This is a genomic window from Burkholderia sp. 9777_1386, from assembly GCF_015712265.1.
Lineage (GTDB): Bacteria > Pseudomonadota > Gammaproteobacteria > Burkholderiales > Burkholderiaceae > Burkholderia > Burkholderia cenocepacia.
This window is the reverse complement of record NZ_JACCQB010000051.1, coordinates 1-45,202: the sequence shown is the minus strand read 5'-3', so window position 1 is coordinate 45,202 and position 45,202 is coordinate 1. Positions and strand designations below refer to the sequence as shown.

Annotated in this window: 38 protein-coding genes; 25 read left to right on the top strand and 13 right to left on the bottom strand. The window is 65.4% G+C overall.

Translation table 11 applies throughout. The features are described from left to right. Window positions 1–227: 227 nt before the first annotated feature. Window positions 228–1,148, bottom strand: a complete 921-nt coding sequence (locus tag H0X91_RS28160; protein ID WP_006490478.1) for a LysR substrate-binding domain-containing protein — start codon at window positions 1,146–1,148, stop codon at window positions 228–230. Window positions 1,149–1,256: 108 nt separating this feature from the next. Between H0X91_RS28160 and H0X91_RS28155 the strand changes: the two genes are divergently transcribed. Together H0X91_RS28155 and H0X91_RS28150 are read left to right on the top strand one after the other, a co-directional pair. Further along, window positions 1,257–2,339: a tartrate dehydrogenase gene (locus H0X91_RS28155; RefSeq protein ID WP_012493156.1), complete on the top strand. Its 1,083-nt coding sequence runs from the start codon at window positions 1,257–1,259 to the stop codon at window positions 2,337–2,339. Window positions 2,340–2,516: 177 nt separating this feature from the next. Beyond that, window positions 2,517–3,827, top strand: coding sequence for an MFS transporter (locus H0X91_RS28150; RefSeq protein ID WP_196433545.1), 1,311 nt, complete (start codon window positions 2,517–2,519; stop codon window positions 3,825–3,827). 149 nt (window positions 3,828–3,976) lie between these two features. On the opposite strand, the gene H0X91_RS28145 is transcribed toward H0X91_RS28150, so the two are convergent. The 4 genes from H0X91_RS28145 to H0X91_RS28130 form a co-directional block, all read right to left on the bottom strand. Next, on the bottom strand, window positions 3,977–4,474 hold the full coding sequence (locus H0X91_RS28145) for a hypothetical protein (RefSeq protein ID WP_006487487.1): 498 nt from the start codon (window positions 4,472–4,474) through the stop codon (window positions 3,977–3,979). 217 nt (window positions 4,475–4,691) lie between these two features. After that, window positions 4,692–6,029, bottom strand: a complete 1,338-nt coding sequence (gene argG, locus H0X91_RS28140; protein WP_006496064.1) for an argininosuccinate synthase — start codon at window positions 6,027–6,029, stop codon at window positions 4,692–4,694. A gap of 319 nt (window positions 6,030–6,348) precedes the next feature. Then, complete coding sequence (locus tag H0X91_RS28135; RefSeq protein WP_012493157.1) at window positions 6,349–7,419, bottom strand: FUSC family protein; 1,071 nt, start codon at window positions 7,417–7,419, stop codon at window positions 6,349–6,351. Window positions 7,420–7,581: 162 nt separating this feature from the next. Next, window positions 7,582–9,114 carry a sensor domain-containing diguanylate cyclase gene (locus H0X91_RS28130; protein WP_062885350.1) on the bottom strand — a complete coding sequence of 511 codons (1,533 nt, stop codon included), beginning with the start codon at window positions 9,112–9,114 and terminating at the stop codon, window positions 7,582–7,584. 586 nt (window positions 9,115–9,700) lie between these two features. Between H0X91_RS28130 and H0X91_RS28125 the strand changes: the two genes are divergently transcribed. From H0X91_RS28125 to H0X91_RS28110, 4 genes are all read left to right on the top strand, one after another. Further along, window positions 9,701–11,236: an amino acid permease gene (locus H0X91_RS28125; protein WP_006496062.1), complete on the top strand. Its 1,536-nt coding sequence runs from the start codon at window positions 9,701–9,703 to the stop codon at window positions 11,234–11,236. Between the two features lie 263 nt (window positions 11,237–11,499). Then, the gene (locus tag H0X91_RS28120; RefSeq protein ID WP_006482527.1) at window positions 11,500–11,745 is read left to right on the top strand and encodes a DUF3717 domain-containing protein; all 246 of its coding nucleotides are present in this window, start codon (window positions 11,500–11,502) and stop codon (window positions 11,743–11,745) included. A gap of 264 nt (window positions 11,746–12,009) precedes the next feature. After that, complete coding sequence (locus H0X91_RS28115; protein WP_006482538.1) at window positions 12,010–12,927, top strand: LysR family transcriptional regulator; 918 nt, start codon at window positions 12,010–12,012, stop codon at window positions 12,925–12,927. Between the two features lie 264 nt (window positions 12,928–13,191). Next, window positions 13,192–14,004 carry an alpha/beta fold hydrolase gene (locus H0X91_RS28110; RefSeq protein ID WP_105866054.1) on the top strand — a complete coding sequence of 271 codons (813 nt, stop codon included), beginning with the start codon at window positions 13,192–13,194 and terminating at the stop codon, window positions 14,002–14,004. 40 nt (window positions 14,005–14,044) lie between these two features. Here H0X91_RS28110 and H0X91_RS28105 read toward each other — a convergent pair whose 3' ends face one another. Both H0X91_RS28105 and H0X91_RS28100 read right to left on the bottom strand, forming a co-directional pair. Then, window positions 14,045–14,398, bottom strand: coding sequence for a hypothetical protein (locus H0X91_RS28105; RefSeq protein ID WP_006482519.1), 354 nt, complete (start codon window positions 14,396–14,398; stop codon window positions 14,045–14,047). Between the two features lie 184 nt (window positions 14,399–14,582). Next, window positions 14,583–15,203 (bottom strand): TetR/AcrR family transcriptional regulator, encoded by a 621-nt coding sequence (locus H0X91_RS28100; protein ID WP_060267787.1) that lies wholly within the window; start codon window positions 15,201–15,203, stop codon window positions 14,583–14,585. A 94-nt stretch (window positions 15,204–15,297) separates the two neighbouring features. Here H0X91_RS28100 and H0X91_RS28095 point away from each other — a divergent pair, with 94 nt between their 5' ends. Further along, window positions 15,298–16,539, top strand: coding sequence for a glycosyltransferase (locus H0X91_RS28095; RefSeq protein WP_196433544.1), 1,242 nt, complete (start codon window positions 15,298–15,300; stop codon window positions 16,537–16,539). Window positions 16,540–16,554: 15 nt separating this feature from the next. Here H0X91_RS28095 and hutC read toward each other — a convergent pair whose 3' ends face one another. From hutC to H0X91_RS28080, 3 genes are all read right to left on the bottom strand, one after another. Continuing rightward, a complete protein-coding gene (gene hutC, locus H0X91_RS28090; RefSeq protein WP_006482530.1) occupies window positions 16,555–17,250 on the bottom strand; it encodes a histidine utilization repressor in 696 nt (231 codons plus the stop codon). Between the two features lie 182 nt (window positions 17,251–17,432). After that, complete coding sequence (locus H0X91_RS28085; protein ID WP_196433543.1) at window positions 17,433–18,560, bottom strand: porin; 1,128 nt, start codon at window positions 18,558–18,560, stop codon at window positions 17,433–17,435. Window positions 18,561–18,696: 136 nt separating this feature from the next. After that, window positions 18,697–19,011: a hypothetical protein gene (locus H0X91_RS28080; protein WP_006496057.1), complete on the bottom strand. Its 315-nt coding sequence runs from the start codon at window positions 19,009–19,011 to the stop codon at window positions 18,697–18,699. 525 nt (window positions 19,012–19,536) lie between these two features. On the opposite strand from H0X91_RS28080, the gene H0X91_RS28075 reads away from it, so the two are divergent. From H0X91_RS28075 to H0X91_RS28060, 4 genes are all read left to right on the top strand, one after another. After that, on the top strand, window positions 19,537–20,310 hold the full coding sequence (locus H0X91_RS28075; RefSeq protein WP_006482536.1) for an ABC transporter substrate-binding protein: 774 nt from the start codon (window positions 19,537–19,539) through the stop codon (window positions 20,308–20,310). 173 nt (window positions 20,311–20,483) lie between these two features. Beyond that, complete coding sequence (locus H0X91_RS28070; protein ID WP_006482533.1) at window positions 20,484–21,173, top strand: ABC transporter permease; 690 nt, start codon at window positions 20,484–20,486, stop codon at window positions 21,171–21,173. Continuing rightward, a complete protein-coding gene (locus tag H0X91_RS28065) occupies window positions 21,170–21,883 on the top strand; it encodes an ABC transporter permease (protein WP_196433542.1) in 714 nt (237 codons plus the stop codon). The genes H0X91_RS28070 and H0X91_RS28065 overlap by 4 nt, the downstream gene beginning before the upstream one ends. Before the next feature lie 33 nt (window positions 21,884–21,916). Further along, window positions 21,917–22,684, top strand: a complete 768-nt coding sequence (locus tag H0X91_RS28060) for an ABC transporter ATP-binding protein (RefSeq protein ID WP_006482526.1) — start codon at window positions 21,917–21,919, stop codon at window positions 22,682–22,684. A 77-nt stretch (window positions 22,685–22,761) separates the two neighbouring features. Here H0X91_RS28060 and H0X91_RS28055 read toward each other — a convergent pair whose 3' ends face one another. Both H0X91_RS28055 and H0X91_RS28050 read right to left on the bottom strand, forming a co-directional pair. Then, the gene (locus H0X91_RS28055; RefSeq protein ID WP_196433541.1) at window positions 22,762–25,080 is read right to left on the bottom strand and encodes a PA14 domain-containing protein; all 2,319 of its coding nucleotides are present in this window, start codon (window positions 25,078–25,080) and stop codon (window positions 22,762–22,764) included. A gap of 378 nt (window positions 25,081–25,458) precedes the next feature. Next, the gene (locus H0X91_RS28050; protein WP_006496055.1) at window positions 25,459–26,499 is read right to left on the bottom strand and encodes a LacI family DNA-binding transcriptional regulator; all 1,041 of its coding nucleotides are present in this window, start codon (window positions 26,497–26,499) and stop codon (window positions 25,459–25,461) included. Window positions 26,500–26,812: 313 nt separating this feature from the next. Between H0X91_RS28050 and H0X91_RS28045 the strand changes: the two genes are divergently transcribed. The 8 genes from H0X91_RS28045 to H0X91_RS28010 all read left to right on the top strand — a co-directional run bounded on the left by H0X91_RS28045 (window position 26,813) and on the right by H0X91_RS28010 (window position 33,996). After that, window positions 26,813–27,730 carry an aldose 1-epimerase gene (locus H0X91_RS28045; RefSeq protein ID WP_058902818.1) on the top strand — a complete coding sequence of 306 codons (918 nt, stop codon included), beginning with the start codon at window positions 26,813–26,815 and terminating at the stop codon, window positions 27,728–27,730. Between the two features lie 133 nt (window positions 27,731–27,863). Then, on the top strand, window positions 27,864–28,892 hold the full coding sequence (locus tag H0X91_RS28040; protein WP_080403572.1) for an ABC transporter substrate-binding protein: 1,029 nt from the start codon (window positions 27,864–27,866) through the stop codon (window positions 28,890–28,892). 69 nt (window positions 28,893–28,961) lie between these two features. Beyond that, a complete protein-coding gene (locus tag H0X91_RS28035; protein WP_196433540.1) occupies window positions 28,962–30,518 on the top strand; it encodes a sugar ABC transporter ATP-binding protein in 1,557 nt (518 codons plus the stop codon). 33 nt (window positions 30,519–30,551) lie between these two features. After that, the gene (locus H0X91_RS28030; RefSeq protein ID WP_006488625.1) at window positions 30,552–31,529 is read left to right on the top strand and encodes an ABC transporter permease; all 978 of its coding nucleotides are present in this window, start codon (window positions 30,552–30,554) and stop codon (window positions 31,527–31,529) included. Between the two features lie 16 nt (window positions 31,530–31,545). Then, window positions 31,546–32,526, top strand: coding sequence for an ABC transporter permease (locus H0X91_RS28025; protein WP_226245117.1), 981 nt, complete (start codon window positions 31,546–31,548; stop codon window positions 32,524–32,526). A gap of 79 nt (window positions 32,527–32,605) precedes the next feature. Continuing rightward, window positions 32,606–33,040: a cupin domain-containing protein gene (locus H0X91_RS28020; protein WP_196433539.1), complete on the top strand. Its 435-nt coding sequence runs from the start codon at window positions 32,606–32,608 to the stop codon at window positions 33,038–33,040. Between the two features lie 294 nt (window positions 33,041–33,334). After that, window positions 33,335–33,472, top strand: coding sequence for an HHHH-motif protein (locus tag H0X91_RS28015; protein ID WP_006488624.1), 138 nt, complete (start codon window positions 33,335–33,337; stop codon window positions 33,470–33,472). Window positions 33,473–33,534: 62 nt separating this feature from the next. Continuing rightward, window positions 33,535–33,996, top strand: a complete 462-nt coding sequence (locus H0X91_RS28010) for a DUF3761 domain-containing protein (RefSeq protein ID WP_006496048.1) — start codon at window positions 33,535–33,537, stop codon at window positions 33,994–33,996. A 107-nt stretch (window positions 33,997–34,103) separates the two neighbouring features. Here H0X91_RS28010 and H0X91_RS28005 read toward each other — a convergent pair whose 3' ends face one another. Next, complete coding sequence (locus H0X91_RS28005) at window positions 34,104–35,459, bottom strand: polyhydroxyalkanoate depolymerase (RefSeq protein WP_062885360.1); 1,356 nt, start codon at window positions 35,457–35,459, stop codon at window positions 34,104–34,106. 287 nt (window positions 35,460–35,746) lie between these two features. On the opposite strand from H0X91_RS28005, the gene H0X91_RS28000 reads away from it, so the two are divergent. The 6 genes from H0X91_RS28000 (at window position 35,747) to H0X91_RS27975 (ending at window position 44,934) form a co-directional block, all read left to right on the top strand. Next, complete coding sequence (locus tag H0X91_RS28000; protein WP_196433538.1) at window positions 35,747–36,409, top strand: glutathione S-transferase family protein; 663 nt, start codon at window positions 35,747–35,749, stop codon at window positions 36,407–36,409. A 241-nt stretch (window positions 36,410–36,650) separates the two neighbouring features. Beyond that, on the top strand, window positions 36,651–37,901 hold the full coding sequence (locus H0X91_RS27995; protein ID WP_034202675.1) for a Crp/Fnr family transcriptional regulator: 1,251 nt from the start codon (window positions 36,651–36,653) through the stop codon (window positions 37,899–37,901). A 13-nt stretch (window positions 37,902–37,914) separates the two neighbouring features. Next, on the top strand, window positions 37,915–38,679 hold the full coding sequence (locus H0X91_RS27990; RefSeq protein ID WP_011548274.1) for a flagellar motor protein: 765 nt from the start codon (window positions 37,915–37,917) through the stop codon (window positions 38,677–38,679). A 70-nt stretch (window positions 38,680–38,749) separates the two neighbouring features. Beyond that, window positions 38,750–39,421 (top strand): OmpA/MotB family protein, encoded by a 672-nt coding sequence (locus tag H0X91_RS27985; protein WP_062910002.1) that lies wholly within the window; start codon window positions 38,750–38,752, stop codon window positions 39,419–39,421. 171 nt (window positions 39,422–39,592) lie between these two features. After that, complete coding sequence (locus H0X91_RS27980; RefSeq protein WP_196433537.1) at window positions 39,593–41,455, top strand: methyl-accepting chemotaxis protein; 1,863 nt, start codon at window positions 39,593–39,595, stop codon at window positions 41,453–41,455. 914 nt (window positions 41,456–42,369) lie between these two features. Continuing rightward, window positions 42,370–44,934: an SIR2 family protein gene (locus tag H0X91_RS27975; RefSeq protein ID WP_196433536.1), complete on the top strand. Its 2,565-nt coding sequence runs from the start codon at window positions 42,370–42,372 to the stop codon at window positions 44,932–44,934. The last annotated feature ends 268 nt before the right edge of the window (window positions 44,935–45,202 follow it).

Genomic DNA, 45,202 nt, shown 5'->3' with positions numbered 1-45,202 from the left:
ACAGCGGACTGGTCGCGGCAGCCTGACGGCGGGATGCCGACGGCAAGTCCTCAAATGGTTGCGAGGCGTAACGCGCGGGCCATCCGGTACGTATCGGATGATGTCGATAGTTGGGCGACGCAGCACGAAACTCGCCGGAATATGGCCCACGTAGGCTAGGTGAACATCCGTGCAGCGATACGCCGCGACCCGAAACCGTACGCTGCCACGGGTAGGGAACCGCCGCCCTAGATCGCCGTCAGCCGTCCCAATTCTTCCGCCAGAAAATCGACGAACGCGCGAATCCGCGCGGACATCTGGTGCCGCTGCGCATACACCGCATAGATGTCGGCGCTCGGCGTTTCATGATCCGGCAGCACGACGACCAGCCGCCCGTCGGCGAGATAGTCGCGCAGATCCCATTCCGCGCGCATCAGGATGCCGTGCCCGTCGAGTGCCCACTTCACCGCGATCTCGCCGTCGTTCGTCGTCAGGTTGCCGTTGATCCGCACGGCTTCCGTGTGGCGGGCCGCGCCGCGTCCGCTCGTCAGGCGCCACACGCCGTAACCTTCGTCGCCTTGCCGGATGCCGATGCAGTTGTGCCGCGTCAGGTCGTGCGGCGTGCCGGGCGTCCCGTGGCGCGCGAGATACGCGGGGGCCGCGCACAGCAGCCGGCGGTTCGGCGCGAGCCGCCGCGCGACGACGCGCGTGTCGGGCGGTTCGCCGAAGCGGATGCACACGTCGAACGCGTCGTCGGTGAGCGGTGGCGGCATCACCGACAGCTGCAACTGCACCGACACCTCCGGATAGCGCGCGACGAAGCGCGAGATCGCCGGGCCGACGTGGCTGCGCCCGAACCCGAGCGTCGCATTCACGCGCAGCAGGCCTTTCGGCCGCTGCTTCGCGCTGCCGAGCAGCTCGCCGAGTTCGTCCATCTGGTCGAGGATCCGGCGTGCGTATTCGAGGTACACGTCGCCTTCGGGCGTCAGCATCATTCGCCGCGTCGTGCGATTGACGAGCGTCACGCCCGCGCGCCGCTCCATCTGCGTGAGCCGCTTGCTGACGGCCGCCGCGGTCAGCCCGAGTTCGCGCGCGGCCGCGCTCAGGCTGCCCGACGCGGCCAGCGTCGAGAAGAAGCCGAGATCGGCCGGCTGGACGGTATCCGCCATGACGGGATTCGTGAATTAAAGTTAAAGATGCTTTGAGTATAGCCCCAGTTTCTACACTCCCGGTTCGGTAAAGTGCGTTCACGCTCACGATCAATCGAGGATGTCCGCATGAAGACCTACCGTATCGCAACGATTCCCGGCGACGGCATCGGCAAGGAAGTGGTGCCGGCTGGCAAGCAGGTGCTGGAGGCGCTGGCCCGCGGCAGCGACCGCTTCGCGTTCGAGTTCGAGGATTTCGACTGGGGCGCCGATTACTACCGCCGGCATGGCGCGATGATGCCGGCCGACGGTCTTGACGCGCTGCGCGGCAAGGACGCGATCCTGTTCGGCTCCGCAGGCGACCCGGACGTGCCCGATCACGTGACGCTGTGGGGGCTGCGCCTGAAGATCTGCCAGGGCTTCGACCAGTACGCGAACGTGCGTCCGACGCGCATCCTGCCGGGCATCGACGCGCCGCTGAAGCGCTGCGGGCCGGACGACCTGAACTGGGTGATCGTGCGCGAGAACTCGGAAGGCGAATACGCGGGCGTCGGCGGCCGCGTGCACCAGGGCCATCCGATCGAGGCCGCGACCGATGTGTCGATCCTCACGCGCGCCGGCGTCGAACGCATCATGCGTTTCGCATTCCGGCTCGCGCAGTCGCGCCCACGCAAGCTGCTGACCGTCATCACGAAGAGCAATGCGCAGCGGCATGCGATGGTGATGTGGGACGAGATCGCGAAGCAGATCGCACAGGAGTTTCCCGACGTGACGTGGGACAAGGAACTCGTCGATGCGGCAACCGCGCGCATGGTCAACCGCCCGGCGTCGCTCGACACGATCGTCGCGACCAACCTGCACGCGGACATCCTCAGCGATCTTGCCGCCGCGCTCGCGGGCAGCCTCGGCATCGCGCCGACCGGCAACATCGATCCCGAGCGCCGCTATCCGTCGATGTTCGAGCCGATCCACGGCTCGGCGTTCGACATCATGGGCAAGGGGCTCGCGAATCCGGTCGGCACGTTCTGGTCGGTCGTGATGCTGCTCGAACATCTCGGCGAGACGGAAGCGGCCGCGCGCGTGATGCAGGCGATCGAGGCCGTGACGGCCGACCCGTCGCTGCATACGCGCGACCTCGGCGGCCGCGCGACGACCGCACAGGTGACGGCGGCCGTCTGCGAGCGCGTCGCGAACGCGGCGGTGGCGGCCTGACGGCGGTGCGGAGCGGGTGGCCGCGCGCGCGTGCGCAGCCACCCGGGCACCGACCGTTCGTTTTACTCACGCATTTTTTCTGCCCGCGACTCGCGCATCCGACGCGAGCCGGGCGCCGGCCGGCGCTCGCGGTCCACCGACCGACGGCGCACGGCCCGACCTCGAAGGAGGAGACACATGCAAGCGGATCTGGAAACCCGCGTCGCGCGGAAACTGATGTGGCGCATCATTCCGTTCGTGATGCTGCTTTACTTCGTCAGCTTTCTCGATCGCGTGAACGTCGGCTTCGCGGCAATGACGATGAACAACGCGATCGGCCTGTCGCCGACTGCGTTCGGATTCGGCGGCGGCCTGTTCTTCATCGGCTATTTTCTGTTCGAAGTACCAAGCAACCTGATCCTCCATCGTGTCGGCGCGCGCATCTGGATCGCGCGCGTGATGATCACGTGGGGGATCGTGTCGGCCGTGTCCGCGTTCGCGGCCGGGCCGACCAGCTTCTACGTGCTGCGTTTCCTGCTCGGCGTGGCGGAAGCCGGCTTCTTTCCCGGCATCATCCTGTACCTGAGCCTGTGGTTTCCCGCGAAGCAGCGCGCGGTGGCCGCCGCGTGGTTCATGGCGGCCGCGCCGATCTCGACCGCGATCGGCTCGCCGCTGTCGGGCGCGATCATGCAGATGCCGCCGATGTTCGGGCTCGCCGACTGGCAGATGCTGTACATCGTCGAAGCGCTGCCGGCGGTCGTGCTCGGCTTCGTCGTGCTGAAGCGCCTGACCGATGCGCCGTCGCAGGCCGCGTGGCTGCGCGCCGACGAGCGCGACTGGCTGATCGCGAAGCTGAAAGCGGAAGCGGACGCGCGCCACACGCACGCCGGGCACACGGCCGGTGCGTGGCAGGCGCTGCGCGACCCGCGCGTGCTGGCGCTCGCGCTGATCTACTTCGGCACGTCGGCGGGGCTCTATACGCTCGGGCTGTGGGCGCCGCTGATGGTCAAGCAGTTCGGCTTCACCGCGTTGCAGACGGGCCTGCTGACCGGTATCCCCAGCATTGCCGCCGTGGTCGCGATGATCGTGTGGGCGCGACATTCGGATCGCACCGGCGAGCGCACCTGGCACGTCGTGATTCCATGTGTGCTGGCGTGCATCGGGTTCGTGTTCGCGGCGCAGGCGAGTACGGCGCTGCTGACCGTGCTCGCGCTGGTCGTCGTCAACATCGGGATCAGTGCGGCGAAGGCGCCGCTGTGGGCGATGCCCAGTGCGTTCCTGTCGGGGGCCGGCGCGGCCGCGGGGATCGCGATGATCAATTCGATCGGCAATCTCGGCGGATTCGTCGGGCCGTTCGCGATCGGTTGGCTCAAGCATGCGACGGGCGGATATGCGGCGGGGTTGTACGTGGTGGCCGGCACGCTCGCGGTGTCGGCGGTCGTCACGCTGATGCTGAGCCGCAAAGGGGCGCGGGAAGCGGCCGTGCCGGGCGTGCGGCATCACTCGTGAGCGCCGCAATGTGCGCGCGGCAGGGCAGCCCGACGGGCGCGTGACGTATCCGTCCGGCTTCGTGCGCGGTGGCGCGCGATCGGCTGGCCGGAACGTCAGCGTCAGCGCATGTTCGCGTGCGGGCCGGAAGGCGCATGCGGACGCAGTCGCTACGAGGCCGTCGCCGCGACCTGCCGCGCGATGCGCGCCGCACACGCGTCGGGCGTCGCCGCGGACGTATCCAGCACCATCTCGCTGAACGGCCGCGCCGCATAGCCCTCGCGATACATCTCCGCGATCCGGTTGCGCTCCCAGTCGGTCAACGCGCGCGCGCCGCGATTCGACGCCGCGACCGCTTCGGGCGGCGCGAGCGTGACGACGAACAGGCGCGCATCACGCGCCTCGCAGGCCGCGCGCAGTCGTTCGAATTCCGCTTCGCCGATCGGATAGGCGATGACCAGATGGCGTTCGCGCGCGTTCGCGATCCGCGTGACGAGACGTTCGAGCGCAATCGCCCACTGCACGTCGAACGGTGCGTCTTCGGGCGCATCGTGATCGTCGCCGTCGATGAAGCGCGCATCGGGCAGCACGCGTGCGAGCGCGAGGCCGATCGTCGTCTTGCCGCTGTTGATCGGGCCGTTCAGGTGGATGACGGTAAGGGGGGCCATGAGTCGACGCAGAAAATCGGACGACTCGCAGCTTGCCATGACTGGCGCGGCGGCGCAGTGCCGTTGGTGCGTCACGCGGCGGGATGCGAATACGAAGGGAAAGCGGACAGGCGGGGAGCGGGGAAGCGGCAGGCTGCGTGCGCAACGATGCGCCACACGGCAGCCTGCCCGACCGTGCCGCATGCAAGCGATGCGGCACGGCGTCGAACGCAGCGACTTACTTGTCGCCGTCGCCCTTGATCTGCGGCAGCGCCGACGCTTCGCCCGGCGTCAGCAGCCCGACTTGCGAATACACGCGCAGCTTGTCGCGCGTATCGGTGATGTCGAGGTTGCGCATCGTCAGCTGGCCGATCCGGTCGCGCGGCGAGAACGTCGACGCCACCTTCTCCATCGACAGCCGTTCCGGCTGGTACGTGAGGTTCGGCGACTTCGTGCTCAGGATCGAGTAGTCGTTGCCGCGGCGCAGTTCGATCTTCACTTCGCCGGTGATCGCGCGGGCGACCCAGCGTTGCGCGGTCTCGCGCAGCATGATCGCCTGCGGGTCGAACCAGCGGCCCTGGTACAGCAGGCGGCCGAGGCGGCGGCCGTTCTCGCGGTACTGCTCGATCGTGTCCTCGTTGTGGATGCCGGTGACGAGACGCTCGTACGCGATGTACAGCAGCGCGAGGCCCGGAGCTTCGTAGATGCCGCGGCTCTTCGCCTCGATGATCCGGTTCTCGATCTGGTCGCTCATGCCGAGGCCGTGACGGCCGCCGATGCGGTTCGCTTCGAGCAGCAGCTCGACCTGATCCTTGAACTCGACGCCGTTCAGCGCGACCGGCTGGCCGGCTTCGAAGCGCACCGTCACTTCCTCGGCGGCGATCTTCACGTCGTCGCGCCAGAACGCGACGCCCATGATCGGGTTCACGATCTTGATGCCGCTTTCGAGGCTTTCCAGATCCTTCGCCTCGTGCGTCGCGCCGAGCAGGTTCGAGTCGGTCGAATACGCCTTCTCGGCCGACATCTTGTACGCGAAGCCGGCCTGGTTCATGAATTCGGACATTTCGGCGCGGCCGCCGAGTTCGTCGATGAACGTCTGGTCGAGCCACGGCTTGTAGATCTTCAGATCCGGGTTGACGAGCAGGCCGTAGCGGTAGAAGCGCTCGATGTCGTTGCCCTTGTACGTGCTGCCGTCGCCCCAGATGTTGACGCCGTCTTCCTTCATCGCGGCGACGAGCATCGTGCCCGTCACGGCGCGGCCGATCGGCGTCGTGTTGAAGTACGTGACGCCGGCGGTCGTGATGTGGAACGCGCCGCTTTGCAGCGCCGCGATGCCTTCGGCGACGAGCTGCGCGCGGCAGTCGATCAGGCGGGCGCCGGCTGCGCCGTATTCGATCGCGCGTTTCGGGATCGCGTCGTAATCGTCTTCGTCGGGCTGGCCGAGGTTCGCCGTGTATGCGTACGGGACGGCGCCCTTCAGTTTCATCCAGTGCAGCGCGGCGCTGGTGTCCAGGCCGCCGGAGAAGGCGATACCGACCTTCTGGCCGGTCGGGAGGCTTTCGAGAATCGTGCTCATAGGAATTACCGTGGATTGAAGCCGGTGGGATCGTATTTCGCGGAATATGCGAGTATCGGCTGTCCGGGAAGTTGGGGCAAGGGCTGATTTTGGTGCGGAACCGTCGTCGCGCCTGTCGCGGCGGGCCTGACGGGCGGTTAACCGGGTGGAGAACGCCGTGCGGGGCGGCGTTGCATCGCCGCCGAACACGCGCGCGGACGAACCGGCCGCGGGCCGGATTTCCGGGGCCGGATCGGTGGCCGGCCGTGCCCAGCGTCGCCGGCGCGCCGCGTCGATGTGCCGAAAGGCATATGAAAGAAAGGCGCGTGAAGCGGGCGCCTCAGATATTCCACGACCGCGCGGTATCGAGCAGCCGCTCGCGCAACTGGTCGACTTCGCCGGCCAGCTTGGCCGTGATCGACACGTAGCCGGACAACGGCGGCGGCGGCGCGTCGTGCGGCGGGTCGGCCGGCCGGCGGCGCGGCGCCAGCCGGCTCGGCGTGCCGAACTTGAGCGCGCGGCTCGCCCCGACCAGCGTGTCGCGGATGCGCCGGTTCACGCCCTTCATCTCGACGCGCATGTATTCGCGGGCCGCCACGTCGTCGCGCGCCGGCAGCGCGCTCGACAGGATCTCCAGATAACCGATGCACAGGCGCAGGCTGCGCTGGATCGCCTCGAGCTGCGCCATCGACGTCTCGCACTCCTTCGACACCGACGGCATCAGCGAGCGCAACTGCACGAGCAGCGCGCTCAGCGCGGCCATTTCCTTCAGGTGCGCGTCGTCGCTCACGTGGCGGTCGCCCGCGAGCCGCGCATGCACGGCCGCGCACGCGCGCAGCGCGTCGGCGAGCTTGTAGCGCCACGAGTAGGTCGCATAGAGCGGCAGCGCGAACGAGAACGCCAGCGCGATCGCGATGCCGACCAGCACGTTCACCGCGCGCCACAGGCCGTCGACGATCTCGTTGTCGCCGTGCCCGGCGACGATCACCATCGTGATCGCCGACAGCAGCGCGATGTAGCCGGCCTTGCCGATCGCGTGATACGCGCAGATACCGCACCCCACGGCCATCAGCAGGTAGATCGCGAACGGCGCGTGCAGGAACGAGTAGAGGAGGATCAGCCCGAGCCCCGCCAGTGCGCCGATCGACGTGCCGAGCGCGCGCTCGGCTGCCTTCTTGCGGATGTTGCCGTGATGTTGCAGCCCGCCGACGACGATCAGCACGGTGATCGTCGACCATTCGCCGTGCGGCACGCGCAGGCCGGTGGACAGCGCGATCGACACGAGAATCGCGAGCGCGACGCGCGCCGCATGGATCAGCTTCGCGTGCCGGTAGCGGCGATACGGGTCGAGCAGCGGGCGGAGCGCGTGGCGCACGAGCGGCGGCAGTCGGGTCGGGAGCGGGGCGGTCATGACGGAGTCGAGGGGGCCGGGACGCGCACGGCGGCCCGCGCGGGCCGGCGCCGCGCCGCCTGCGCAGCTGACGTAACGCTAGCCGAACGCGCGCGGGCTGTCCACGGCGGCGCCGACGGGCCGGGCGACCGGCGGCCGCGTCAGGTCACGGCGCACCTCGCGTCACGCGTCGGCCGCGCTCGACAGTGCGTCCAGCACGCGGTTGCGGCCGCCGGACTTCGCGCGGTACAGCGCCTCGTCGGCGCGCCGCAGCAGCGTCGCGGCGTTCATCCGGCCGTCGGCGGCGGTGGCCGTGCCGATGCTGGCCGTCACGCGCCCGTACGGGCTTTTCACGTGTTCGATCCCGAGCCCCGCGATCGCGCGCCGGATGCCTTCGGCGACGGTCGCCGCGCCCGGCGCGTCGGTGTCGGGCAGCGTGACGACGAATTCCTCGCCGCCGTAGCGCGCGACGTGATCGCTGTCGCGGCGCAGGCAGCGCGACAGCGATTGCGCGACCTGGCGCAGCACGTCGTCGCCGGCCGGGTGGCCGTAGTAGTCGTTGAACGCCTTGAAGTGATCGACGTCGACGAACAGCACGGACAACGGGCGGCCGCTGCGCGACGCGCGCTGGGCTTCCTTCGCGAGCACCGCATCGAACGTGCCGCGGTTGTCGAGGCCCGTCAGCGAATCGGTGTGCGCGAGCCGGTACAGCTTCGATTCCGCGTCCTGCCGGCGCTTCAGCTCGCGCGACAGCGCGAGCGAGCCCCACGCGATGAACGCCGTAAACAGGCTCATCAGCACGACGGTCCACACCGCGCGGTGCTGCCACGACGCATAGATGTCGATCTCGGCGGGCGCGACGTCGACGATCAGCGGCAGCCCGGCGAGATGCTTGTAAACATAGACGCGCCGCACGCCGTCGATGGCGCCGACCCCGCTCAGCTCGCCGTCGCGGCTGCGCTGCGCGTCGATGAACAGCGGCGAGTCGTGCAGGTCGAGGCCGACCACCCGCGTGTCGTACGGCAGGCGCGACACGAGCGTGCCGTTGTCCTCGACGATCGCCGCGCTGCCGTGCCGGCCGACCGCGAGGCCGTCGAGCAGCGCGCGGAAGTAGTCGATGCTGAGCGTGCCGACGACGATCCCGGCGAACGTGCCGTCGGGCCGGTTGATCCGGCGGCTCAGCGCGATCGTCAGCGCGCCGCCGCGCAGCCGCGACGCGTACGGCCGGCTGATGTAGAGGCCGGGGACGAGCCGGTCGCGGTGCACGGCGAAATAGTCGCGGTCGGCGAAATTGCCTTGTCGCGCGGGCGATGCGCTCGAATCGATCGCGATATTGCCGTGCGCATCCATCACGAAAATGGAGCCGAGATAGGCGCCGGTGGCCGCGCGGTCGAACAGCAGCCGGTGGCGCTGGCGCGGCGGCAATGTCATCAGTTCCGGATCGGCCACGCCGTCGACGACGTTTTGCAATGACAAATCGTAGAGTTCGATATTGCGCGCGATATCGCGTTCGATCAGCAGCATCAGGTTGCGCGCATTTTCGACCGCATGGTCATACGCGTCGCGGCGCGCCTCGATTAATAGCGACGTGGAAAGTCCCCAACTGAACATCAGCAGGACGATGCCCGCCACGAGTACGCCGCGGGGCGACAGAATGCGTGCCACGACCGACGCGGTATGGCGGCGCAGCGTGGCGGGCAGCGGGAATGACTTCATCCTCGGGGGTGGCGGGCGGCGGCTGGTCGCGTCGTTGCGGTTCCGCGCGCGGATTATTTCGAATTAAGCGTCATTATCCCGCGAATTCCTGAATTTCGCGTGCGCATGCAAAACATGCATGCGGATACGGCGATTCGAAACGGTTACGCATCATTACCGCATGGCGCGCGGGCGATTTGATTTGAATCAATGACCAGTGTCGGGCTTTTTGTCTGATTAATGGTGTATTGATCGGTCGATTTTGCGTATTGCCGCGGTATTTGGCGGATCGGGACAGGATTAGGTCGTGACGGGGAAAAACGAATATCGAATGACCCGTTCGTAATCGGGGTCTTTTGCAACGACGTGCGACCGTGGCCGCGCCGACGCGGCCAACCCGTTGATTCCGCGAAATCTCCGGCGGGGCGGCGGGCGGGGCGACCTCAGCTGTCCCCGTATCGAATCAGGTAGAATCCGCGCTTCGCCGCAGGCGCCCGCCGCGCAACGCGTATCGGGGCCGCATCGAATGCATCGCAGGACGCGCGCCGCGCTCCGATTCCGCATGCGCCGGCTACGGATGCCGGCCCGCTCAACGTTCGTCTCGTTTATGTCCGCAATTCCGAATTCCGACCAACCCGGTTCGCCCGCGAACCCACCCAAGCTTCATCGCGCGCTGAAGGCGCGCCACCTGACGATGATCGCCATCGGCGGCTCGATCGGCACGGGCCTGTTCGTCGCGTCCGGCGCGTCGATCTCGCAGGCCGGCCCCGGCGGCGCGATGGTCGCGTACATGCTGATCGGCCTGATGGTCTACTTCCTGATGACGAGCCTCGGCGAGATGGCCGCGTTCATGCCGGTGTCGGGCTCGTTCGCGACCTACGGCGCGAAATACGTCGATGAAGGCTTCGGCTTCGCGCTCGGCTGGAACTACTGGTACAACTGGGCGGTGACGATCGCGGTCGAGCTCGTCGCCGCGCAGCTCGTGATGCACTACTGGTTTCCGGACGTGCCGGGCGTGTGGTGGAGCGCGGCGTTCCTCGGCGTGATGTTCCTGCTCAATGCGCTCACCGTGCGCGGTTTCGGCGAAGCCGAATACTGGTTCGCGCTGATCAAGGTCGTCACCGTGGTCGCGTTCATCGGCGTCGGGCTGCTGATGATCTTCGGCATTCTGAAGGGCGCGCCGGCCAACGGCTGGGGCAACCTGACGATCGGCGACGCACCGTTCGCGGGCGGCCTGCCGGCGCTGATGGGCGTCGCGATGATCGCGGGCTTCTCGTTCCAGGGCACCGAGCTGATCGGCGTCGCGGCCGGCGAATCGGAAAACCCGCGTACGACGATCCCGCGCGCGGTGCGCCAGGTGTTCTGGCGCATCCTGCTGTTCTACGTGTTCGCGATCTTCGTGATCGGCGTGCTGATTCCGTATACCGACCCGAACCTGCTGAAGACGGACGTGACCGACATCGGCGTGAGCCCGTTCACGCTCGTGTTCCGTCACGCGGGCCTCGCCTTCGCGGCCGGCGTGATGAACGCGGTGATCCTGACGGCCGTGCTGTCGGCCGGCAACTCGGGCATGTACGCGTCCACGCGGATGCTCTACAACCTCGCGACCGAAGGCCGCGCGCCGAAGGTGTTCGCGAAGCTGTCGCCGGGCGGCGTGCCGCGCAACGCGCTGTACGCGACCACCGCCGTCGGCGCGCTGTGCTTCTTCACGTCGCTGTACGGCGACAAGACCGTGTACCTGTGGCTGCTGAACACGTCCGGGATGACGGGCTTCATCGCGTGGCTCGGCATCGCGGTCAGCCACTACCGGTTCCGCAAGGGCTACGTGAAGCAGGGGTATGCGCTCGACCAGTTGCCGTACCAGTCGAAGTGGTTCCCGTTCGGCCCGCTGTTCGCGTTCGTGCTGTGCCTCGTGATCGCGCTCGGCCAGGACTACCAGGCGTTCCTCGCGAACCGGATCGACTGGGCCGGCGTGGCCGCGACCTATGTCGGCATTCCGCTGTTCGTCGTCGTGTGGCTCGGCTTCCGGTTCCTGAAGAAGAGCCGGTTCGTGCGCTACGAGGACATGGAGATCGCGCCGTGGATCGCCGCGAATCGCGGCGCGCAGCGGCAGCCGGTGGCGAACCGCGAAACCGCGGGCTGAGGCCGGCGCGGCAGGCGGCCGCGCGACGGTCGACGAAACGGGAAGCCGCGCGCTTCCCGTTTTTTTTTGCCCGGCTTTTGCCTGCACGGGGTCAAAGCCGGTTATATTGCCCGACCCTACCGGGCCACGGCCCGGCCGGCGCGACAGGCGCGGCGCGGATCGGCATCCGGCGCGCGCCGCGCGGCGGCCGGCGAGCGGCCCGGCGTTTTCATCGCTCCCGCCGGGCCGGCACGGCCCGCGGAGCGCGCAACCCAGAGGAATCCATGAGCGCATCACCCGCCGAGCGGAAGGCCGGACCCGTTTCCATCGTGCGAATCGAAGCCGCGATCAACGCGTGGCGCGAAGTGTACCCGCCGGCGCCGGACGGCGAGGACGGCTACGCGCTCGACGCCGGCAGCAACTGCCTGGCCGAGCTGTACGGCACGATGATCTGCTATCAGTTGCCGGACGTGCCGCTCGACTCGCTGAGCCACGAGCAGCGCGATGCGCTGTACGCGACCGAGGGGTGATGCGGTCGACACGATGCCGCCGCGCGGCGTCGGTGAACGAACGGGAAGCCTCGCGGCTTCCCGTTTTGCTTTGCGCAGCCCCGCGCGTCGTCGCCAGCACGACGCTGCTTGCGCCGGGATCGGCGCCGGCTGAGGTATCGTGACGGGATCGGGAAGCAGGCGATCGAGGAGGCCGGTACGGATAGCCGGCGAGGGTGAGCGGTGCGGGCGCTATTCGCGCGGTGCCGGGTGAGCGTCCGTTGCCTGTCCCGGGAGGATTCGAACATGGAGTTGAGACATCTCCGCTACTTCGTCGCGGTGGCCGAAGAGCGGAATTTCACGCGGGCGGCGGAACGGCTGCATATCGCGCAACCGCCGCTGAGCCGGCAGATCCAGCAGCTCGAGGAGGCGCTCGGCGTGCCGCTGTTCGAGCGCAACGCGCGGCCGCTGAAGCTGACCGATGCCGGACGCTTCTTCTATTCGCACGCGGTGCAACTGCTCGCGCAGACGACCGAACTCGAATCGATGACGAAGCGGGTCGGCAAGATCGAGCGCAGCATGTCGGTCGGTTTCGTCGGCTCGACGCTGTACGGGATGCTGCCGAAGATCATCCGGCGCTTTCGCAGCGAATATCCGGCCGTCGAGCTGAGCCTGCACGAGATGTCGACGATGGACCAGATCAAGGCGCTCAAGGAAGGGCGCATCGACGTCGGGTTCGGGCGCATCCGCCACGAGGACCCGAGCGTGCGGCGCGTCGTGCTGCGCGAGGAGCGGATGATCGTCGCGCTGCCGGTCGGCCATGTGCTCGACAGCGCGAAACCGGTGCTGTCGCTGCACGATCTCGTCAACGACACGCTGATCATCTTTCCGAAGGCGCCGCGCCCGAGCTACGCGGACCAGGTGCTCGCGGCCTTTCACGATCGGGCGCTGCAACCGCGCCGGATCTACGAGACGCGCGAGTTGCAGATCGCGCTCGGCCTCGTCGCGATGGGCGAGGGCGTGTCGGTCGTGCCGCACAGCGTGTACGGGCTCAAGCGCGACGACATCAGCTACAAGCCGCTCGACGATCCGAACCTCGTGTCGCCGATCATCATGAGCATGCGCGCGCTCGACGAATCGGAGGACATCCGCGCGATGCAGGCGCTGATCTACCGGCTGTACGACGAGGCGCGGATGGAATATCTGCCGCCGCAGCCCGAATGAGCGCGCGGGCCGTAGCAGGCTGTTGAAAATCGCTTTTGAGTGGCATCCCAACCCCACATTCGGGGGTGCTTTACCCCTTACCCAAGTCTCGCGAGCCGCGTGTAGGACGTTTTGAGAGGTCGGCAATTTTCGGCGCGGCCCTCTCTCAACGTTTTTCAACAGCCTGGTAGGGGCTTGCTTGACGCTGCGCGCGCCGGCGGGCCACCATGCGCGGATTCGATGCGGCCGCCGACGCGCGGCCGCTTTCATGCAGACGACCGACACATGACCGATATCCTGACCGAGGAGACGACCGTCGAGACGCCGCAAGGGCGTCTCTTTGCGAAACGCTGGCGTGCGGGGCCGGCGCAGCCCGCGGCGGCGCCTGGGCCGGCCGCGCCGATCGTGCTGCTGCACGATTCGCTCGGCTGCGTCGACCTGTGGCGCGACTTCCCCGCGCAGCTCGCCCGCGCGACGCAGCGCGACGTGATCGCGTACGACCGTCTCGGTTTCGGCCGTTCTGATCGGCATCCGGGCATGCTCGGCACGACGTTCGTGCGCGACGAAGCCGACCGTGCGTTCGCCGCGGTACTCGAACAGCTCGGCGTCGACGCGTTCGTCGCGTTCGGGCACAGCGTCGGCGGCGGGATGGCGGTCGGCTGTGCGGCCGCGTACCCTGAGCGGTGTCGTGCGCTCGTGACCGTCGCCGCGCAGGCGTTCGTCGAGGATCGCACGCTGGCCGGCATTCGCGACGCGGGGCGGCAGTTCGACGAGCCGGGTCAACTCGACCGGCTCGCGCGCTATCACGGCGACAAGGCCGAATGGGTGCTGCGCGCGTGGGTCGACACGTGGCTGTCGCCGGCGTTTCGCGACTGGAATCTCGACGACGACCTGCCGCGCGTGCAGTGCGCGACGCTCGCGATTCACGGCGAAGACGACGAATACGGGTCGGACGTGCATCCGAAGCGGATCGCCGCGCGCGTCGCGGGGCCGTCGTCGTTCCTGTTGCTTGCGCGCTGCGGACACCTGCCGCACCGCGAGCGGACCGACGACGTGCTGGCCGCCGTCGCGACGTGCCTGCGCGACGCGCTCGCCTGAGCGCGCTCGCCCTCGCCGGCGGGCGCCTGCCCGCCGGTGGTCAGAACGAAAGCTGGATCGCGAGATCGATCGCCAGCAGTACGATCGAAAGCCCGATGCCGAGAATCACGTTCGGCAAGCGGTGCTCGAAATCGCGATGATCCTTGCGCATCGCGGCGCCGAGCAGGAAGATCGCCTCGACGACGATCTGCAGCCCGACGAACAGCAGCATCAGCAGATACTCGTAGCCCATCTGCTTGAACGCGACGAATTGCATCCCGTGATCGCGGATCCACTGGCCGACGCGCAGCAGTTCGTAGACGAACAGCAACGCAGGGAACAGGTAACTGATGAAGTAGGTCGGCGCGGTGGCGTGCCGTAGTTCGAGGTGGAAGTGCTGATGCGTGGTAGCCATCACAACCCTCCTTGCAACGCATGATTGCGGTCGCGACGGCGGCGCGTGTCGCGTGCGAACGACGGGATTACCCGATGCGCAGTGCGCAGCCGTACGACATCAGCATACTGCCGCGCGGGAAATTTGGCATGCGAAGTGTGGGTTCGTTGTAACAATGTGTGTGCCACGCGACGCGTTGGCTGCGTCACCGTTTCGCTTCCGCGCCTTCGATGAACAGCTTCGCGACCGACTGAAACTCCCGTTTCAGCGACAGCCCCGGCACGGTCAGCCAGCGCAGCATCGCCGCGAGATACAGGTGATGGAACCAGGTCGCGAGCTGATCGGCCCGCAGCGCGGCGTTCAGTTCGCCGGCCTGCTGCCCGGCGGCGATCAGTTGCTGCCACACCCATGCGATGTCGCTGCCGTTCTCTCCCGCACGCGCCGGTTCGGCTGAGCCGATGCTCAGGAAGCGATGCCGCAGGTACGCGAGCAGGTACGCCGGATGGTGCTCGCACCACGCGGCCGACGCGTCGAGCACGCAGCCGATGCGCGACGCAAAGGTCTTGCGCCGCGCGACGTCGTGCTGCAGATGCGCGAGATCGCGCGCGAGCTCGCCTTCGAGCCAGTGCGCGAGCACGGCTTCCTTCGTCGGAAAGTGGTTGTACAGCGTGCGTTTCGCGACATCGGCCTGCGCGGCGATCTGCTCCATCGTGACGGCATCGTAGCCGTGCGCATCGAACAGGCGCGCGCCGGTCGCGGCGAGATGCGCGAGCATCTGGATGCGTTTGCGCGCGCGGCGGCCCGGATCGTCGGTCGGAGTCGTCATGGCAGGGGATTGACTGAAAGTGTGCGGATTGCATTAGTATACGACGTGCACTTTTTTGAATCCAATCTTTTCCGCCGTGCACGAGGAGCCCCGCATGAAACTCGCCATCGCCACCTACGGCACCGAAGGCGACACGCGTCCGCTCGCGGCGCTCGGTCGCGCGCTGCTGGATGCCGGCCACGACGTCCGGCTGCTGGCCGACGCGGCGACGCTCGGCTCGGCCGCCGCGCTCGGCGTGCCGTCGGCGCCGCTGTCCGGCGATATCCGTCGCGCGATCGCGCCGGAAGGCGCGCTGGCCGATGCGGTGCGCGGGCGCGGCGGCTTCAACGATACGTCGAAGGCGCTCGCGGCGATCGCGAATGCGAACACGGCCGCATGGATGCAAGAAGTCGCGGACGCGTCGGCCGGGTGCGATGCGCTGCTCGTGTCGGGCCTCGCGTCGTTCGTCGGGCTGTCGGTCGCCGAGTATCGCCGCATACCGGCGATCGGCACGGGCATGATCCCGATCACGCCGACCGCCGAATTCGCGTCGCCGTTCCTGCCGCCGGGGAAGCTGCCGCGCTGGCTGAATCGCACGAGCCATCGGCTCGTGAATGCGCTGCTGTGGCACGCGTTCAGGAAGTCGACCAATGCGGCGCGCGCCAGCGTCTGCGGATTGCCGCCGCGCAAGCACGTGTGGACCGATCATCCGATGCTGTACGGCGTGTCGCCGGCGCTGCTGTCCAGTCCGGCCGACTGGCCGGCGAACGTGCACGCCTGCGGCCAGTGGCGGGTCGACGCGCGTGCGTGGACGCCGCCGCCCGAACTGTCGGCGTTTCTCGACGCGGGCGAGCCGCCCGTGTACATCGGGTTCGGCAGCATGGCCGGCTTCGATCGGGCGGCGCTGGCCGCCGCGCTGACGCAGGCGCTGGCCGGCCGGCGCGCGCTGTTCTATCCGGGCTGGAGCGGCATCGATGCGTCGCTGCTGCCGGCGCACGTTCGCGTGATCGGCGACACGCCGCACGACTGGCTGTTCCCGCGCGTCGCGATGGCGATGCATCACGGCGGGTCGGGCACCACGCATTCGGCGGCGCGGGCCGGCATTCCGTCGGTGGTCGTGCCGTTCGCGGGCGATCAGTTCTTCTGGGCGAACCGGCTGCAACGGCTCGGTGTCGCGGATGCGCCGGTCGCGGGGCGGCGCGTGGAGGCGGCCGCGCTGGCACGGGCGATCGCGTTTGCCGAACGCGGCGAGACGAAGGCGCGTGCGGCGGCGCTCGGCACGCGCATCGCGCAGGAGGAGGGATTGCAGCGGGCCGTCAGTGCGATCGAACGATGGGCGCGACCGCGCGCGAGGTGAGCGCGCGCCGCGGCATCAGAAATGCCCGGTGAAACGGTAGCGGCTGCCCGGGTGCCACAGATTCGCGATCGACGCGACCAGCCCCTGCGACCACGTGCGCCGATGCAGCAGCAGGCACGGCTCGCGATCGTCCATCGTCAGGTGGCGGCGCGTTTCGGCATCGGGCATCGCGGCCTCGATCCGGTATTCGACGCGCTGCAGCGGCGCGACGCGCGTCAGGTACTGGTTCGGCGTCGTCGTCGTGAAGTCCTGCAACGCGTATTCGGGCGCGCAGGCCGGATTGACCCAGCGTTCCTCGAGTTGCACGGGCGTGTCGTTCTCGAAATGCAGCACGCGCGAATGGAAGATCGGGCTGCCGGTGTCGAGCCGCAGTTCGTCGGCGAGCTTCGCATCGGCGACGGCCGCGCCGACCTGCAGCACCTGCGCGCGATAGCCGTGGCCGCGCGCGGCGACTTCGTCGGAGATGCTGCGGATCGCGACCAGCGTCGATTCGTATTTCGGTGACGCGACATACGTGCCGGAGCCGCGCGTGCGCGTGAGCACCTGTTCGGCCGTCAGCTCGCGCAGCGCGCGGTTGACGGTCATCCGCGCGACGTTGAATTCGCGTGCGAGCTCGTTCTCCGACGGCACCTGGTCGCCTTCCGCCCATTCGCCGGCATGAATGCGCGCGAGGATGAAGTCCTTGATTTCCTGATAGATCGGTGTGGTCATGGGATCACGATTTCTGGGTCGGCGGCGGGCCGCCGCCGAATGCCGATCCGGCGCGCGCCCGGCGCCGAGTGTACCGGTTTCGCGGGCGCGCCGGCCCGGATTCCCCGAATGATCCCTGTTCGGCCGGCGCGCGTCCATGCGGGATTGCACAGAGCGGCCGGCCTGCGACGGCTCGCTTGCGGTCAGAACCGATGCCGGATGCCGACCGTCGCGACCACCTGCGTGCGGGTCGACGAAGCCGCGACGCCCGTGACGTTCGCGAACCCGAGCGTCGCGCCCGTCGGCACGCCGAACTGGTGCTGATACACGGTTTCCGCATACACGTCGGTGCGCTTGCTCAGCGCGTAGTCGGCCATCAGCGTCACCTGGTGCCACTTCGGCCGGTGGCTGCCGGTTGCGTCGTCGTAACGGCCGTCGGTGAACGTATAGGCACCCGCGAACGAGACCGCCGGCGTCAGCGCATAGCGCGCGTTGATCTCGTAGTTGTCGAAGCGCAGCGCGTTCAGCGCGCCCGGCAGCGACGACGCGGCCGTTTCGTCGAACATCGCGTGCGTCCACACCGCGCCGATCGTCAGCCGGTCGAACGCGTAGCTGCCGCCGGCGCCCATCACGCGCTGCCGGACGGCCGGGAAGTTCGGCGCGTCGTTGGTCGACAGTGCGCCGCCGGCCGTCAGCCCGCCGCGATTGAGCTGCAGGTACGCGGCGCCGACGCTGACCGGCCCGTTCGCATACGACACGCCCGCGCTGTATGCACGGTTGTTCGCGAAGCCGCCGGCTGCGTTGCCGAACCCGTACAGGCCGCCGAACTGCCAGCCCGCGAGTGTCGGGCTCGTGTATTTCACCGCGTTGTCGATGTAGAACGAATCGTCGAGGTTGTCGTTGTCGAACGGATGCGACGCGAGGTTGTTGCCGTCGCCGTTGTTCGCCATCGTGAGCGGGCCGAGATAGTCGACCACGGCGTCGTACTGGCGGCCGAGCGTCAGCGCGCCGTATCGATCGCTCTGCAGGCCGACGTACGCGCGGCGACCGAACAGCGTGTTTCGATAGGACTGCGTGCCGTTGTTCAGGTTGAAGCCGCTTTCGAGCCGGAACAGCGCATGCAGGCCGCCGCCGAGATCCTCGTTGCCGCTCAGCCCGAAGACCGTATTCGACAGCAGGCCGCTGCCTTGCTGCCACGCGCTTTTGCCCGACTGGTTGTTCGTATAGGCGATACCGGCATCCAGCATCCCGTAGAGCGTGACGCTGCTTTGCGCATGCGCGACGGCGCCGAAGCATGCGAGCGAGAGGGTACCGACGACTGCTTTTTTCATTGCGTGTGTTTCCTGGAAAGGCCCGTTGCGACGGGAACGGCGATCCGCCGCGCGGATCCGTGCGGACGCGTGCGTGCGAATCGATGAAAAAGGGGGCGTGCGTGACGCGTGTCACGCGCGGCGGTGACGAACGCCGCTAGTGCTGCAACAGGCGGATCGCGCCGAACTCGGCGGCCGGCAGCAGGCGCAGGATCGACAGGATCGCGGGCGACGCCTGTGACCGTGCGACTTCGAGTTCGATGCACGCGCGCCCGGTGCGGCGGTCGAGCGCGGCCGTGTAGCAGTTCAGTGCGGCGCCGACGGCCTGATGCAAGCGACGTCGCACGACCGCGAGGTTGTCCGATTCGACGCGGATCGACAGCAGCACGAGTGTGTCCGCGGGAGCGCGACGCCGCGAGCGAGCGGGCGGCAGATGGCGTGAAGCAGTGGATTCGGTTCTGGTCGGTTTCATGGGCTCATCCCCGGTCGCGGCGCGCGCTGCACGGCGGAGATCTCGTTCTCGACATGGCGCCCATTCTAGAAATCGCCGCGGCGAGACGGTGTATAGACTCGCCGCGCGTCTGCAAAGGATGCGTAAACGCGCTGCGCCGGTGACCGAAGGCGGAAAGGGCACGATGAGCCGGCGGCGGCCACGCCGTCGTTGGACGAACGTCAGGCCGGTTCGGAAAACACGGTGCGGTGGCCGACAAAGTCTAGACAGGTGCCGGGCTCTGCCCAGCTGCCGCCGTACGCCGCAAGAAAGCCTCCATTCAGCCCCGCGTAATCCATAATTAAATGAAAATTAAGGAAAATCCTGTCGACGCTCCTAATCCGCCGACAATTAGAGATAAACACGGATTGCTGACCCTATCCTGGAAAAGGCAAAGTTGTATGTACAACTTGGAACATCGCCGGAACACGCGATTACCCGGTTGGAAGGATTCACGGCGGGCAGCCCGACCGGAATCCGCCCCAGTCCGCCTCTGACAGGAACGCCATGAAGAAACTCGCGCTCAGTATTGCCCTCGCCTGCCTCGCGGTCGGTGCCCACGCCAAGGATTGGTCGACGATCCGTTTCGGCGTCGACGCCAGCTACCCGCCGTTCGAATCGAAGGATGCAAGCGGCAAGGTCGTCGGCTTCGACGTCGACCTCGGCAACGAGATCTGCGCCCGCCTGAAGGCGAAATGCGTGTGGATCGAGAACGATTTCGACGGGATGATCCCGGCGCTGAAGGCGAAGAAGTTCGACGGCGTGCTGTCGTCGATGTCGATGACGCCGGCGCGCGCCGAGCAGATCGCGTTCTCCGACAAGCTGTTCAACACGCCGACGCGCCTCGTCGCGAAGAAGGGCGCGAACCTGCAGCCGACGGCCGAATCGCTGAAGGGCAAGTCGGTCGGCGTCGAGCAGGGCACCATCCAGGAAACCTACGCGAAGGCGTACTGGGCGCCGAAGGGCGTGCAGGTCGTGCCTTACCAGAACCAGGACGGCGTGTACCAGGACCTGATGTCGGGCCGCCTCGACGCGGCGTTGCAGGACGCGGTGCAGGCCGACATCGGCTTCCTGAAGACGCCGCGCGGTGCGAACTTCCAGTTCGCCGGCGGCGACATCGACGATCCGAAGACGCTCGGCAACGGCGCCGGCATCGGCCTGCGCAAGGACGACGCCGACCTGAAGGCGAAGATCGACCACGCGATCGCCGACATCATCAAGGACGGCACCTACAAGAAGCTCGAGAAGAAGTACTTCGCGTTCGACGTCTACGGCGGCTGACCGCCCGGGCGGCGCGCATCGATGGCGGCGCGCCGCCTGCGTTGCCGGATGCCGCACCGTGCGCGGGAGGCGTCCGGCTTGATGAGCAGGCTGCATCACGTCGTGCGCAGAACTCGTTTGCTGCGCGCTTAATGGCTATTGACAATCCAGCCACCTCGTTCTGGGTTCCTCATATGATCTTCCAAGGATTTGGCCCGCTGCTGTGGGCCGGCACGGTCGAGACCGTGAAGCTCGCGGTGCTGTCGCTCGCCGCGTCGCTGATACTGGGCCTCGCGGGCGCGGCCGCGAAACTGTCGGCCAACCGCGTGCTCAAGTCGGTCGGCACGTTCTATACGACGCTGATCCGCGCGGTGCCCGATCTCGTGCTGATGCTGCTGCTGTTCTACGGGATCCAGATCCTGCTGAACGACGTGACCGACCTGCTCGGCTGGGACCAGATCGACATCGACCCGTTCGTGGCCGGCGTCGTGACGCTCGGCTTCATCTACGGCGCGTACTTCACCGAGACGTTCCGCGGCGCGTTCCTCGCGGTGCCGCGCGGCCAGCTCGAAGCCGGCTTCGCGTACGGGATGAGCGGCTGGCGCGTGTTTCACCGCATCCTGTTCCCGCAGATGATGCGCTTCGCGCTGCCGGGCATCGGCAACAACTGGCAGGTGCTCGTGAAGGCCACCGCGCTCGTGTCGATCATCGGCCTCGCCGACGTCGTGAAGGCGTCGCAGGACGCCGGCAAGAGCACGCTCGATTTCTTCTTCTTCACGCTGGCTGCGGGCGCGATCTACCTCGCGATCACGACGGTGTCGAACGTCGTGCTGCATCACCTCGAGAAGCGTTATTCCGTCGGTGTCCGGAGGCTCGCACTGTGATCGAACTCGTCAGCCAGTACTGGCAAAACTATCTCTATTCCGACGGCTACCGCTTCAGCGGCCTTGCGATCACGCTGTGGCTGCTGGTCGTGTCGATCGCGTTCGGTTTCGCGCTCGCCGTGCCGCTCGCGATCGCGCGGGCGTCGTCGAACCGCTGGATCTCGGGCCCCGTGTGGCTCTATACGTACGTGTTCCGCGGCACGCCGCTCTACGTGCAGCTGCTGATGTGCTACACGGGCATCTACAGCCTGCAGGTCGTGCACGACCACGTGCTGCTCGACACGTTCTTCCGCAACGCGATGAACTGTACGCTGCTCGCGTTCGTGCTGAACGAATGCGCGTATGCGACGGAGATCTTAGCGGGCGCGATCAAGGCGACGTCGTCCGGCGAGATCGAAGCCGGGATGGCCTATGGGATGTCGCGCTTCAAGCTCTATACGCGCATCATCCTGCCGTCCGCGCTGCGCCGCTCGCTGCCGAGCTACAGCAACGAAGTGATCCTGATGCTGCATGCGACGACGCTCGCGTTCACCGCGACCGTGCCCGACATCCTGAAGGTCACGCGCGACGTCAATTCGGCAACCTACATGTCGTTCCAGGCCTACGGCATCGCAGCCGTGCTGTACGCCGTAGTCGTGTTCGCGCTCATCTGGGCGTTCCGCAAGCTCGAGACGCGCTGGCTCGCGTACCTCGCGCCGCGCAGCCATTAACGCATCCGCAAGATCCGCAACGAAGGACCCAGCATGTACAAGCTTACCGTTGACAACCTGCACAAGAAATTCGGCGACAACGAGGTGTTGAAGGGCGTGTCGATGAAGGCGAAGGCCGGCGACGTGATCAGCATCATCGGCTCGAGCGGCTCCGGCAAGAGCACGTTCCTGCGCTGCATCAACTTCCTCGAACAGCCGTGCTCGGGGCAGATCACGATCGGCAGCGAGCCGATCCAGACCACGCGCGACCGCAACGGGTCGCTGCGCGTGGCCGACCAGAAGCAGTTGCAGCGGATGCGCACGAAGCTGTCGATGGTGTTCCAGCACTTCAACCTGTGGGCGCACATGACGGTGCTCGAGAACGTGATCGAGGCGCCGATGGCCGTGCTCGGGGTCGGCAAGGACGAAGCGATCGCGCGGGCGCGCAAGTATCTGGAGAAGGTCGGCCTCGCGCCGCGCGTCGAGGGCATGTATCCGTCGCATCTGTCGGGCGGCCAGCAGCAGCGCGTCGCGATCGCGCGCGCACTCGCGATGGAGCCGGAAGTGATGCTGTTCGACGAGCCGACGTCGGCGCTCGATCCGGAACTGGTGGGCGAAGTGCTGAAGGTGATGCAGAAGCTCGCCGAGGAAGGGCGCACGATGGTCGTCGTCACGCACGAGATGGGCTTCGCGCGCAACGTGTCGAACCACGTGATCTTCCTGCATCAGGGGAAGATCGAGGAGGAGGGCGATCCGCAGCAGATCCTCGTGAATCCGAAGAGCGAGCGGCTCGGGCAGTTTCTGTCGGGGCGGTTGAAGTAATAAACGCGTCTGCCGGTTGCATCGCAACGCCCGTGAAGCCGCGCAGGCTTCACGGGCGTTCACGCGGGTAACGCCTGCTATTGCGCGAGCGCGTCCGTCAACGGCCGCTGCGCGACCTGTACGAGAGTGTCGCGGCCCGCGCTCGGGCTAGACCATTGCAGATGCATGCTGGCCGGCCCGCTCGCATGCACGTACTCGACGCGGATCGGCACGTTCCGCTTCTGCGACAGGTGGATGCGGCCCTTCGCGGTCGCGAGTCCCGGCTGTTCCTTGTCGATCACCTTGCGGCCGTCGATCCACACGCGCGCGACGTTGTCGCTGGTCACGCTGAACGTGTAGTTGTCGGCCTTCGGAATGTCGAGCGCGCCGGTCCAGCGGATCGCATAGTTCGTCGCATTCATCCCCTTCGACGCATCGGGCGAATCGGTGCCGCGCTCGGTGTTCAGGTCGAAATCGACCAGCGGCGTGATCGACGAGAACACCGGCGTCGTGAACGTCGTGTCGTTGTAGTACGTCGCGTTCAGCACGCGCAGCCGCGAGCTGAACGCGCTCGCGAGCGCCTGCACCTCGGCCGTGCTCCACGGGTGACCGTCGGGGTAGAGCGTGCCCTGGAACGGCGTCGCCGGCTCGACGGTCGCCGGGGCGGACGCCGTCTGCCCCCAGTGGAAGCGCGTATTCGTGCGGCCGATCATCAACTCCCACACGAGGAAGCCCGTCTTGCCGCCGTAGGTGGATGCGATGCCGGCCATCGTCTGGCCTGCCTGGCCGCCCGGCCAGCCGCGCTGCAGCGTTTCCGAATTCAGGCTGTCGAGCAGGCTCGGCGGCAGCGAGTAGTCGGGCGTCGTCGCGTTGAGCGCGTACGGGTGGAACGCATGGAAGTCGGAGAAGTAATCGCCTTCCGGCTCCTGCACGTTCGGCGAATTGATCGGCTGCGTCGCGCCCGCGTTCAGGATCGCGATGCGCGCGTCGTTCATCATCAGCGCGCGCGTCGGCTGCAGCGCGCCGTTGCCGCTGCAGCCGGGCTCGTTCATCGGCTCCCAGTACAGGATGCGCGGGTCGTTGCGGTGCGCGGACACGAAATCGGCGATGTAGTGCTGCAGGTCCTGCTTGTAGGTGGTCGACGCGCCGGCCGCGATCGGCTGCAGGTACTGCTGCTCGACCGACTGCCCGGGCGACTGCACCCAGCGGCTGTTGTGCACGCCGAAGATCGGCGCGGGCTGCGGGCCGTACGCGGGATCGACGTGCCAGCAATCGTCGTAGAAGATCGGCGCGACCTTCAGCCCGTGGCGCGCGGCGATCTCGAGCAGGCTGTCGAACTTCGCGAGGAACGCGTCGCGATCGTTGACCCAGTTCAGGTAGTGCAGGTACACGGTGATCGTGTTCATCCCGTACGTCTGCGCGTAGTCGAGCTCGCGGTCGACGATCGCCGGATCGTAGTGCTGCCAGAAATCGATCGCGTTGACGGCATTCCACGGGTTGTACACGGCGCCCACCACGCGCGAGAAGTCGTAGGTTTTCGGCGCGACGTCCGGATGGCGGCTCACGGTCACGTTGCTGAACGCGACGCTCGCGCCGAAGCGGCGCAGCCCGAACGCGCCCGCGCGCAGCGCGGTCGTCAGGCCGCTCGTCGCGTCGTTGATGCTGATCACCTGCGCGCCGTCGACATACACGTCGATCGCGTTGTTGCGCGTGACGACCTTCAGGTGATGCGTGCTGCCCGGCACGACCGCGGGCGCCGGGTAGTCGATGAAGTCGGTCCAGTTGTTCTGCTCGCGGCCGACCTGCACCACGTGGCGCACCGCGTCGAGCCCGATGTAGTAGCCCGTCAGCGCATCGGTGCCGACCGACGGGTTCGTCACGTGCACGATGAAACCCGCATTCGCGGTATTCGCGCCGGGCGCCGGCGCGCCGATCGTCACGTCCGCTTCGTACGACGCGTGGCCGTACGCCGGATGCTGCGCGTTGGTGACGAGCTTCGCGCCGTCCGTGCTCGTGCCGTCGATCCGGATCGTGTTCGTGCCGCCGCTCGTCCACGCCGGACCGTACGTATCGAAATCGGCGAGCGTCAGCGTTTGCGTGTCGGTCGCGACGGGCGGTGGCGGCGGCGCATACGGCGGCACGCCGCGCGACGACACGCGCAGCGCGGGCGTCGGCCCCGGCAGGCCGAGCGTGACCAGCTGGTTCGGGAAATGCGACGGGCCGCCGTGACCCATGTTCATGAAATCGCTGGATGCGGCGGCGTTGGCCGTGGCCGCACTGTCGCTGGACGCGGCATCGACGGACGCATGCGCGGCAAGCGCGGATGCCGACGGGGTGGACGAATCATCGCCGCCGCACGAGGCGAGCAAGACGAAGACCGCGAGCGCGGCGGGCTTGAGACGAGACGTGATAGTCATTCTGGACTCCGGATCAATGGGGAGAAGCGGACGACTGGTGACTCGATGCGATGAAGCGGTGCCCGGACGGCAAGCGTCGCGGCACGGTGCGCGTGTGATGTGCGGACGGCACGGAGCGGGCCGCGCGGCGGGTTCGCGCGCGGTCGCTTCCGGTCACCGTCTCGTCGTGTTGTTCTGTCGTGGCCCGGGGTTCTGCCCGATGCCGACGCAAGTATAGAAATGACGGAGAAATATTACTAATAATTTAGTGATGGTGTTTACCCTCGAATGGGCGGCAACCGAGGGCAAGCAGGGGGCCGGCAGGGTGTGCAAGCACGCACGGGCGGCGAATGTGCCGCCCGCGTCGCAGGGGGGTGTCGGAAGGAGGAAGGGGCGCGCCTACGCGCTCGCCGATTGTGCGGCAGTCTCGACGGTCCGCACCGACCCGCGCTCGACGAGCGGCCCGTCGAGCTTGATCGCGCGGCGGCGCACGGGCATGCCGACCGCACGGTTCTGTTCTTCCTGCAGCAGGATCTCGACCGCCCAACGGCCCAGCTCGTAGTTCGGCAGCACGATCGTCGACAGCGGCGGGTGCGTATGCCGCGCGATTTCCTGGTCGTCGTAGCCGAGCACCGAGATGTCGTCGGGCACGCGCATGCCGAGATGCTTGACGGCCTCGATCGCGCCGATCGCCATCAGGTCGTTCGCGCAGAAGATCGCGGTGGGCGGGTTCGGCTCGCGCAGCAGCGACAGCGTCTGCTCGAAGCCGGTGTCGGAGCCCCAGTCGCCGTCGCGCACGAGTTCCGGCGCGAACGGGATGTCGGCCGTGGCCAGCGCGGTGCGATAGCCCTTCAGCCGGTCCTTCGCGGCGTCCTGCCACGGTTCGCCGTTGACGTAGCCGATGCGCCGGTGGCCCGCGCGCAGCAGGTATTCGGTCGCCGCATGGCCGCCCGCGACTTCGGCCGGCACGATCGACGACAGCCCGCTGTCCGTCGTGTAGCAGTTGAGCAGCACGGCCGGCACGCGCAGCAGCTCGGCCGGCAGCGCGACCTTGCGCGTATAGACGGTCGCATAGACGACGCCGAGCAGGTTCGGCATCGCGAGCACCGATTCGAGCACCTGGCGCTCGATGTCGACGTTGCCGTGCGTCGAGTACACGGCGAGCAGCTTGCCGTTGGCATACGCCGCGTCGCGCGCGCCGTCGATGTTGACGACCGGGTGCGGGCTCGTCGAGATTTCGTCGGCCAGATAGACGATCAGGTCGCGCTCGCCGCCGTGCGTCATCGTCACTTCGCGCGGCAGGAACCGGTAGCCGAGCTCGTGCGCGATCTTCAGCACTTTTTCGCGCGTGGCGTCCGAGAACTTGGTGCCCGCCGCGTTGTTCAGCACGAGGGAGACGGTGGATTGCGACACGCCGGCAAGCTTGGCGATGTCGGTCATCGTGGGGCGACGTTGAGTAGAGCGTTTCACGGTAGGAGCGCGGTCCGGCCTCGGCAGGATGGGCAAATAAAGTCGGTGATGAACAGCGGGTCGGATCAATCTGACCCGACGGTAACATCGGCCATTCGGGCCGGCAATCAAGCTTTACGCGTGTTCCGCCGGATGCGTGGATGTCCCGATAATAATATCAACAAATATTATTGACCACGCGGGCGGCGCCGTGCCATCCTTGGCCGCACATGCCCGCGGCCGGATGCTGCATGCCGGCGACGGGGTCGTCAGCTTCATCCCGGGATGATCGATGCCGATGGGAATGCCCCGCCACACCGACCTGATCGAACTCGCCAGCGGGTCGACCCGCGTCCGCGTCGCGCCGCTGGCCGGCGGCTCGATCGCCGCGTACTACGACGAAGCGCCGGACGGCCCGCAGCACTGGTTTCGCCCGACCACCGAAGCGGCGCTCGCGAGCGGCGATCCGCTGCGCTTCGCGAGCTTCCCGCTGTTTCCGTACTGCAACCGCATCCGCGACGCGAAGTTCGAATTCGACGGCCGCACGATCGACCTGTCCGGCCCGGACGATGCGTATCGTCACGCGCTGCACGGGCACGGCTGGCTGCGTCCGTGGCAGGTCGAGCGGCGCGACGAGATGCAGGTCGACCTGCGCTTCGAACATCGCCCCGATACAAGCCGCGCGGGCGACTGGCCGTTCCATTACGAGGCGCGCCAGTCGATCCGGCTCGACGGCCCCGTGCTGTCGATCACGCTGTCCGCGCGCAACCTCGGCGCACAGCCGATGCCGTTCGGCATGGGCCATCACCCGTATTACCTGCGCACGCCGCACACCGTCGTGAAGGCGCACGTCGACGCGATGTGGCATGCCGATGCGGACGTGCTGCCTACCCACGTCGGCGATCACCCGGCCGTCGCCGCGCTGCGCGGCGGGATGCCGGTCGATGCATTCGAGCTCGACAACAATTTCGTCGGCTGGTCGCGCGAAGCCGCGGTGATCTGGCCGGAGCGCGGCCGGCAACTGGTGCTGCAGGCCGAGCAGCCGTTCGACCAGCTCGTCGTGTACGCGCCGTCGGGCGCCGACGCGCTGTGCGTCGAGCCCGTCACGAACACGACGGACAGCTTCAATGCAACGGAACCCGCATCGCTCGTCGGCGGCTGCGTGCTGGCGCCGGGCGAGTCGCTGCAGGCGACGTTGCGGTGGACGCCGGGCCCCGCCTGACGGGTTCGGCGATACGGGATTATCCTGAGTCGGGCAGGCGATAATATCGAGTAATAATATTAATTCGTGACGCCGATGCCGTCCGCAGGCGACGGGGCGCGGGCCGATCACGCCATCACAACATTTGGAGACGATGATGCCGAGCCGTGCAAAGCTGCAACGTATCGTGGTGACGATGGGTGTGACGCTCGGATGCGTCGCGATCGCGCATGCGCAGGACAATGCGCAGAAGGTCGGTGCGAGTTCCGCGCAGACCTGCACGAATCCGAAGCCGGGCAGCGTGAAGCTGACCGATCTCGTCGTCGGCTTCTCGCAGTCCGAGAACGAACAGAACCCGTTCCGCGCGACCGAAACCGCGTCGGTGCGTGCCGCCGCGAAGGCGGCCGGCGTCAAGCGGCTGCTGTATACGAATGCGAACGCGAACCAGGCGAAGCAGGTCGCGGATATCGAAAGCATGATCAACCAGGGCGCACAGGCGCTGATCGTCGCGCCGAACGATTCGACCGGCCTGCAGCCCGCGCTCGCGCAGGCGCGCGCGAAGGGCATTCCGGTCGTCACGATCGACCGCCAGACGGCCGGCACGCCGTGCCAGGATTTCATCACGTTCCTCGGTTCCGACTTCTTCCGGCAGGGGCAGCGCGCCGCGCAGGCGCTCGCCGACGCGACGGGCGGCAAAGCCGTGATCGCCGAGATCCAGGGCGGCTACGGCAATACCGTCGAGAGCCAGCGCACCGACGGCTTCGCCGACGGACTGAAGAAATTCCCGAACATGAAGATCGTCGCGTCGCAAACCGCGAACTGGTCGGCCACCGAAGCGCAGAAGGTGATGGAGCAGGTATTGCTCGCGCATCCGGACGTGAATGCCGTCTACGCGCAGGCCGACACGATGGCGCTCGGCGCGATGACCGCGTTGCGGCAGGCCGGCAAGCAGCGCGGCGTGACGGTCGTGTCGATCGACGGCACCAAGGACTTCGTCACCGCGATCGCGAACGGTTCGGCCGCGGCGAGCGTCGAGACGAACCCGCGCTTCGGCCCGCTCGCGTTCAAGTCGCTCGAAGCATGGTTCGCCGGCAAGCCGGTCGCGCAGAAGCAGATCATGGATGACGCGCTGTACGACAAGGCGAACGCGAAGCATTCGCTCGAAGCGAACCTCGTCTATTGATCGGCCGGCAAACGCTCGGCAATCGCTCAACCGCTGCTCAACCGCTCAACCGCGAACGCGAGGCGCGCGATGGACGCAACGCTTCCCGCCGGACCCGGCGCCGACTCGGGCGCCCACGGCCAACCCGTCGTGCTCGAAACGCACGGCGTCGGCAAGACGTTCGGCGTCGTGCGCGCGCTGAACGGCGTGTCGCTGTCGCTGCGCGCGGGCGAGGTGCACGGGCTGATGGGCGAGAACGGCGCCGGCAAGTCGACGCTGATCAAGATCCTCACCGGCTTTCACCAGCCCGATGCGGGCGAGATCCGCGTCGACGGCGTGCCCGTGTCGTTCGACAGCCCGCGTGCCGCGCAGCGCGCGGGCATCTGCGCGGTCTACCAGGAAATCAACCTGATTCCCGAACGCAGCGTGGCCGAGAACATCTTCCTCGGTCACGAGCCGCGCCGCTTCGGCCCGTGGATCGACCGCCGCGAGATTCGGGCGCGCACCCGCGAGATCGTCGAGCGCTACGGGCTCGACGTCGATCCGGCCGACAAGGTCGGCTCGCTCGGGCTCGGCCAGCAGCAGATGGTGTCGATCGCACGCGGGGTGTCGCTCGGCGCGCGCGTGCTGATTCTCGACGAGCCGACTTCCGCGTTGAGCGGTGCGGAAGTCGAGGTGCTGTTCGGCGTCGTCGAGCAGTTGCGCGCGACCGGCATCGCGATCGTGCTGGTGAGCCATCGGCTGTCGGAGTGCTACCGGATGTGCGACCGGCTCACCGTGCTGCGCGACGGCGCGGTGGTGCGCAGCGAGTCGCCGGACCGGCTGCCGCGCATGGCGCTGATTGCGGCGATGCTCGGCCGCGAAGTCGGTGCGCACGGCCCGCGCGAACAGGCGGAGGCGGTTGCCGCCGACACGACGCGGGAGCCCGCGCTCGCCGTCGACGGGCTGCGCTGGGGCACGCGTTTGCGCGACGTGTCGTTCCGCGTCGCGCCGAAGGAGATCGTCGGGCTCGCGGGTTTGCTCGGCGCGGGCCGCACCGAAACGTTCAAGGCCGTATTCGGCGCGCAGCAGCCGGACGGCGGCGCGGTGCGCGTCGGCGGCAGGGCGCTCGACGGCGCCGACCCGGCGCGCGCGATTCGCGCGGGGCTCGCGTTCCTGTCCGAGGATCGCCGCTCGGAAGGCATTTTCTCGAAGCTGTCGGTGCGCGAGAACATCGTCGTGTGCGTGCTGCCGCGCATCGCCCGGTTCGGCTTCATCTCCGTGCGCAAGCAGGAGGCGCTCGTCGAGCGCTACATCCGCGAGCTGGGCATCAAGACGTCGCATGCGGGCGCGCCGATCTCGACGCTGTCTGGCGGCAACCAGCAGAAGGCGCTGATCGCGCGCTGCCTGTCGACCGAGCCGTCGGTGCTGCTGCTCGACGACCCGACGCGCGGCATCGACGTCGGCGCGAAGGCCGAGGTGCACGATCTCGTCAAACGGCTCGCCGACGACGGGCTCGCGGTGGTCGCGACGTCGTCGGAGATGGAAGAACTGCTCGAGCTGGCCGACCGGCTCGTGATCCTGCATGAAGGCGCGACGAGCGGCGAACTGCCGACGCGCGGCGCGAGCCCCGACGACGTGACCGCGCTGCTCGCGAACCAGACCTGACGCCCCGCACATCGACCCGAGGACGAGGACAGCGTGAATCTTGCCAACCTGATGAGCGAACCCGATGAAGCCCGCCGCCCGTCGCGCCGCTCGCTGTTCGCGCAGGCGCGCGACCACAGCGTTTATCTCGCGTTCGTCGCGCTCGCCGTCTTCAACCTGATCGTCACGCCCGGCTTCTCGAATCCCCTCGCCGCGCGCAGCCTGCTGTTCCAGGCCGCGCCGATCGTGCTGATCGCGCTCGGGCAGAACCTCGCGATCGCCACGCGCGGGATCGACCTGTCGGTCGGCTCGGTGATGGCGCTGTCCAGCGCGATCATCGCCGTGTGCTTGCCGTACGGCACCGGCGCGGCGTTCGCGGCGGCCATTGCGATCGGGCTCGCGGTCGGCCTGTTCAACGGCGGGCTCGTCGCGCGGCTCGGCATCGATCCGCTGATTTCCGGGCTCGCGTTGCTGGTCGCCGCGCGCGGACTGGCGCAGGCGTTGCTCGGCGGCTCGCGCGTGAGCCTGCCGCCGTCCGATGCGTTCGACTTCGTCGGCATCGGCACGTGGTTCGGGTTGCCGGTTGTGATGCTGATCGCGCTCGTGTGCGCGGCCGTCGTGTTCTTCGTCGTGCGCAACACGACCTTCGGGCGCTACACGATTCTCGTCGGCGCGAGCCGCGACGCCGCGCATCTCGCCGGCGTGCCGGTGCGGCGCACGCTGCTGGCGGTCTATGCGGCGAGCGGGGCGCTGGCCGGGCTGGCGGGCCTGTTCGCCACCGCGCGGCTCGGCGCAGGCGATCCGAACTATGTCGGCGTGAACTTCGAACTCGATGCGATCGCCGCGTCGGTGATCGGCGGCACGCCGCTGTCCGGCGGGCGCGTGTCGATCGTCGGCACCGTGTTCGGCGTGCTGCTCCTGCAACTGCTCGATGCCAGCTTCATCATGAACAACATCAGCTACACGTATGCGCAGATCCTGAAGGCCGCGTTCATCCTCGGCGCGTTGTACCTGCAACGCTCGGGAGCCTGACATGTCGACCGCGCCGATGACTCCGCACACCGCGCAGGATGCCGGCCGCGCGCGCCGCGCGCAGTTCGTCCGGCTCGTGCAGGCGCGCGGCGCGATCGCGATCCTCGTGCTCGTGTGCCTGATCGCCGGCCGCGTGTTTCCGCATTTCCTGAGTGCACCGAACCTGCTCGATATCGTCGCGGCCGCCGCGTTCGTCGCGCTAATCACGATCGGGCAGAGCTTCGTGATCATCCTCGGCGGGTTCGACCTGTCGGTCGGCTCGCTCGTCGGGCTCGGCACCGTGATCGCCGCGTATGCGGCGCCGTACGGCTGGGGCGCCGCGCTGGCCGCGCCGGTGTGCGTCGGGCTGATCGTCGGGCTCATGAACGGCTGGCTGATCGCCCGCGCGCGGATGGCGCCGTTCATCGTCACGCTCGCCGCATTGCTCGGCTTGAAAGGGCTGTCGCTCGTGCTCGCGAGCCAGGACATGCTGATCGCGAACCCCGGCTTCTTCGCGACGATCGCGAACGGCTCGCTGTTCGGCGTCGGCCATCTCGTGTGGATCGTGCTCGTCGCGTATCTCGTCGCCGCGTTCGTGCTGAATCACACGCGCTACGGCGCGGGCGTGTTCGCGATCGGCGGCAACGAGGAGGCGGCGCGCATGCTCGGCGTGAACGTCGAGGGGCTCAAGGTCGTCACGTACGGACTGAGCGGGGCGCTGGCGGGGCTGGCCGGCGCGCTGCTCGCGTCGCGGCTCGATTCGGGGCTGCCGGGCGCCGGCAACAGCTACGAGCTGCAATCGATCGCGGCGGCGGTGATCGGCGGCGTGCTGCTGACGGGCGGCGTCGGCACGCTGTTCGGCCCGCTCGCGGGCGTGCTACTGCTCGGCGTGATCGAGAACGTGATCAACCAGGTCGGCACGTTGAGCCCGTACTACCAGAACCTCGCGAGCGGCGCGTTCCTGCTGCTCGCGGTGATCGCGCAGACGCTGCTGACCGGCAAGCGGCGCAAGCGCTGACGCGCACGGTGTCGTGCCGCCGCAAACTGGAACGCTTAATGCTTGTCTCGCGTGATCCTTTCGATGAAGGAGCACCGCGATGAGCACGCCGACCACCACCGCTTTTTCCCACGTGAAGCCGCAGGACACCGCCTTTCAAGGCGAGGGCCTGCGCGACTTCTTCCTGTACCGCGATCTCGGTATCGCCGCCGCGACGAACGGCAAGGTCGTCGCGCAACTCGTCAGGGCCAATCATGCACCGGAGGCGGGCACCGGCTGGCACCGTCACGAGGCCGAGTTCCATATCGTGATCATGCTGAAGGGCTGGGCGCGCTTCATGTACGGCGAACAGGAAACGCTGGTGGCGGCGGGCGACTGCGTGCACCAGGCGCCGGGGATCGTCCACTACCTGTTCGATTACTCGCCGGACATGGAGTACCTGGAGATCGTCGGGCCTGCCGACTTCAAATCGATCGATGTCGACGGGCCGTGCGCGGTGCCGGAACTGACGCCGTGGGGCGAGGTCGGTGCGTAGCCGGTCGAGTGGGTGTTCGTTCTAGACGAACCGCCTGCATTCAGGCGGTTTTTTATTGGTCGGAGCGATTTACGCGCACTGCTTTTCGCTTCGACACATTCCTTCGAATTCCAAACGATCGAGAAGCTGAAGAACCAGAAAGAAAAGAAAGACATTCGTCAGCTTCGATCGTCGACAGGCGATGCGATGTCAAAGATCGTCAATTGCCCGCAGGGGCGGTGCACGGCGTGTCGACGCCCGGCGTTAAGGAGGTACCAGCCGGATCACCGGCTGACTATCCGGGAGAGTTTCACCATGAACCGCATCGCGAAGATCCTGACGGCCACCGCACTGGCTTGCGCCGTGCTCGTGCCGGCACTGGCCGAAGCGCATTCGCACCGCGTGTGCCACTTCGATCATCACCATCACCGCGTGTGCCGCTGGGTGCGGTAACCGTCGCTGTCGCCGGGGATGTCCCGGACGCTTTCGTCATTCAGGCAAATCAGGAGAGGATCATGAAAAAAACGATGTTGATCGCCGCGCTGGTCGCCGGCATGGGTGTGTCGATCGGTGCGTTCGCGCAGGTTCCGGCCAGCGCGCCGGCCGGCACGACCGGGCTGTGCAAGGACGGCTCGTTCTACTCGGGTGCGTCGAAGAAGGGCGCATGTGCGGGCCACAAGGGCGTGAAGACGTGGTACGGCGCATCGGGCGCTGCCGCGGCGAGCGCACCGGCCGCGGCACCGGCTACGGCGGCTTCCGCCGCGCCGGCATCGGGCGCCGCAGGCGCGAAGAGCGCCGCCACGACGGCCGCGGCGCCGGGCGGCGGCGCGGGCAAGGTGTGGGCGAACGACAGCACGAAGGTCTATCACTGCTCGACCGACAAGTACTACGGCAAGACGAAGCACGGCAGCTACATGTCGGAAGCCGACGCGAAGGCGAAGGGCTACCACGCGTCGCACGGCAAGGCCTGCTCGTAACGAGCCGGCCCGGCGCGCGAGCGGTTTCGCTCGCGCGTCGTCCGAATGCTGCAGCACACATCGCCCCGCCTCTCCGGCGGGGCGATTCACTGTGTGGCTAGCCGCGTTCAGTGCGTGTGCGCCGATTGCGCTTCGGTCGCCGCATCGATCCCGGATGCCCGTGCATCGAGCAGCGCGCGCAGCGTGACGTAGTGCGTGCCGTGCGTGTCGCCTTGCGCGTCCGCGGTGCGATCGTACGGCTCGTTGTCGTGGATCGTCGCCCGCACGATCGGATAGATCTGCGTTTCCCACCGGCTGCCGTTGAACACGCCGTAGTGCCCGACGCCCGTCTGTACATGGTGCGTCTTCAGGTACGACGGCAATCCCGAACACAGTTCCTGCGCGGCCACCGTCTGGCCTACCGCGCAGATATCGTCCTTCTCGCCTTCGATCGTCAACAGCGCGGTGCGATGAATCGCCGCCGGTTCGACCAGCGTGTCGCCCACCGCGAGCTCGCCGCGCGCGAGCGCGTACTGCTGGAACACCTTCTCGACCGTTTCCAGATAGAACTCCGCGGTGAGGTCGGCCGTCGCGAAATATTCGTCGTAGAAGTGCCGCAACGTGTCGGCTTTCGCGGGGTCGCCTTTCGCGCGCTCGTAGTACAGATCGGCGAACGACGCCGCATGGCGGTCCGGGTTCATCGACATGAACGCGCCGACCTGCACGAAACCCGGATACACGCACCGCTGCGCGCCGACGAAACCCGTCGGCACCACGCTGATCAGGTTGCGCGCGAACCATTCGATCGGCTGGCTCGTCGCGAGTTCGTTGACCTTCGTCGGATTCACGCGGCAGTCGATCGGGCCGGCCATCAACGTGAGGCTCGCGGGCTGCGCGGGATCGCCGCCGGCCGCCATCAGCGAGACGGCCGCCAGCGACGCGACGGTCGGCTGGCAGATCGCCAGCACGTGCGCGTCCGGGCCGATGTGGCGGATGAAGTCGATCACGTGCGTGACGTACTCGTCGAAGCCGAAGCGTCCGGCCGCCAGCGGGATGTCGCGCGGGTTGTGCCAGTCGGTGATGTACACGTCGTGGTCGGCCAGCATCGTGCGTACCGTGCCGCGCAGCAGCGTCGCGAAGTGCCCGGACATCGGCGCGACGATCAGCACGCGCGGCTGGCGCGCGACCGGCCGCGCCTTGCGGAAATGCAGCAATGTCGCGAACGGCGTGACCGCCGCCGCTTCCTCGACGACCGGCACCGTGTCGCCGTCGACGACGACCGACGCGATTCCGAACGGCGGCCGCCGATGCGAGAACGCGCAGCATTCGAGCAGTTCGCACAGCGCGTCGACCATGCGGCCGGTCGGCGTCGATGTCGCCGGCGGCCACAGCGACATCGTCGCGCGGGTGGCGGCGGCCCATGCACGCGCCGGGCGCAGGCATTCCGCAGACCATTGATAAAACGGATAGGCAAGCAGGTTCATGACCGTCGCTCGTGACGCCGCATTGCAAGGAACGAGGCAAGCCGTATGCCAGCGTGAGGCTGGCACGCGCGTTGCAGCGGTTCGGGAGCGCGGCGGCGCGCGCGGGACGTGATGACGCAGCGCGAAGGTGACGCGTTGCCTTGCCGGTCGGGCGTGCGACGCATGCCGCGCGGCCGTGCGACGTTGCGCCAGTTCGGCGAACGGACCGCACAGACGTGGTGCGGGCGGTCATGAGGCGCGTCCGTTTACGGTGCAGGGGCACGAACGACATTCAGCAGGGGAGCGACATGGAATCCAACGCACGGACGACGCTGACCATCAGCAGCCGCAATTACTCGTCGTGGTCGATGCGCGGCTGGCTGCTCGCGAAGCTGAGCGGGCTCGCGTTCGAGACGATCAGCGTGCCGATCGATGCGACGTCGCGCGCGGAGCTGCTGCTGCTGTCGCCGTCGATCCTCGTGCCGTGCCTGACGCACGACGGCAACGCGGTGTGGGACACGCTCGCGATCGCCGAATACCTGAACGAGCTCCGCCCGCAGGCGCGGCTGCTGCCCGACGACCGGCATGCGCGCGCGCATTGCCGGTCGATCTGCGGCGAGATGCATTCCGGCTTCAGCGCGTTGCGATCCGCGCTGCCGATGAACCTGCGCGGACATTTCCCCGGCTTCCGGATCTGGTCGCGCGCGCAGCACGACATCGAGCGGATCGTGACGATCTGGCGCGAGTGCCTGGCCGAGTACGGCGGCCCCTGGCTGTTCGGTGCCGAGATCGGCATCGCCGACGCGATGTATGCGCCGGTCGTCACGCGCTTCCTGACCTACGACGTGAAACTCGAACCGGACGTCGCCGAGTACTGCATGCGCGTCCTCGCGCATCCGTTCGTCGCCGAGTGGATCGACGCGGCGAAGGCCGAGCACGAAGACATCGACGAACTCGACATGGAGTTCTGACCGGACGCATGCGGTCGCGGTGGGCTTTCAATTTCACTACATGCGCAAACGGCGAAACGAACGATCGATGCGCCCGCGCAATCCGCAAACGTTTTACCTTGATTTCGGTTCGAAACGAGCACGAATGCCCTAAAGGATGTTGCGCACGATGACGTAAACGAGTCACGGGGACGACTCGCGATCGCATGCTTCAGACGTGCGACGCGCAGTCCGCAATAACCAGCGCAGCAGGGGAATCGACTTGAATCGTCAGCAATCGTGGACGCGTACCGCGGCGCCCGGAGAAATCATCTACTCGGAGGGCTTCGCGGGCGAGCCCGTCATCTTTCTGATTACCGACGGCAAGGTCGAGCTGTCCACGCGCTGCGAAGACAAGCGTGTGATCGTCGCGACGCTCGGCCGCGGCGAATTCTTCGGCGAATCGGCGCTGCTCGCCGCCGAACCGCGCGCGCATACCGCGAAGGCGCTTTCGTTCTGTCAGCTCACCGTCGTGCCGGCCGGCATGCTCGATGAAGAAATCGAGCGCGTGTCCGCGCTGCTGCGCCATATCGTGCGAACGATGATCCGCCGCGTGAAGCGCAAGGACGACCAACTGGCGACCTATACGCATGCCGATTTCATGCCGGGCGTGCTGTCGTATGCGCACGTGCTGTCGCTGATGGCCGGCGCCGACGCGCGCGAATCCGGCGACACGTGGGCACGTCGGCCGATGCAGGCGCACGCGGCCGAAACCTCGGTGCCGCTTGCCGAAGTGATTCGCAAATGCCGCGCGATTGCCGGCCATTCGCGGCCGCACGTGCTCGCGATGCTGCGGCGCATGGAGAAGCTCAACCTCGTCACGATCGAAGCCGCGCAGGGCGACGGCACCGGCGGCGCAAGCGATTACGCGGCTTCGTCGGATGCGCGCCAGGTCGTCACGTTCGACGCCGCCCGCGTGATCGACCGCGCGCAACAGGTCGCCGATCACGATCTCGACGTATCGATCAACAGTGAACTCGAACTCATCGAACTGGCCGATCTCGAATCGCTGATCGGCGTCGACAAGACGCTGCTGCTCAACAAGCTGTCGAACGGCGAGATCGCGGAAGAAGTGTTCGCGTTCCGCAAATCGAAGGTGCTGAACTACGTCGAACAAAAGGGCGTTGCGTACTTCTCGCGCCGCAACGCGCGCCGCGGCGGCGACGTGCGCGCGCTCGAGGATCTCGTCTGGATCGACCAGCGCACGCTGTTCGACGTGATCAGCGCGTTCGATACCTATGACCTTGCGAAGCTGATCGCGAACCTCGACGATCGCGCGGTGGCCGACAAGCTGTTTTCCGTGATGACCGAGGCGCGGCGCAACGAGGTGTCGTGGGTGATGCGCCGCGAACTCAAGCTCGATCCGGTCGAGATCGACGAGATCGAACAGCGCGTGCTGGAGGCCGTACGCGCGGCGAAGGCGCCTGCGGCGGGCGCAACGGCCGTTGCGTCGACTTCGGCGTCGGATGCGTGATACGGAGGCGCGTATGGATCTGTTGACCCTGGTCGGGGTGGTGCTGGGCGGCGCGGCGATCGTGTTCGGGTTCGCGCTGGAAGGCGGGCATTTCTCGATGCTGTTCCAGTTCGAGGCGCTCGTGATCGTGCTCGGCGGCACGCTCGGCGCGGTGATGATCCAGAACACGTGGGCGCGCTTCTTCGACGCGGTGAAGCAGTTGCGGCTCGCGTTCGTGCGGGCGCGCGAAGTCGATCGCAAGAACCTGTCCGACCTGCTCGAATGGGGCGATCGCGCGAAGCTCGACGGGTTGCTCGCGTTCGAATCGATGGACGTGAGCGGGATTCATCCGTTTGCGCGGCGCGGGCTCGAACTGCTGGCGAACGGCGTGTCGACCGCGGTGCTCGAAGATGCGTTGCAGCGCGAACTCGATGCGTACGAACGCAGCCGCCTGGCTGCCGTGCGCGTGTGGCAGCAGGCCGGCGGCTATGCGCCGACGTTCGGCATTCTCGGCTCGGTGCTCGGGCTCGTGCAGGTGACGAGCCATATTCTCGAACCGGCGCAGCTCGGGCCGGGTATCGCGGTGGCGTTCATCGCGACGCTGTACGGGCTCGCGTTCGCGAACCTCGTGTTCTTGCCGCTGTACGGCAAGCTGCGCGCACAGATCGACAGCGAGATGCGCTTTCGCAAGCTGTATCTCGACGGCTTGCTCGCGATCTCGCGCAAGGAGTCGCCGCATACGATCGAAACGCGGTTGACCGGCGATGTGCGCGGGCGGGCGGCGGAATCGCTCGCGTGATGTCCGTGTGCTTCGTGCTTGCGCGTGGGCCTGTATCTGTACCGTATGACGAACCCGGATTCCCGACGGCATGACTGCTCGAACTGACGGCGCATCCGCTGCCGATCGCGACGATGACGAACTCGAAGGCGCGCAGTCCGGACGCTGGCTGATTTCGTACGCGGATCTCATCACGACGCTGATGGTGCTGTTTCTCGCGCTGTACGTGCTTCAGCTCGCGAAATACAACGCGCTCGATGCGCGGTATCAGGCGCTTGCGCGGCAGGCCGGGGGCGCGGCGACTGCCGCCGTCGATACCGCGAAGCCCGACCCTGCGCCGCCGTGGCTCGCGCTGCTCGATTCGTTGAAGTCGAATGGGCGCATTTCGCTGGTGAAGGCGCCGCATGGCGTCGAGATCGGTATTGACGCGAAGATTCTGTTCAACGTCGGCGATGCGCGCTTGCTGCCCGATTCGTCGCCGGTGCTGAACCAGATTGCGCAGGCACTGAGCGCGCATGCAACCGGCGACATCCTCGTCGAAGGCCACACCGACAGCGTGCCGATCGCGAACACGAAATACGAATCGAACTGGGAGCTTTCGTCGGCGCGGGCGGGCAGTGTGGTGCGTTATCTGACCGAGCGTGGTGTTGCGCCGCATCGGCTGGCGGCGATCGGGCGGGCGGATACGCAGCCGCTTGTCGCGGGGGACGATGCGGCATCAAGAGCGCGAAACCGGCGCGTCACGATCTTCGTTGCGTATTGATCCGCGCGTTGTATTTGCATGGTTCTCGTACATATAGGCGGCTGCATATGCCCGCCCATCAACAACATAACGAATCTCGAATGATCGACATTTGAAATCAACGATGTGGTTCTGCGCGTGCATGCCGATAACCCAAACTGGCTCAGACCGAGCGGTTATCGAGGGTTCCCCATGCATTTCTGGCGCAAGCTTTCCATTCAGAACAAGCTGATTCTCAGCATGACGAGTTGCCTGCTCGTGTTCGTCGCGATTTCGAGCGGGCTCAGCGTTCGTCTGATCGGCAACGCGGTGCGAGAGCGCGTCGTCCGCGAAGAGCTGCCGACCGCCGTCAACGGCATCCGCGCCGACGTGCAGCGCCAGATGGCCGGCCCGATCGCCGCGTCGCGCATTCTGGCGCGCGATGCGTTCCTGCTGCAATGGGAAGCCGACGGCGAACCCGATGCCGGCACGCGCAACTGGATCCAGCTCGCGAAGAACGTGAAGGACGAGCAGAAGGCCGCGTCCGTGCAGTGGGTGTCGGTGAAGAGCGGCAACTACTACAACGAAGCCGGCTTGCAGCGGAAGGTGACCGACAAGGATCAGTGGCTGACCAGTTTCCTGTCGTCGGGCAAGGCGTACGACGTGAACATGGATCGCGAGGTGACCGTCGGCGGCTACATGATGTTCATCAACAGCCGTATCGAACTTGATGGCGTGCCGGTCGGCGCGGCGTGCATGAGCCTGTCCGTCGATGCGCTCGCGAAGGGTATCTCGGCTTACCGGATCGGCGACACCGGGTTTGCGTATCTCGTGCGCCCCGACGGCGCGATCATGATGCATCGCGATACGTCGCTGATCGACGGCAAGCATTTTCTGAAGGATGAACCGGGGCTGCCGGGCGATGCGTCGTCCACGTTGCTTGCGGGTAAGCCGTATGCGTATCTCAGCTACGAGGGTGATGGCGGCGCGCGGTTCATCGCGACGTCGTTTATTCCTGAGTTGAATGCGTATGTGGTCGTTCAGGTGCCGCAGGCCGAACTGCTCGGGCCGGTGACGCGTGCGATCCGCAGCGCGGCACTGGTTGCGGCGGTGGTGGGGCTTGGGGTTGCACTTTTCGTGATCTGGCTAGTGGGTCGTGCGATTGCTGCGCCGATTCGTCGTGCGGCTACGCTGCTGTCGGAGATCGCGAGCGGTCAGGGCGATTTGACGCGCCGCATGACGGTGGAGAGCGAGGACGAGATCGGGCAGTTGTCGGATGCGTTCAATCGATTCGTGTCGTCGCTGTCGACGCTGGTTCATCGGATTCGTGCAGCTTCGGCGTCGATTGCGACTGGGTCGGCGCAGATTGCTTCGGGGAATGCGGATCTCAGCGAACGCACCGAAGGGCAGTCGAGCAACCTGGAGCGGACGGCTTCGTCGATGGAAGAGATCACGGCCGTGGTGCGCAACAACACCGAGACGGCGACTACCGCGGCGAAGATGATCAATGGTGCGGCGGATACGGCGGCGCGGGGCGGGCTGGTGGTGGGCGAGGTCGTGACGACGATGGAGCAGATCAGCGACGCGTCGCAGCGGATCTCCGAGATCATCGTGATGATCGACAGTATTTCGTTTCAGACGAATATTCTGGCGTTGAATGCCGCGGTGGAGGCTGCGCGGGCGGGGGAGCAGGGGCGCGGGTTTGCTGTTGTTGCTTCGGAGGTGCGGAATTTGGCGCAGCGTAGTGCGCAGGCGGCGAAGGAGATCAAATCGCTGATCGAGCATAGCGCGGGGACTGTGGGTGCCGGGTCGCGGCTCGTTAGTGAGGCGGGGAAGGTGATGAGTGATGTTGTCTCGCAGGTTCAAGGCGTTAGCGCGATGATGAGCGAGATTGCCGAGGCTAGCCTGGAGCAGAGTGCCGGGATCGATCAGATTGGGGACGCGGTGCAGTCGCTCGATCAGATGACGCAGCAGAATGCGGCCTTGGTCGAGGAAAGCGCGGCAGCGGCGGAGAGTTTAAAGCAGCAGGCAGCGGAATTGACTAAGCTCGTTTCGGCTTTTAAGGTGGATGAGTAAGGATTGATTTGGGGTTTAGGAGTTAGACGTTTCTGAGGACGGCTGTCGTGGGGTCACGGTGGCCGTTTTTTGTTGATGAAATTGAAGAGCAAGATTGCAGGCGGAGGTTGCCGGCGGAGGCGCGTACACAAGAGGATCGGGGCGGATCTGAACAAGAAATATGCCTCAGAGATCAATGCAAGGGCTGGCTGAGCTTGTCGGCACGGCAGGGCCGGGAGGGGTTTCCGGGAAGGTGGGCCGGGGCAAAGCGTAGTCGCTGACGACAGAAGAGCCAGTTATCTTGTTACAACCGTTCAATTTTTTGAGGCTTGGGTCAAAACGGAGGATGTTGGGGTTAAGTTGACGGATGATATTGCCGTTATCTTCGCTAACGAGATTTTTACGAAGATGTGTTCGCTGATGATGCGGCGGTGTTTGGTTTACTGGAACTACCGGTGAAGTGGAGGCTACGTCGTGCGGACGTAGTGGTGTCTGCCGGGAAAGTCCTGATAGTGTCCCGAGAGGGTGGCCACATCGGCGGGAGCGATTACGCTGCAAGTGGGGCCTTATATCGTCTGGACGGATGTGCTGGTTCTGAAAATTGTGCTATAGGGAATAGATTCCCACGTCTGCTGGATGGTGTATTTCGTGAAACGGATGAGTTTCCCAGTGGTTTTATCCGTGGCTATCTTGCAAGCACGGTTGACGGTGAGCTCAGTGGCTCGCTAGCTGGCGTGACTATGGGATCTCTTGCCGTCACCTTCGGTACGCGCGAAGAGCTTTGTCTGTGATTGACGTTCACTGTCACCAAATGAAGCAGGTGACCAATATGTTGGTCGAGGGCAGGGCTAGGGCGTTGAGTGCTGGTAGATGCTTATTAGAAGGTGACGATCCAGAACGTCCAAGGGGGCTTGGCACGGAGAGAGTGCCTATGAATGTTGGTGCTTATCGTTCGTGGGGAAGTATCGGTAAGTTGGCGTTGTTCCTGTGTCAATATTAAATTTGATCAGTTTTTTAATATATATAAAGGGTCAATCGTGGAATACCAAAGGGCATTGGCGTCCGCAGTGGGTGGTAAGGCAATCTTGTTTGTAGGGGCTGGCTTCTCACGCGGAGCGACTGCAGTTTCACGTGATACGCTTCCGAGCGGGCGGGAATTAGCGAAAATCCTATGCATCGATGCAGGAGTACCGTTAACAGAGGATTTGAAACTTGCTACTAGTCGATATCTTAAGAAAAAAAATTCTGACGATCTTGTGGACCGACTTCGCGATCTATTCACAATTCAATCGGTGACCGAGGAGCATCGTTCGCTAGCCGCGATACCGTGGCGTAGTATCTATACTACAAATTACGATAACGTACTTGAGCGTGCTGCGGCGGAGAGATCGAAGAGGCTTACTCCACTAACGTTAAATAGAGACCCTCGGGCCTATAAAAGGACGGAAAATACGGTCCTCCATATTAATGGCTATGTCGATGAATTGACTGTTGACGCGCTGAATAACTCTTTCAAGTTAACAAATGCGAGCTATTTGACGCAGCAGTTCCGTGAGTCTATATGGTCTGACGTCTTTATTCGGGATATGCAGGCTGCTCAAGCGATATTTTTTGTTGGTTACTCACTTTACGACATTGATATTCAGGAACTGATTTTCTCGGATGATAGGCTGAGAGATAAAACGTTCTTCATTCAGCGGGATGGAATGAATCAGCAAGAGCTGGATGATTCCGATTTAAATGATTTCGGTACTATTGTTCCAATAGGGCTCGGAAAATTTGCAAGCGATCTTGCGTCGGTGGATCCGTCAGCAGTGGGGGTGAGCGGTGATCTTATTTTAACCTCATTTGATGAAATGAAGGTTGTTGGGGCAAATGCTGCTGCTCTTCGGGACGAAGATGTTACGTCCTTGCTTTTGCGGGGGCAAGTCAAGGAAGATCTTGTTATCGATAGGGTTTTGAGTAATTCAAGAGTCGATTATGCTCTCTCCAGAGAAATAGAAGGAGAGATGGCTGGGGCGTTATCTAAGTCGGAGAATATAGTCATTCATGGTGACTTGGCTAACGGGAAGAGTATGTTGTTGCGTATTCTTGGGGCGCACCTTCTTTCTCGAGGATATCGAGTATTCTGGCTGCATGATGAAGCATATGATTGCTTGGAGGAGATTGAGCAAATAATTGGCGTTGAAGGGCCTGTTGCGTTGGTTTTTGATAATTATCCGAGGAAGCTTAAGCTTATAACGCATGCAAATATAAAAAGAAAGGCTGACACTCGTATTTTACTATCTGCCAGAACGATGGATCATGAGGCGAGTGAGGAGGATTTGTATTTCTCGCGAGCGATGATTAATTTGCAAAGAACAGCCGAGTTTAATATCAATAAGCTGACTCCATTGGATCTCGATTCATTGGCGTCCTTTTTTGAGAGATACGGTCTCTGGGGGGAGAAGGCTAAGCTAAAACATGATGCGAAGATTCGCTACCTTCAGAAGGATTGCAATTCGGAGTTGCATGGTGCTCTTTTGGGGTTGCTTGATTCGCCGCAGATTCGTGAGAAATTCAATCCTTTATTTAACGAGGTGAGGAACTCCAAGGCGTTTGCAAAGAGTATTATTGCTGCTTTTTCGCTTAATATGATTAACGTAAATTCCCCGACGTTTCATATGATAGCGGCAATGACTGGCGATTCTTCTATTTTTAATCCGGCTTTTAAGAATAGCGAGTCCGCGAAGCAGTTGTTTAACAGTCAGCGGGGTATTATTACCCCAAAGTCATCTGTGCTCGCCGAATATGCATTAAAGCATTTTCCTGATGTTTCGATGTTGGTGAATTCGTTGGTGGAGATTTGTGTTTGCACGCGTAAAAAGGCTGAGGCTAGCGAGTTGTACTGGGATATTTACAGGGCGCTTGCAAGTTTTAAGCATATTCAGAAAATGCTTCCTGATGTCGGGAAGCGAGATGCTCTCATATCTTTTTATGAGGGACTCAGAAGTATCGACATCGAGCGCAAGAATCCGCATTTTTGGCTTCAGTATGCGATAGCAAGATTGAGTTATGCAGATGCAAAGGATTTGGAGCTAGCCAAGCAATGTCTGGATACAGCTCTGTCTCTTGCGGACGCTCGGCCAAATTACACGATTACAGATATCCAGACGCAGTACGCCCGTTATCATCTAGAGTATGCAATAAATGTTGCGAGTGATGCTAACTCGGCATTTTCTGAATTTAAAAAGGGGCATGAATTATTGCTGGGCATTACGGCCAAGGAGAAGTACAAGCGGGAACCGTTTAGGCCGGCTAGGCTTTATGAACAGATATACAAAAAATTTCAAAAATATTTGGTGGAGGATCAGAAGATTTTCTTGCTTGGTGCATGTGATAATATTTTGGAAAATATAAGAAAGCTTCCGCCGCGAACTGCTGAAGATAAGGCTGTTGTGGCAACTCGTGAAAATTTGGAGGCAATGCGTAAGGCGATTCATGTTGCCATAAATGCATAAATAATTTTTTTGTTGATGGGCCGCAAGCGAGCGGCCGATTTTCAAAAAAAATTATATCGTGGGCGTCGATGAGGTGAGAAATAATCGATGCATAATCAAAAACTAGAGTGGGGTATCCGGCATTCCGTGTGTGAGGCGGACGGGGGTGTCAGGATTTCCGTGTTCAAGGCGGGTTGAGTAATTACACGGAAGGCCGGATGAATCGATCTGCGTAAAGGATAGCGAATTGGTTCATGGCGGTCTTCCAGTCATGAGCTGCACTACCCCA

Excerpts from the sequence above, each read along its gene's own strand:
- H0X91_RS28160 (WP_006490478.1), bottom strand. The coding sequence starts at position 1,148 with ATGGCGGATACCGTCCAGCCGGCCGATCTCGGCTTCTTCTCGACGCTG.
- H0X91_RS28155 (WP_012493156.1), top strand. The coding sequence starts at position 1,257 with ATGAAGACCTACCGTATCGCAACGATTCCCGGCGACGGCATCGGCAAG.
- H0X91_RS28150 (WP_196433545.1), top strand. The coding sequence starts at position 2,517 with ATGCAAGCGGATCTGGAAACCCGCGTCGCGCGGAAACTGATGTGGCGC.
- H0X91_RS28145 (WP_006487487.1), bottom strand. The coding sequence starts at position 4,474 with ATGGCCCCCCTTACCGTCATCCACCTGAACGGCCCGATCAACAGCGGC.
- argG (WP_006496064.1), bottom strand. The coding sequence starts at position 6,029 with ATGAGCACGATTCTCGAAAGCCTCCCGACCGGCCAGAAGGTCGGTATC.
- H0X91_RS28135 (WP_012493157.1), bottom strand. The coding sequence starts at position 7,419 with ATGACCGCCCCGCTCCCGACCCGACTGCCGCCGCTCGTGCGCCACGCG.
- H0X91_RS28130 (WP_062885350.1), bottom strand. The coding sequence starts at position 9,114 with ATGAAGTCATTCCCGCTGCCCGCCACGCTGCGCCGCCATACCGCGTCG.
- H0X91_RS28125 (WP_006496062.1), top strand. The coding sequence starts at position 9,701 with ATGTCCGCAATTCCGAATTCCGACCAACCCGGTTCGCCCGCGAACCCA.
- H0X91_RS28120 (WP_006482527.1), top strand. The coding sequence starts at position 11,500 with ATGAGCGCATCACCCGCCGAGCGGAAGGCCGGACCCGTTTCCATCGTG.
- H0X91_RS28115 (WP_006482538.1), top strand. The coding sequence starts at position 12,010 with ATGGAGTTGAGACATCTCCGCTACTTCGTCGCGGTGGCCGAAGAGCGG.
- H0X91_RS28110 (WP_105866054.1), top strand. The coding sequence starts at position 13,192 with ATGACCGATATCCTGACCGAGGAGACGACCGTCGAGACGCCGCAAGGG.
- H0X91_RS28105 (WP_006482519.1), bottom strand. The coding sequence starts at position 14,398 with ATGGCTACCACGCATCAGCACTTCCACCTCGAACTACGGCACGCCACC.
- H0X91_RS28100 (WP_060267787.1), bottom strand. The coding sequence starts at position 15,203 with ATGACGACTCCGACCGACGATCCGGGCCGCCGCGCGCGCAAACGCATC.
- H0X91_RS28095 (WP_196433544.1), top strand. The coding sequence starts at position 15,298 with ATGAAACTCGCCATCGCCACCTACGGCACCGAAGGCGACACGCGTCCG.
- hutC (WP_006482530.1), bottom strand. The coding sequence starts at position 17,250 with ATGACCACACCGATCTATCAGGAAATCAAGGACTTCATCCTCGCGCGC.
- H0X91_RS28085 (WP_196433543.1), bottom strand. The coding sequence starts at position 18,560 with ATGAAAAAAGCAGTCGTCGGTACCCTCTCGCTCGCATGCTTCGGCGCC.
- H0X91_RS28080 (WP_006496057.1), bottom strand. The coding sequence starts at position 19,011 with ATGAAACCGACCAGAACCGAATCCACTGCTTCACGCCATCTGCCGCCC.
- H0X91_RS28075 (WP_006482536.1), top strand. The coding sequence starts at position 19,537 with ATGAAGAAACTCGCGCTCAGTATTGCCCTCGCCTGCCTCGCGGTCGGT.
- H0X91_RS28070 (WP_006482533.1), top strand. The coding sequence starts at position 20,484 with ATGATCTTCCAAGGATTTGGCCCGCTGCTGTGGGCCGGCACGGTCGAG.
- H0X91_RS28060 (WP_006482526.1), top strand. The coding sequence starts at position 21,917 with ATGTACAAGCTTACCGTTGACAACCTGCACAAGAAATTCGGCGACAAC.
- H0X91_RS28055 (WP_196433541.1), bottom strand. The coding sequence starts at position 25,080 with ATGACTATCACGTCTCGTCTCAAGCCCGCCGCGCTCGCGGTCTTCGTC.
- H0X91_RS28050 (WP_006496055.1), bottom strand. The coding sequence starts at position 26,499 with ATGACCGACATCGCCAAGCTTGCCGGCGTGTCGCAATCCACCGTCTCC.
- H0X91_RS28045 (WP_058902818.1), top strand. The coding sequence starts at position 26,813 with ATGCCCCGCCACACCGACCTGATCGAACTCGCCAGCGGGTCGACCCGC.
- H0X91_RS28040 (WP_080403572.1), top strand. The coding sequence starts at position 27,864 with ATGATGCCGAGCCGTGCAAAGCTGCAACGTATCGTGGTGACGATGGGT.
- H0X91_RS28035 (WP_196433540.1), top strand. The coding sequence starts at position 28,962 with ATGGACGCAACGCTTCCCGCCGGACCCGGCGCCGACTCGGGCGCCCAC.
- H0X91_RS28025 (WP_226245117.1), top strand. The coding sequence starts at position 31,546 with ATGACTCCGCACACCGCGCAGGATGCCGGCCGCGCGCGCCGCGCGCAG.
- H0X91_RS28020 (WP_196433539.1), top strand. The coding sequence starts at position 32,606 with ATGAGCACGCCGACCACCACCGCTTTTTCCCACGTGAAGCCGCAGGAC.
- H0X91_RS28015 (WP_006488624.1), top strand. The coding sequence starts at position 33,335 with ATGAACCGCATCGCGAAGATCCTGACGGCCACCGCACTGGCTTGCGCC.
- H0X91_RS28010 (WP_006496048.1), top strand. The coding sequence starts at position 33,535 with ATGAAAAAAACGATGTTGATCGCCGCGCTGGTCGCCGGCATGGGTGTG.
- H0X91_RS28005 (WP_062885360.1), bottom strand. The coding sequence starts at position 35,459 with ATGAACCTGCTTGCCTATCCGTTTTATCAATGGTCTGCGGAATGCCTG.
- H0X91_RS28000 (WP_196433538.1), top strand. The coding sequence starts at position 35,747 with ATGGAATCCAACGCACGGACGACGCTGACCATCAGCAGCCGCAATTAC.
- H0X91_RS27990 (WP_011548274.1), top strand. The coding sequence starts at position 37,915 with ATGGATCTGTTGACCCTGGTCGGGGTGGTGCTGGGCGGCGCGGCGATC.
- H0X91_RS27985 (WP_062910002.1), top strand. The coding sequence starts at position 38,750 with ATGACTGCTCGAACTGACGGCGCATCCGCTGCCGATCGCGACGATGAC.
- H0X91_RS27980 (WP_196433537.1), top strand. The coding sequence starts at position 39,593 with ATGCATTTCTGGCGCAAGCTTTCCATTCAGAACAAGCTGATTCTCAGC.
- H0X91_RS27975 (WP_196433536.1), top strand. The coding sequence starts at position 42,370 with ATGTTGGTGCTTATCGTTCGTGGGGAAGTATCGGTAAGTTGGCGTTGT.